General features: G+C 67.9%; 54 protein-coding genes and 2 tRNA genes (1 of these 56 only partly in view). 24 read left to right on the top strand and 32 right to left on the bottom strand.

Annotated elements, in window-relative coordinates; all coding sequences use genetic code 11:
* The 3 genes from ACIO3S_RS00595 to ACIO3S_RS00585 form a co-directional block, all read right to left on the bottom strand.
* A protein-coding gene (locus ACIO3S_RS00595; RefSeq protein WP_400458469.1) for an SURF1 family protein crosses the window boundary here: on the bottom strand, window positions 1-680 show its 5' portion. Its footprint begins 88 nt before the window's first position; 680 of the gene's 768 nt are visible here — the first part of the coding sequence; it begins with the start codon at window positions 678-680; its stop codon lies off the left edge, out of view.
* Between the two features lie 103 nt (window positions 681-783).
* Window positions 784-1686, bottom strand: coding sequence for a hypothetical protein (locus ACIO3S_RS00590; RefSeq protein WP_400458468.1), 903 nt, complete (start codon window positions 1684-1686; stop codon window positions 784-786).
* 95 nt (window positions 1687-1781) lie between these two features.
* Complete coding sequence (locus ACIO3S_RS00585; RefSeq protein ID WP_400458466.1) at window positions 1782-2819, bottom strand: TauD/TfdA family dioxygenase; 1038 nt, start codon at window positions 2817-2819, stop codon at window positions 1782-1784.
* Between the two features lie 277 nt (window positions 2820-3096).
* Between ACIO3S_RS00585 and ACIO3S_RS00580 the strand changes: the two genes are divergently transcribed.
* Window positions 3097-3468 carry a hypothetical protein gene (locus ACIO3S_RS00580; RefSeq protein WP_400458464.1) on the top strand — a complete coding sequence of 124 codons (372 nt, stop codon included), beginning with the start codon at window positions 3097-3099 and terminating at the stop codon, window positions 3466-3468.
* Window positions 3469-3471: 3 nt separating this feature from the next.
* On the opposite strand, the gene ACIO3S_RS00575 is transcribed toward ACIO3S_RS00580, so the two are convergent.
* Window positions 3472-3891: a MarR family winged helix-turn-helix transcriptional regulator gene (locus ACIO3S_RS00575; protein WP_400458462.1), complete on the bottom strand. Its 420-nt coding sequence runs from the start codon at window positions 3889-3891 to the stop codon at window positions 3472-3474.
* A 169-nt stretch (window positions 3892-4060) separates the two neighbouring features.
* Between ACIO3S_RS00575 and ACIO3S_RS00570 the strand changes: the two genes are divergently transcribed.
* Genes ACIO3S_RS00570 through ACIO3S_RS00555 form a run of 4 tightly spaced genes read left to right on the top strand, consistent with a single transcriptional unit; the run spans window position 4061 to window position 5975 of the window.
* Window positions 4061-4462: a DUF1304 family protein gene (locus ACIO3S_RS00570; RefSeq protein ID WP_160026091.1), complete on the top strand. Its 402-nt coding sequence runs from the start codon at window positions 4061-4063 to the stop codon at window positions 4460-4462.
* Between the two features lie 33 nt (window positions 4463-4495).
* Entirely contained in the window at window positions 4496-4999 is a 504-nt protein-coding gene (locus ACIO3S_RS00565) for a hypothetical protein (RefSeq protein ID WP_400458460.1), read from the top strand.
* A 43-nt stretch (window positions 5000-5042) separates the two neighbouring features.
* Window positions 5043-5375 carry an ArsR/SmtB family transcription factor gene (locus ACIO3S_RS00560; RefSeq protein ID WP_400458458.1) on the top strand — a complete coding sequence of 111 codons (333 nt, stop codon included), beginning with the start codon at window positions 5043-5045 and terminating at the stop codon, window positions 5373-5375.
* 3 nt (window positions 5376-5378) lie between these two features.
* Window positions 5379-5975, top strand: a complete 597-nt coding sequence (locus ACIO3S_RS00555) for an SRPBCC domain-containing protein (protein ID WP_400458456.1) — start codon at window positions 5379-5381, stop codon at window positions 5973-5975.
* Between the two features lie 47 nt (window positions 5976-6022).
* Here the strand turns inward: ACIO3S_RS00555 and ACIO3S_RS00550 are convergent, their stop codons facing one another.
* The 4 genes from ACIO3S_RS00550 to ACIO3S_RS00535 form a co-directional block, all read right to left on the bottom strand.
* The gene (locus ACIO3S_RS00550) at window positions 6023-6802 is read right to left on the bottom strand and encodes a protein phosphatase 2C domain-containing protein (RefSeq protein WP_400458454.1); all 780 of its coding nucleotides are present in this window, start codon (window positions 6800-6802) and stop codon (window positions 6023-6025) included.
* A 17-nt stretch (window positions 6803-6819) separates the two neighbouring features.
* Window positions 6820-6895, bottom strand: a tRNA-Ala gene (locus ACIO3S_RS00545).
* 17 nt (window positions 6896-6912) lie between these two features.
* Window positions 6913-7032, bottom strand: coding sequence for a DLW-39 family protein (locus tag ACIO3S_RS00540; RefSeq protein WP_008355567.1), 120 nt, complete (start codon window positions 7030-7032; stop codon window positions 6913-6915).
* 80 nt (window positions 7033-7112) lie between these two features.
* Window positions 7113-8060, bottom strand: a complete 948-nt coding sequence (locus ACIO3S_RS00535; protein ID WP_400458452.1) for a hypothetical protein — start codon at window positions 8058-8060, stop codon at window positions 7113-7115.
* A gap of 72 nt (window positions 8061-8132) precedes the next feature.
* On the opposite strand from ACIO3S_RS00535, the gene ACIO3S_RS00530 reads away from it, so the two are divergent.
* Window positions 8133-9062, top strand: coding sequence for an MBL fold metallo-hydrolase (locus tag ACIO3S_RS00530; RefSeq protein ID WP_400458450.1), 930 nt, complete (start codon window positions 8133-8135; stop codon window positions 9060-9062).
* 253 nt (window positions 9063-9315) lie between these two features.
* On the opposite strand, the gene ACIO3S_RS00525 is transcribed toward ACIO3S_RS00530, so the two are convergent.
* The 8 genes from ACIO3S_RS00525 to recF all read right to left on the bottom strand — a co-directional run bounded on the left by ACIO3S_RS00525 (window position 9316) and on the right by recF (window position 18057).
* Window positions 9316-9585, bottom strand: coding sequence for a hypothetical protein (locus ACIO3S_RS00525; RefSeq protein ID WP_400458449.1), 270 nt, complete (start codon window positions 9583-9585; stop codon window positions 9316-9318).
* A 3-nt stretch (window positions 9586-9588) separates the two neighbouring features.
* The gene (locus tag ACIO3S_RS00520) at window positions 9589-10251 is read right to left on the bottom strand and encodes a YdcF family protein (RefSeq protein WP_400458447.1); all 663 of its coding nucleotides are present in this window, start codon (window positions 10249-10251) and stop codon (window positions 9589-9591) included.
* Between the two features lie 109 nt (window positions 10252-10360).
* A tRNA-Ile gene (locus ACIO3S_RS00515) sits at window positions 10361-10434 on the bottom strand.
* 156 nt (window positions 10435-10590) lie between these two features.
* A complete protein-coding gene (locus ACIO3S_RS00510; RefSeq protein ID WP_160026102.1) occupies window positions 10591-11148 on the bottom strand; it encodes a DUF3566 domain-containing protein in 558 nt (185 codons plus the stop codon).
* Entirely contained in the window at window positions 11148-13847 is a 2700-nt protein-coding gene (gene gyrA, locus ACIO3S_RS00505; protein WP_400458446.1) for a DNA gyrase subunit A, read from the bottom strand. The genes ACIO3S_RS00510 and gyrA overlap by 1 nt, the downstream gene beginning before the upstream one ends.
* Before the next feature lie 49 nt (window positions 13848-13896).
* Window positions 13897-15960, bottom strand: coding sequence for a DNA topoisomerase (ATP-hydrolyzing) subunit B (gene gyrB / locus ACIO3S_RS00500; RefSeq protein WP_400461043.1), 2064 nt, complete (start codon window positions 15958-15960; stop codon window positions 13897-13899).
* 356 nt (window positions 15961-16316) lie between these two features.
* A complete protein-coding gene (locus ACIO3S_RS00495) occupies window positions 16317-16883 on the bottom strand; it encodes a DUF721 domain-containing protein (protein WP_400458444.1) in 567 nt (188 codons plus the stop codon).
* Window positions 16876-18057, bottom strand: coding sequence for a DNA replication/repair protein RecF (recF, locus tag ACIO3S_RS00490; RefSeq protein ID WP_400458442.1), 1182 nt, complete (start codon window positions 18055-18057; stop codon window positions 16876-16878). Before recF ends, ACIO3S_RS00495 begins: the two co-directional genes overlap by 8 nt.
* A 29-nt stretch (window positions 18058-18086) precedes the next feature.
* Between recF and ACIO3S_RS00485 the strand changes: the two genes are divergently transcribed.
* Window positions 18087-18509, top strand: a complete 423-nt coding sequence (locus ACIO3S_RS00485; protein WP_350837704.1) for an NINE protein — start codon at window positions 18087-18089, stop codon at window positions 18507-18509.
* Window positions 18510-18531: 22 nt separating this feature from the next.
* Complete coding sequence (locus ACIO3S_RS00480; RefSeq protein WP_400458440.1) at window positions 18532-18930, top strand: DUF2752 domain-containing protein; 399 nt, start codon at window positions 18532-18534, stop codon at window positions 18928-18930.
* Between the two features lie 42 nt (window positions 18931-18972).
* On the opposite strand, the gene gnd is transcribed toward ACIO3S_RS00480, so the two are convergent.
* From gnd to dnaA, 3 genes are all read right to left on the bottom strand, one after another.
* Entirely contained in the window at window positions 18973-19863 is an 891-nt protein-coding gene (gene gnd / locus ACIO3S_RS00475) for a phosphogluconate dehydrogenase (NAD(+)-dependent, decarboxylating) (protein WP_350717550.1), read from the bottom strand.
* 61 nt (window positions 19864-19924) lie between these two features.
* Complete coding sequence (dnaN, locus tag ACIO3S_RS00470; RefSeq protein ID WP_378816292.1) at window positions 19925-21064, bottom strand: DNA polymerase III subunit beta; 1140 nt, start codon at window positions 21062-21064, stop codon at window positions 19925-19927.
* A gap of 607 nt (window positions 21065-21671) precedes the next feature.
* Window positions 21672-23357, bottom strand: coding sequence for a chromosomal replication initiator protein DnaA (dnaA, locus tag ACIO3S_RS00465; protein WP_400461041.1), 1686 nt, complete (start codon window positions 23355-23357; stop codon window positions 21672-21674).
* Window positions 23358-23962: 605 nt separating this feature from the next.
* On the opposite strand from dnaA, the gene rpmH reads away from it, so the two are divergent.
* The 5 genes from rpmH (at window position 23963) to ACIO3S_RS00440 (ending at window position 26320) form a co-directional block, all read left to right on the top strand.
* Window positions 23963-24100, top strand: a complete 138-nt coding sequence (gene rpmH, locus ACIO3S_RS00460) for a 50S ribosomal protein L34 (protein WP_091044043.1) — start codon at window positions 23963-23965, stop codon at window positions 24098-24100.
* 25 nt (window positions 24101-24125) lie between these two features.
* Window positions 24126-24479 carry a ribonuclease P protein component gene (rnpA, locus tag ACIO3S_RS00455; RefSeq protein ID WP_350717554.1) on the top strand — a complete coding sequence of 118 codons (354 nt, stop codon included), beginning with the start codon at window positions 24126-24128 and terminating at the stop codon, window positions 24477-24479.
* On the top strand, window positions 24476-24751 hold the full coding sequence (gene yidD, locus ACIO3S_RS00450) for a membrane protein insertion efficiency factor YidD (protein ID WP_400458437.1): 276 nt from the start codon (window positions 24476-24478) through the stop codon (window positions 24749-24751). Before rnpA ends, yidD begins: the two co-directional genes overlap by 4 nt.
* 61 nt (window positions 24752-24812) lie before the next feature.
* A complete protein-coding gene (yidC, locus tag ACIO3S_RS00445) occupies window positions 24813-25802 on the top strand; it encodes a membrane protein insertase YidC (protein WP_160026111.1) in 990 nt (329 codons plus the stop codon).
* Between the two features lie 56 nt (window positions 25803-25858).
* Entirely contained in the window at window positions 25859-26320 is a 462-nt protein-coding gene (locus tag ACIO3S_RS00440; protein ID WP_400461039.1) for a protein jag, read from the top strand.
* Window positions 26321-26449: 129 nt separating this feature from the next.
* On the opposite strand, the gene ACIO3S_RS00435 is transcribed toward ACIO3S_RS00440, so the two are convergent.
* Window positions 26450-27205 (bottom strand): L,D-transpeptidase family protein, encoded by a 756-nt coding sequence (locus ACIO3S_RS00435; RefSeq protein WP_350717557.1) that lies wholly within the window; start codon window positions 27203-27205, stop codon window positions 26450-26452.
* A gap of 404 nt (window positions 27206-27609) precedes the next feature.
* Window positions 27610-27939, bottom strand: a complete 330-nt coding sequence (locus ACIO3S_RS00430; protein WP_400458436.1) for a GIY-YIG nuclease family protein — start codon at window positions 27937-27939, stop codon at window positions 27610-27612.
* Window positions 27940-28317: 378 nt separating this feature from the next.
* Here ACIO3S_RS00430 and rsmG point away from each other — a divergent pair, with 378 nt between their 5' ends.
* From rsmG to ACIO3S_RS00415, 3 genes are all read left to right on the top strand, one after another.
* Window positions 28318-29058 (top strand): 16S rRNA (guanine(527)-N(7))-methyltransferase RsmG, encoded by a 741-nt coding sequence (rsmG, locus tag ACIO3S_RS00425; RefSeq protein ID WP_400458434.1) that lies wholly within the window; start codon window positions 28318-28320, stop codon window positions 29056-29058.
* A gap of 89 nt (window positions 29059-29147) precedes the next feature.
* Complete coding sequence (locus tag ACIO3S_RS00420) at window positions 29148-30140, top strand: AAA family ATPase (protein ID WP_350837720.1); 993 nt, start codon at window positions 29148-29150, stop codon at window positions 30138-30140.
* A gap of 163 nt (window positions 30141-30303) precedes the next feature.
* Window positions 30304-31344 carry a ParB/RepB/Spo0J family partition protein gene (locus ACIO3S_RS00415; RefSeq protein ID WP_400458432.1) on the top strand — a complete coding sequence of 347 codons (1041 nt, stop codon included), beginning with the start codon at window positions 30304-30306 and terminating at the stop codon, window positions 31342-31344.
* Between the two features lie 264 nt (window positions 31345-31608).
* On the opposite strand, the gene ACIO3S_RS00410 is transcribed toward ACIO3S_RS00415, so the two are convergent.
* Window positions 31609-32925 carry a PLP-dependent aminotransferase family protein gene (locus ACIO3S_RS00410; protein ID WP_400458431.1) on the bottom strand — a complete coding sequence of 439 codons (1317 nt, stop codon included), beginning with the start codon at window positions 32923-32925 and terminating at the stop codon, window positions 31609-31611.
* 67 nt (window positions 32926-32992) lie between these two features.
* Here ACIO3S_RS00410 and ACIO3S_RS00405 point away from each other — a divergent pair, with 67 nt between their 5' ends.
* Complete coding sequence (locus ACIO3S_RS00405) at window positions 32993-33649, top strand: GNAT family N-acetyltransferase (protein ID WP_160026115.1); 657 nt, start codon at window positions 32993-32995, stop codon at window positions 33647-33649.
* Between the two features lie 217 nt (window positions 33650-33866).
* On the opposite strand, the gene trxA is transcribed toward ACIO3S_RS00405, so the two are convergent.
* The 5 genes from trxA to ACIO3S_RS00380 all read right to left on the bottom strand — a co-directional run bounded on the left by trxA (window position 33867) and on the right by ACIO3S_RS00380 (window position 41018).
* The gene (gene trxA / locus ACIO3S_RS00400) at window positions 33867-34196 is read right to left on the bottom strand and encodes a thioredoxin (protein ID WP_091044069.1); all 330 of its coding nucleotides are present in this window, start codon (window positions 34194-34196) and stop codon (window positions 33867-33869) included.
* 117 nt (window positions 34197-34313) lie between these two features.
* Window positions 34314-35288, bottom strand: a complete 975-nt coding sequence (trxB, locus tag ACIO3S_RS00395) for a thioredoxin-disulfide reductase (RefSeq protein ID WP_400458428.1) — start codon at window positions 35286-35288, stop codon at window positions 34314-34316.
* Window positions 35289-35382: 94 nt separating this feature from the next.
* Window positions 35383-37125, bottom strand: coding sequence for a protein kinase family protein (locus ACIO3S_RS00390; protein ID WP_400458426.1), 1743 nt, complete (start codon window positions 37123-37125; stop codon window positions 35383-35385).
* Window positions 37126-37194: 69 nt separating this feature from the next.
* On the bottom strand, window positions 37195-38832 hold the full coding sequence (gene murJ, locus ACIO3S_RS00385) for a murein biosynthesis integral membrane protein MurJ (protein ID WP_400458425.1): 1638 nt from the start codon (window positions 38830-38832) through the stop codon (window positions 37195-37197).
* On the bottom strand, window positions 38829-41018 hold the full coding sequence (locus ACIO3S_RS00380) for a DUF6049 family protein (RefSeq protein ID WP_400458424.1): 2190 nt from the start codon (window positions 41016-41018) through the stop codon (window positions 38829-38831). The genes murJ and ACIO3S_RS00380 overlap by 4 nt, the downstream gene beginning before the upstream one ends.
* A gap of 50 nt (window positions 41019-41068) precedes the next feature.
* On the opposite strand from ACIO3S_RS00380, the gene ACIO3S_RS00375 reads away from it, so the two are divergent.
* Together ACIO3S_RS00375 and ACIO3S_RS00370 are read left to right on the top strand one after the other, a co-directional pair.
* Window positions 41069-42520: a CCA tRNA nucleotidyltransferase gene (locus tag ACIO3S_RS00375; RefSeq protein WP_400458422.1), complete on the top strand. Its 1452-nt coding sequence runs from the start codon at window positions 41069-41071 to the stop codon at window positions 42518-42520.
* Between the two features lie 87 nt (window positions 42521-42607).
* Window positions 42608-43063 carry an SRPBCC family protein gene (locus tag ACIO3S_RS00370; RefSeq protein WP_400458420.1) on the top strand — a complete coding sequence of 152 codons (456 nt, stop codon included), beginning with the start codon at window positions 42608-42610 and terminating at the stop codon, window positions 43061-43063.
* Between the two features lie 24 nt (window positions 43064-43087).
* Here the strand turns inward: ACIO3S_RS00370 and ACIO3S_RS00365 are convergent, their stop codons facing one another.
* The gene (locus ACIO3S_RS00365) at window positions 43088-44371 is read right to left on the bottom strand and encodes a helix-turn-helix domain-containing protein (RefSeq protein ID WP_400458418.1); all 1284 of its coding nucleotides are present in this window, start codon (window positions 44369-44371) and stop codon (window positions 43088-43090) included.
* 152 nt (window positions 44372-44523) lie between these two features.
* On the opposite strand from ACIO3S_RS00365, the gene ACIO3S_RS00360 reads away from it, so the two are divergent.
* From ACIO3S_RS00360 to ACIO3S_RS00350, 3 genes are read left to right on the top strand one after another with little or no spacing between them, the layout of a single operon-like run.
* Window positions 44524-45642, top strand: coding sequence for an efflux RND transporter periplasmic adaptor subunit (locus tag ACIO3S_RS00360; RefSeq protein WP_400458417.1), 1119 nt, complete (start codon window positions 44524-44526; stop codon window positions 45640-45642).
* Window positions 45639-46346: an ABC transporter ATP-binding protein gene (locus ACIO3S_RS00355; RefSeq protein ID WP_400458415.1), complete on the top strand. Its 708-nt coding sequence runs from the start codon at window positions 45639-45641 to the stop codon at window positions 46344-46346. Before ACIO3S_RS00360 ends, ACIO3S_RS00355 begins: the two co-directional genes overlap by 4 nt.
* Window positions 46343-47566 (top strand): ABC transporter permease, encoded by a 1224-nt coding sequence (locus ACIO3S_RS00350; protein WP_400458413.1) that lies wholly within the window; start codon window positions 46343-46345, stop codon window positions 47564-47566. Before ACIO3S_RS00355 ends, ACIO3S_RS00350 begins: the two co-directional genes overlap by 4 nt.
* A gap of 75 nt (window positions 47567-47641) precedes the next feature.
* Here ACIO3S_RS00350 and ACIO3S_RS00345 read toward each other — a convergent pair whose 3' ends face one another.
* Together ACIO3S_RS00345 and ACIO3S_RS00340 are read right to left on the bottom strand one after the other, a co-directional pair.
* Window positions 47642-48724, bottom strand: a complete 1083-nt coding sequence (locus tag ACIO3S_RS00345; protein ID WP_160026126.1) for an inositol-3-phosphate synthase — start codon at window positions 48722-48724, stop codon at window positions 47642-47644.
* 45 nt (window positions 48725-48769) lie between these two features.
* Window positions 48770-49420 (bottom strand): PadR family transcriptional regulator, encoded by a 651-nt coding sequence (locus tag ACIO3S_RS00340; RefSeq protein WP_160026127.1) that lies wholly within the window; start codon window positions 49418-49420, stop codon window positions 48770-48772.
* A 563-nt stretch (window positions 49421-49983) separates the two neighbouring features.
* On the opposite strand from ACIO3S_RS00340, the gene ACIO3S_RS00335 reads away from it, so the two are divergent.
* Both ACIO3S_RS00335 and ACIO3S_RS00330 read left to right on the top strand, forming a co-directional pair.
* The gene (locus ACIO3S_RS00335; protein WP_400458410.1) at window positions 49984-52539 is read left to right on the top strand and encodes a transglycosylase domain-containing protein; all 2556 of its coding nucleotides are present in this window, start codon (window positions 49984-49986) and stop codon (window positions 52537-52539) included.
* An 11-nt stretch (window positions 52540-52550) separates the two neighbouring features.
* The gene (locus tag ACIO3S_RS00330) at window positions 52551-53972 is read left to right on the top strand and encodes a glycosyltransferase family 87 protein (protein WP_400458408.1); all 1422 of its coding nucleotides are present in this window, start codon (window positions 52551-52553) and stop codon (window positions 53970-53972) included.
* On the opposite strand, the gene ACIO3S_RS00325 is transcribed toward ACIO3S_RS00330, so the two are convergent.
* Together ACIO3S_RS00325 and ACIO3S_RS00320 are read right to left on the bottom strand one after the other, a co-directional pair.
* Window positions 53930-54982, bottom strand: coding sequence for an alanine racemase (locus tag ACIO3S_RS00325; protein WP_350837740.1), 1053 nt, complete (start codon window positions 54980-54982; stop codon window positions 53930-53932). The two genes, ACIO3S_RS00330 and ACIO3S_RS00325, sit on opposite strands and share 43 nt — an antisense overlap.
* A gap of 7 nt (window positions 54983-54989) precedes the next feature.
* Complete coding sequence (locus tag ACIO3S_RS00320) at window positions 54990-56153, bottom strand: lipid II:glycine glycyltransferase FemX (protein WP_400458406.1); 1164 nt, start codon at window positions 56151-56153, stop codon at window positions 54990-54992.
* Window positions 56154-56339 lie beyond the last annotated feature (186 nt).

The raw sequence follows: 56339 nt of genomic DNA, 5'->3' as shown, positions 1-56339 counted from the left end.
ACGTAGCGCCACCACACGTAGATCCCGAAGACGCCGAACAGCCACCACTCGATCGCGTAGAGGAGGTTGCGCAGGCCGGTCGTGGCCTCCGGCTCGGGCAGCTGCGGGGCGGGCACGTCGGCGACGTCCGTGGCCCCGTCGTTGACCGGCATCGAGCTGGCCGGCCAGTTGTCCTCGACCGGCGAGCGCACCAGGTAGGCGCTGTAGAGGTCGTAGCTGGTGCGCGAGATCAGGTCGGAGACGTCCAGCTGCGGGAAGACGTTGTCGGACTTGCGGTCGTCGGCGACGTCGGTCCAGTCGCTGGGCTGCAGCCAGCCGGTGACGGTGACGTGGCCGCGCGGCGCGGGCGGTGCGCTGCCGACCTCAGGGGTCCAGCCGCGCACGACGTAGACGGCCGATTCGGTGTCCTCGACGAGCACCGGTGTGACGGCCCAGAAGCCGACCTGAGAGCCTCGCTCCATCCCGTCGATGAAGATGGTCTCCTCGGGCATCCAGATCCCAGAGACGGTCACGGGGCGGCCGATCTGCTCCCACGGGAAGGCGTCGTTGGGTCCGATCAGGTCGGTGAACGCCTTCGGCTTCGCATGCACCAGCTCCGCGACCTGGTCCTGCTTGTCCTGCTGGCTCGACTGGTACTGCCACACCCCGAGCAGCACCGCGCCGGTCACGAAGATCACCACCAGCGCATGTGCACCCCACAACCTGGGGGAGAAGATCCCAAGTGGATATGCACTGCGCGGGGGACTGGTCTGGGCGGCCATAGCCCTTCCAGGGTACGGCCCCTCAGTCACAGACCGCGAACGGGACGGGTTCCGTGGTGACCAGGGTGGCCGCGGTCACCGGGTTCGTCACCCGGAACCCGATCCGCCCCGTGGACGGATCGGCGACACCGTTGGTGAAGACCTTCTCGTACGCCGCGACCTGATCGCCCAGCTTCAACCGGTAGAACAGGTCGTCACGGTCCTCACCGAGACGCAGGGTGGCCAGCCCGCCGCCGAACTCGACCGAGTAGGCCTCGACCGGCGCCAGCCTGGTCTTCTCCTTCGGCCCACCCTCGGCGCAGCCCTTGACGACGTACGTCGAGGTGGCAGGGCCTCCGGCGACGGCGACCATCACGTCCTGCGCCGCCCAGTTCTCCGCGTCCGGGCGTGCGGTGTTCTTGGTGATCAGGTGGGTCTCCGGGTCGAACGTCGCGCCCTTCAGCGGGCCGACGCCCGCCTTGATCGCCGGTCCGGGCTTGACCCGGTCGGCGACCCTGATGACGTACCCGTCCTTGCCGCCGCCGGTGAATCTGGCCTCCCAGACGACATCGGCCGCGCCCCACTTGTACGTGTCGCGCAGACGCTGGTCGACACCCCGCAGCAGACCACCGCTGACCTGGGCGGCCTCCTTGTCGGCCCGGTTCCACAGGTCACTCTGGTCCGCGGGGCTCGACCGGCCGGTGATGTCGTCGAGCCCGAAGAGTGACTTCACCTCGTCGTAGTCGGTCACCGCCAACGTCTTCGCGCCCTCCGGCACGAACGTCATGGCCGCCTCGACGGGGCCCATGGTCGCGGCGTACACGGGATAGGTGTCCTCCGACGGCGCTGCTTCCGGCTTCTTCGGCTCGCTGTCGTCGCCGCAGCCGACCAGCGCAAGGGCCAGCCCAGCGGCCAGCACGCACATGCCCCATCGCCTCACGTTCACCCCAACGAGTATTCCGGATCCCTGTCACGGTCGGCGGCACGAAATAGACGGAGGCCGCAGGCGGAACGCGCCTGCGGCCTCCTTGATCCCGAGCGTCAGCGACCAGCGCCTGTGAGCTCAAGGGATGCGGGAAGAGGCTCGAGCACCGGGTCGATGATCCGCGAGGAGGCCTCGGACCGAGCGACCCGACTGCGGCGCAGGTCCTTGACGGTCGTGAGGCGGCGGAGCCAACGGTCGGTGCCGTCGTAGCGAGCCGTGAAAGGCTTACGGCCGTGCAGGGCACGGTGGTTGTCGACGATGAGGATCTCGCCGGGGGCCAGCGCGACGTCCTCGACGTTCGCGGAGAGCTCCATGATGAGCAGCTGGAGCGCCCGGTCGGCCTCGACGTCACCCGGCAGAGCCGCCATGTAGGGCGGGTCGAGCCGGACATCGGGAGCCTGGGGCGAGCCGGAGAGAACGGCTGTCGGCGCGGCGAGCAGCTCACCCTCGTTGACGCCGGCCTCGCGAAGGTTGCGCAGGTGCTCGTCGTCGGGGTGGATGACGTAGCGCGGCTCGAACAGCGGAGCGTACTCAGGGCCGGTCACGTCGATCGAGCTGATGCCGACCGCGGTGGTCGGGATCATGTCCTCGTTGCGCAGCGAGATCAGCCCGAGGTGGTCGCAGCGAAGGTTGCTGAACGCGTCCTCGATGTGCAGGTCGAGCACGACGTCGCTGCTGTGCCCGGTCTGCAGGCTCTCCTGCTTCTGGATCGGCAGGATGTTGTTGACCAGCTGGCCACCCTGCAGCGAGGACCAGGAGACGGCGTCGCCGAGCTGGGCCATGATCAGAGCGAGCCAGAAGTCGGCCATGTGCGGCGCCTGAGCGTCCGGGTGGTTCCAGTGCGGCGGAGTCGGGCCGGCAGTCACCGGGAGTCCGCTGATCACCAGGGCGTCGGTCGCGTCGCCGTAGCGGAAGGCGCGGATCGCCTTGGCGACGCTGTCGGGAAGCTCCCCACCGAGGAAGGGCGCGGTCTCGAGGAACTCCGAGGAGACCGGGCTCTCGAACCGGGCGAGCAAGGACTCCGACAGCTCGGCTGCGGCCTGGGACTCGGCTGGGGTCATCTCGACCCGGGTGACTACGGACTCTGCGCCCACAACATTGACCTCTCGGACTTTGCGGTGGAGGGGTTCGTCAGAAGCGTTTCCTGGCGCCCGCACCAAAGGGTTTCCTAAGTTCGAGACCACTTTGTTCCGCCGTACGGAATTCAAACGAGTGATAGGTCCAAATATCGAGACGATAGGTATTAGGCCCCTTGCGTAATCGCCGCGAACCTGTTTAGGGAATGTATCCCCCCTGCGGTTTGCCAGTTACCGACGAATTGCCCGTCCGACCCGCGTTCTGAGGGCTGTGCGCAGCCCTATCCTGAGCCCCATGACAGCGACGACCCCGCCGGGATCACCTCCGAGGACAACCGCAGGGTTCGGCGGCTCGACGGCCGACCAGGTGCTGACCATCGTCCTGATCGTGCTCGGTCTCGGCGGATGCACCATCGGGAGCTTCTTCGGCGCGTTGTCCATCATGGCCAGCGACGGGTGCTCCGAGACCTGCAACTACACGATGATGAACATCGGCGTCGCGGTGATGGTCTTCACCCCATGGATCTGCTGGCTCGTCTTCGGCATCTGGGGGATCGTCCGCCTGGCCCGCAAGAAGCTCGCCGTCCTGGTCGTGGTCGCCGGCGGCGTACTCGCGACTGCCCTCTACGTTCTCGGACTGGTCCTTCTGCTGGCCACCATCGGCTGAGCATCACTGGTACGGATCGACGAGCTCGCGCAGCGAGGTGAGCGCCTCCCGCAGGGCTGAGGCCAGATGGGGGCCGAGGTGTTCGTTCCACTCCTGCTCGACGCTCATCACCACCTCGCGAGCGCGGTCAGCGGCGTCCTGCCCGGTGGCCGTGAACCTGATCAGGCGTGCCCGGCCGTCGACCGGGTCCGGGACCCGCTCCACGAGCCCCTTGCTCTCCAGCGCCGCGACCAGCACGCTCGCGGTCTGCTTGGTGACCTGGGCCTGCTCGGCCAGGTCGACCAGGCGCGAGCCGTCTTCGGCGATCCGCTGGGCCAGCCGGGCCTGCGCGACGGTGATGTCGTAACCGGCCTCCCGCATCGCGGAGATGACCCGTTCGTCCATCGCCCGGTAGGCGATGAACATGAGCGTTGCGACGTCCATCGAACCCCTTGACACTGTGCGGCACCCTGGTCAATATAGTCAGTAAGACTGACTATATCGCTCTCCGGTGTCCAGACACAGCGGTCTGTTCACGGGGCTCCGCCGGACGCGCGTTGCATCCACGATCTCCACAGCCTCGCGCGTCGGGGCCCGTCGCAAGCAGGTCCCCATGAACGCAGTCGCTCAGCTCAGTGCCGCCATCGCCGCGCTGATCCTCATCGCCGTCTTCCCCTTCGAGGCCTTCCTCATCCATCGCCCCGAGGTCCAGCGGTTCCTCGGGATCGAATCGAACGGGATCCGCAACGTCCACCTGTGGTCGTTCTGCATCGGCGCCCGCAACGCTCTCGCCGGCGTCGGCACGCTCGTCGGCCTCTGGATGGTGAACTTCGGCGACGAGTCCACCGGCGTCACCGTCGTTGTCGTCACCACCATCTACATGCTGCTCGCCTCGTTGTTCATGGGGATCGCCGACGCCCTCGGATACTGGCTCCCGCGCGGCGGCAGCATCAAGGGGACCATCGCCGCGTCCGTGCTCCCCGCCATCGCGCTGATCGCGATCGCAGTTGGATAGCGGGATGCGCTCCCGGCCACTACGCTCCGACCCATGGGCGCAGCGGTCATCTCGGGGCTCTTCGCGGTGGCACTCGCGTGCCTCGCCTGGATATTCAAGAACGGCAGTCGCCGAGCCCGTCTCCTCAGCCGGATCGAGCGATACGTGCAGCTCCTCAAAGACCTTCCCGAGGGACATCCGGCGCGTGTTCACCTGGACGCGGCACTCGCCGCCGATACCGCGCAACTGCTCGCCCTGACGGAACGAAAGGCACCCTCGGCTGCACACGGCCTCGAGGACCCGTGGCTCCGTCCTTCTTCGAAGCCGGCCGTGACGCCCGGCTCCGCCTACCCGGGCGGCGCTCGTGACGACGATGAGCGGGACGACATCGACTGGATGGGAGACGAGCAGGAACGGCGGATCTCACCTCCCGATTCGCTCACCGAGCCGCCCCGGCGCGCCCTCTTGTCCGGACACGGGTCGACCGTTCTCTGGGTGCTCGCGGCCCTGTCCGCCGTTACGACAGTCGGCCTGGTGGTCAACGATCTGCTGTCCTGACATGCCTTGACAGGCATATTCCTATCGAGGCATATTTGAGGGCGTGCCCACCCGAGACGTCTTCAGCGTGATCGCCGACCCGACCCGTCGGCAGATCCTCGACCTGCTCTGTCAGCGTGAGATGGGGGTGGGCGAGCTGGTGGAGACCCTCGGGCTCGCTCAACCCAATGTGTCCAAGCATCTACGGACACTGGGCGAGGCGGACCTGGTTCACGTACGCATCGACGGACCGCGCCGTCACTACCGGCTGCGTCCCGAACAGCTCCGGGAGCTGGAGGAGTGGCTGGCGCCGTACCGCCGGATGTGGGCCGACCGTCTCGATGCGCTCGAGCGTCACCTGGACCAGCTCGACGACCCTGACCACAAGGAGGACTGAAAGATGACCACGACGACCGGACCCATGGGCGAGGTGCTCCTCGACGGCGAGCGGAGGGGTCTTCGCTACGTACGCCTGCTCCGCCACTCACCCGAGAAGGTGTGGCGGGCCCTGACCGAGACGGACGGCCTGCGGCACTGGTTTCCGACCGACATCGTCGGCGAGCGTACGGTCGGGGCGCGGCTGAGCCTCCCCTTCTGGCCCGAGGGCCTGGAGCTGGCGAGCACCACCGAGATGATCGAGGAGATGGGTGTCGACCCGGGCAACTACGTCTCGGAGGGGGAGCTGCGGGTCTGGGACCCGCCCAGGGCCTTCGAGTTCACCTGGGGGATGGACGGTCGCGAGGACCTGACGGACCTGCTCCGCTTCGACCTCGAGCCCACCGACGACGGCACCCGCCTCACCTTCACGACCTGGCTCGGCAGCCCCACCGGCAACACGGACACCGCCGTCGGCTGGCACGTGTGCCTGGACGAGCTCGCCGACCTCCTCGACAAGGGCCCGTCGCCCATGACCGAAGAGGCCTCCGCCCGCGTCGTCCAGCACGTCAAGGACCGCACCGACGAGCTGCGACCGACATACGCCGCCCTGCTCTCGTAGCCGGCGCGGGTGACCAGGCGTACGAACGAATTCTCGTTCGTACGCCGTCAGGGGATGTCGCCGTCGACGAGATGGCACAGCACGGCGGTCGCATCGTCGTGCCGCTTCCCCCGAAACTCGGCCGTGGTGGCCTCGTCGGCTTCCCGCGTACGCCGCACCAGCTCCTCCGGACCGAGGTCGAGGACGGCGAAGAGCTCCGCCCACGTCCGGCCATGCCTCTCGACGAGCGTCGCGGCGCCGTCGGTCAGCACGGCGACGGAATGGACCGAGCGCGAGCCGAGGTCGACGCTGCCGGTGACCGCCTGCCGCGCGGCCTCCGGCTTGGTGCTGGCGACCCAGAACCCCTCGGCGGTGTTGCGAACCGCGCCGAACCCGGCGACCGAGTAGTCATCGAGGTGATCGAGCCGGTCGTCCGTGATCGGGAGGATGCTGCCGTCGGTCATCCGGAACACGACCGACGAGTCCGCCAGGACCAGGTAGTCCGCGCGCTCGCCCCGGAGTCGGAGGAGCGCGACCGTCGAGGACGGGCTGTTCGGGTCGTCGAGATCGCAGGTGTCGGCATGCGCTTCGCAGACTCGACGGATCGCATCCTCGAGGATGCTCACCAGGCTGGCGTCGCCAGGAGCGGTGAGTCCCCCGGCCAAGTGGAGGCCGAGATGACGCACCAGCCACGGCACGTCATGGCTGCACCCGTTCTCGAGCCCGGCGACCGGTGTCGCACCGTCGAGCACGATGACGAAGTCCTGCCCGACGAGCACGAAGTCCTCGTTGACCCGATGAGTCGGTGAGGTCTCGGTGTAGACCTCGCTGCTGAGACGGATGCTCACTCAGCAGCCTCGAATCCTGGTGGAGCGTAGGGGACTCGAACCCCTAACCCCCTGCTTGCAAAGCAGGTGCGCTACCAATTGCGCCAACGCCCCGGACGGGTGTCCGTCGGTCAGTTCACCTTGTCGGTCGCCGCGGCCCAGTGACCCTTTTCGGGGTTGGACTGGTCGAGCTTCTTCTTGGCGAGGACGATGCCAGCCGCGGCCAGCAGTACGAGGACGATCTTCTTCATGTCTTCTCCTGCAAGTCGTGGTGGGCATCGCTGCCCGTTAGACCAGGAAAGCGTACCGGCCCGCCATGAAGCGTACGAAATCAACCGGCCTCGGGGTCGGGGGCGAGGCCCAGGGAGGCGATCGGGGTGCAGGTCATGTGGGTGCTCGCCCACATCCGGCCGGTCAGGATGCCGAACCCGTACGCCGAGGGCCGGCTGTAGGGGGAGGCGCCGGACTCGTAGGTGGTGATGAGCTCGCCCGAGACCTCGACGATCGCCTCGGCCATGTTGGGGAACCTGAACTTGCGGCGCACCGCACCGACGCGACCGTCGGGCTTCTGCTCGCAGATGAAGATCGTGCTCGGCCGGTGCCGGCCGAACGAGGAGGAGAAGACGTACTCGTCGCGGCGCACGACGACGCCCTGGACCTTGGGCGGGGTGGTGGTCGAGAGGACCGGCTCGGAGAAGTCCCACTCACCGTTCGCGTCCTTCTCGTACGCGAACAGCGTCTGGTTTCCGAAGCCGCCCACATAGAGGCGGTTTCCACGGATCCGGCAATAGGAGCCGGCCGCCACCTTCGCCGGTGCCTCGATCGGCTCGACCTCGGCACCCTTCGCCGCATTCCGGATGGCCGAGAGCGAGTAGCGGTAGAGCCGACCCTTGCCGCCGCCGGCACCCTTGGAGACCCAGACGTCGTCACCGTCGATCGCGACCCCGCCGGCGTGCCCGGGACCGGCCTTGCCGTTGTGACCCACGAGCAGCACCTCGGCGGCGGTCTTCCCGCTCTTCAGGTCGACCAGCACCAGCGCCGACCCCTTGTCGTGGGAGTAGTAGCTCTGGGCCAGCATGTTGGTGTCCGGGCCGTAGCCCAGCCCCTGCGGCGTCCAGTCGTCGGTGCCACCGGTGGCGAGCGTGTTGGGGATGAGCGGGCCGACCCGACCGCCCATCCGCTTCCCCCACCTCTCGGTGCGCTTCATCCCGCCCCTGACCCACCGGCGAGTACGTCCCGGGATGGAGTCGAGGTCGAACGGAAGGTCGATCTTCGTCATGATGGTGATATTCGCATGCGGTTCCTACCGCGGTCGGATGGCGTACCGTGCCCTGGTCGCTAGGTTCTTTGTGTGACGAGCGACCCCACTGCTTCCCCTGCCACGCCGACAGCTCGAGAGCTGATCGGCGCCCTGACCGGATTCGGGCGCGGCATGCTGCGGCCGCGCCGCCCGGACGAACGACTTCTCTCCTCGATCACCGACGCCGGCCTGCCCTCGGGCGACCGAACGGTGACGGTCAGCACGATGCCTCAGGTCCCACGCAGCCTGCCCGCCGGCGGCCTCATCGAGGGCGCAGGACTCCGCCGGCGCGTACGCAACGCGATGACCTGCTTCGTGATCACTCATCCCGAGGCGACGTTCGTCGTCGATCCGTCCTACTGCCGCGACGCCCCCGAACGGGCCCTGAGCGAGCTCCCGGGCATGCTGCGACGCCTGGTCACCCCGCCGGCGGACACCATTGCCACCGTCGACTCACTGCAGACGGCGCTGGTCAAGCCGGACTTCGCCCTCCCGACCCACGCACACTGGGACCACGTCTGCGGCCTCCTGGACCTCCCCGGCCTGCCGGTACGCCTGCGGACCATCGAGCGCGACTGGATCCTCGGCCCGGGTCGGCCTCCTGTCGGCGGCGTCCGCCCGGCTCTGACCGATGGCCGCCCCGTGGAGACGTACGACCTCGACGGCCCGCCCGTCGCGACCTTCACCGCCTCCCACGACCTGTTTGGCGACAGCTCCGTCCTGCTCGTCGAGCTCGCCGGCCATACGCCGGGCAGCATCGGCGTCCTCGCCCGAACCCCGTCGGGCTGGGTCTTGATCGCCGGCGACGCCGCCTGGCACTACGACCAGGTCGACCTGATCAGGCAGAAGCCGGCCTTCCCCGGAGACCTCGTCGACGAGGACCGCGACGCCGCCTTCGCCACCCTCCACCGCCTGCACCTGGCTCGCCACCTGATGCGGGTCGTCCCCACCCACGACCACGACGCGTCCAGCAAGCTCTAGGTGCAAGGCCCCCCGCCATCGGCCAGCCGGGATCCTCTGGGTATCACGGACTGGACGCAGTCACGTGCATCCATGGCGCGTGACTGGTTACCGTGTTCAGCGCCAACGGGCCATCTGGGTGACTTCTCCTACGTGGAGCGTGACACCACGAAGTGTGCCGCTGGTGCCGTGGTCTCGGGTACCGACTCGGGACCGCGGTCTAGTTAGCGACCCTCTGACAGGCGCCTCGGAGGGCTGGAGAGCGTACGTATGGCTACCTGCGTCTCCGGTCGTTCCATACGTTGATGTCGCTCTTCGCGGGCCGCATCTCGTCGACACCTAACCAGTCCCACCGGATCTCGGGCTTGTCGTACGTGGTGTCGACCCAGATCACCCAGGCGCGCCACCTGCCCTTGTGCAACTCCCACTTGAGGACGAGGCCGGGCATCGGCGGCGGATAGTTCCGTCGGCGGCGGTGCACCCAGACGTGCAGCCAGTTCCTGGGAGCAGGCCAGGCGTCGTTCTTGGGAGGGGTGGCCGACACGCCTCATCGTATCGAACATGCGTTCGATTCAATCAGTCGGCTGGTGTACCCAGCCGCCACGAGCCGTTCGTACGCCACATATGCGTCGTCGTCGACCTGCTGAGGCGCGGCGAAGCCACGGTCTGCGTAGACCCACAGACGTTGCGTGTCTCCGACGAGCATGCCCAGGACGCGACGAGTGCTTCCGATGCTGGAGATGTAGTCGGGCAACTCCTGCACACGTGCAGAGCAGGTCACCTCGAGCTCCGGCCAGATCTTGCGGGCCGTCGCGTACGCCCGACGCTGTTGGTAGGGCCGGCTGATGAGGGTTGCGGTGCGTGGCGTGATGCCCTCGTTCTCGAGGAGGTCACGCGTGAACGCGATGTTCTCGCCCGTGTTGGTTGCTCGGGGCTCGATCCGCAGCGCGGAGGCGGGAACCCCTAGTTCCTCGGCCCGCTCCGCGAACTCGACCGCCTCGCCTCGAGGAAAGTCGGTGACGGTCGTCGGGGCGTTCGCGCCCGTGAAGACGATCAGCGGGAACCGCCCTTGGCGGTAGAGCTCCGCGGCGTGCTCGGCCACGCCGATGTCATGACTGCCCAGACCGATCGCGACGTCGGTGTCGCGTGGCTCGTGGTGCATCTGGTGGAACTCCCACAGCGTCCGGGCGTCCTCCATGAGCGCAGGCATGCCAATCAGTCTGGCATGGCGGGGGTGCGGCTCCAGGAGAACCTCGAACGACGGCCCTGAAAACGAGGAAGAGGCCCCCGAAGGAGCCTCTGACCTGGTGAAACTGCTGTGCGCTTAGGAGGACTTGAACCTCCGACCCCCACATTATCAGTGTGGTGCTCTAACCGTCTGAGCTATAAGCGCAGGCGCCAACTGGAGGGTGGAAGCCCCTACCAGCGGGCGAGAGGAAACATTACCTGGCAGCCCAGTCGACCACCAAAACGAAGCGAGCCCTGAGACGTAGGAGGGCAAGAGCCTCGGTGAGACTCCTGCCCTCCTACGTTCGATGCGTGTTGCGGCTCAGTTCTCGGTGAGCTCCACCTCGACGCCGCCCAGGAGGGCAGCGGCCATGTTGTAGAGGAACGCGGCGAGGGTGGCGACGGCGGTCATCAGGATGATGTTGACGACCGAGACGACCATGGTGAATCCCATGATGCGGGAGAGACCCAGGTAGTCCTGCACGTTCCAGCCTGCGCTGGAGTCACCGACGACGTCCTGGACCGCTTGGTTGATCGAGTCCCACACGCCGGCGGCGCCGAGCACCGACCAGATCACGAAGACGGCGACGATCACCACGACGCTGAGCGCGATCGAGAGCAGGAAGGCCATCTTCATGACCGACCACGGGTCGATGCGGCTCAGGCTCAGGCGGGCCCGGCGAGCCGAGCCGCTGACCGCGTCCCGCTCCGCGCCGGCGGGGCCGGAGGTGCGGGCGGTCGAGGCCACTGCCGAGGTGGTACGCCTAGCCGCGTTGGCGACCGTGTCCGTGATCCGCTGGGTCACCGGCTGTGCAGCGGTCTCGTTCCGCTCGGTCATCGCGACTCCCCCAGTCGTGCGGTCGGCGGTGCGGTCCGTCATCAGGATTCATCTTCCGTCGTGGTCTCGGACGACGCTCCGTGCTCGTCGTCTCCCCCGATTGTTACATCATCCGCAACCTCTGTCCCGGTGACGATGTCATCGTCGACCTCGCGGGCCTCGACGGAACGCGCTACGACGGCGACCGAGTCACCCTTCTTGGGCGAGACGAACTTGACGCCCTGGGTGGAGCGACCGGTTGCCCGGAAGTCCGCGTTGATCGGGCTGCGTACGACCTGACCGGTCGCGGTGATCGAGAGGATCTCGTCGCCGTCGACCACGATGAACGCACCGACCAGACCGCCGCGGTCAGCGTTGGCCAGGGCCATCGTCTTGATGCCCAGACCGCCGCGGGACTGCAGCCGGTACTCGGAGATCTTCGTACGCTTCGCGAAGCCGCCGTCGGTGATGGTGAAGACGAACTGCTCCTTGACCTCGTCTGGCGACTCGGCGCCGGAGACGGGGGCCGCGACGTCCGCGGTGTCCTCGTTGGCCTCGGAGAGCCCGGCCGCGATCTCGGCGGCGACGTGCTCGGCCCGGATGACCGACATCGACAGCAGCGAGTCGCTCTCTCGGAACTTCATGCCGGTGACACCCGAGGTCGCCCGGCCCATCGGCCGCAGCTGGTTGTCGTCGGCGCGGAACCGGATCGCCTGGCCCTTGCGGGAGACCAGCAGGATGTCGTCCTCGGAGTTGACCAGCTCGGCGCCGATCAGCTCGTCGTCGTCCTCGCGGAAGTTGATCGCGATGACGCCGGCCTGGCGAGGTGAGTTGTAGTCACCGAGCCGCGTCTTCTTGATCAGACCCGAGCGGGTGGCCAGCACGAGGTAGGGCGCCTGCTCGTAGTCGCGGATCGCGAGCACCTGGGCGATCGACTCGTCCGGCTGGAACGAGAGCAGCCCGGCCACGTGACCGCCCTTGGCGTCACGTGCCGCCTCGGGCAGGTTGTAAGCCTTGATCCGGTAGACCCGGCCGGCCGTGGTGAAGAAGAGCAGCCAGTGGTGGTTGGTGGTCGAGATGAAGTGCTCGACCACGTCGTCGCCGCGCAGGGTGGCGCCGCGTACGCCCTTTCCACCGCGCTTCTGGGTGCGGTACTCACCGGCGAGGGTGCGCTTGGCGTAGCCGCCGCGGGTGATCGAGACGACCAGCTCCTCATCGGGGATGAGGTCCTCCATGGAGAGGTCACCGTCGGCCGCGATGATCTGGGTGCGGCGGTCGTCGCCGTACTTCGCGACGATCTCGTCGAGCTCGTCGCCGACGATCTGACGCTGGCGGGCGACGTTGGCGAGGATGTCCTCGAGGTCGGCGATGATGACCTCGAGCTCGGCCAGACGGTCGACGATCTTCTGCCGCTCCAGCGCCGCGAGGCGACGCAGCTGCATGTCGAGGATCGCGTTGGCCTGGACCTCGTCGATCTCCAGCAGCCGGATCAGGCCCTGGCGGGCGTCGTCGACCTCGGGGGAGGAGCGGATCAGCGCGATGACCGCGTCGAGCTGGTCGAGCGCCTTGACCAGGCCGCGCCAGATGTGGGCGTCCTCCTCGGCCTTGCGCAGCCGGAATGCCGTACGCCTCCGGATGACGTCGATCTGGTGCTCGACCCAGTTGGAGATGAACTGGTCGAGGGCCAGGGTGCGCGGCACCCCGTCGACCAGCGCCAACATGTTGGCGGAGAAGTTGGTCTGCAGCTCGGTGTGCTTGAGCAGGTTGTTGAGTACGACGCGGGCGACCGCATCGCGCTTGAGCACGACCACGAGCTGCTGACCGGTGCGGGAGGAGGTGTTGTCCTTGACGTCCGCGATGCCCTGGACCTTGCCGGTGTCGGCGAGGTCGGCGATCTTCTGGGCGAGGTTGTCCGGGTTCACCATGTAGGGGAGCTCGGTGATCACCAGGTTGGTGCGGCCCTTGCTGTCCTCGTCGACCTCGATCACCGCACGCTGGGTGATCGAGCCGCGGCCGGTGCGGTAGGCCTGCTCGATGCCCTCGCGGCCGACGATCAGCGCGCCGTTGGGGAAGTCGGGGCCCTTGATCCGCTCGAGCAGCGCGTCCTGGAGCTCCTCGCGCGTCGCGTCCGGGTGCTCGAGCGACCACTTGGCGCCGGAAGCGACCTCCCGCAGGTTGTGCGGCGGGATGTTGGTCGCCATGCCGACCGCGATGCCGGCCGAGCCGTTGACCAGCAGGTTGGGGAACCGGGCCGGCAGGATGGCCGGCTCCTGGGAGCGGCCGTCGTAGTTGGGGCCGAAGTCGACGGTGTCCTCGGTGATGTCGCGGACCATCTCGAGCGCCAGCGGCGCCATCCGGCACTCGGTGTAACGCATGGCCGCGGCCGGGTCGTTGCCGGGCGAACCGAAGTTGCCCTGCCCGTGGATCAGCGGGTTGCGCATCACCCACGGCTGCGCCAGCCGGACCAGGGTGTCGTAGATCGCGGTGTCACCGTGGGGGTGGTAGTTACCCATCACCTCACCGACGACACGGGCGCACTTGGAGAACCCGCGGTCGGGACGGTAGCCACCGTCGTACATCGCGTAGAGGACGCGCCTGTGGACGGGCTTGAGCCCGTCACGTACGTCGGGCAGCGCGCGGCCGACGATGACGGCCATTGCGTAGTCGATGTAGCTCGACTGCATCGAGGCCTGCAGCTCGACGGTCTCGATCCGGCCGCCGGCAGCGGTCTGCCCGGAGCCTTCCGGAGGAGTCTCGGTCACGATTTCACTTTCTGCGTGCGTCTATCGGTATCTAGGGGCTCAGTGAGACTCAGATATCGAGGAATCGAACGTCCTTGGCGTTGCGCTGGATGAAGGAGCGTCGCTCGGCGACGTCCTCACCCATGAGGATGGAGAAGATCTCGTCGGCGTGGGCGGCGTCCTCGAGGGTGACCTGCAGCAGCAGCCGCTGCGAGGGGTCCATCGTGGTCTCCCACAGCTCGTCGGCGTTCATCTCGCCCAGGCCCTTGTAGCGCTGGACCGGGTTCTCCTTGGGCAGCTTCTTGCCCTGCTCGATGCCGTCACGCATGAGGGCGTCCCGCTCGGAGTCGGAGTAGACGAACTCGTGCTCGGCCGGCTTGTTCCAGCGCAGGCGGTAGAGCGGCGGCTGGGCGAGGTAGACGTAGCCCTGCTCGATCAGCGGCTTCATGAACCGGAACAGCAGCGTCAGCAGCAGCGTGTTGATGTGGTGGCCGTCGACGTCGGCGTCGGCCATCATCACGATCTTGTGGTAGCGCAGCCGGTTGATGTCGAAGTCGTCGTGCACGCCGGTGCCCAGCGCGGAGATGATCGACTGGACCTCCTGGTTGGCCAGCACCTTGTCGATCCGGGCCTTCTCGACGTTGAGGATCTTGCCTCGGATCGGGAGGATCGCCTGGATGCGCGGGTCACGACCCGACTTGGCCGAGCCACCCGCGGAGTCACCCTCGACGATGAAGATCTCGCACTCTTCGGGGTTGGTCGACTGGCAGTCGGCGAGCTTGCCCGGCAGGCCGCCACCGCCGCCGATGCCCTTGCGGTTGCGGGCCAGGTCACGGGCCTTGCGGGCGGCGATCCGGGCCGAGGCCGCGGCCATCGACTTGCGGATGACCTCCTTGCCCTCGGCCGGGTTCTGCTCCAGCCAGGCGCCGAGCTGGTCGTTGACCGCGCCCTGCACGAAGCCCTTGACCTCGGTGTTGCCGAGCTTGTCCTTGGTCTGACCCTCGAACTGCGGCTCGCTGATCTTCACCGAGATGATCGCGGTGAGACCCTCACGGATGTCGTCACCGGTGAGCCGGTCCTCCTTCTTCTTGATCAGACCCCACTCCTCGCCCCACCGGTTGACCAGGGTGGTGAGCGCGGCGCGGAAGCCCTCCTCGTGGGTGCCGCCGCCGGGGGTGTTGACCGTGTTGGCGAAGGTGTGGACCGACTCGTTGTAGGAGGACGCCTGCCACTGCATGGCGATCTCGACGCTCATCGGGTTGGGCGCCTTGTCGTCGGTCTCGGTCTCGAAGGCGATGATGCTGGAGACCGGGGTCTTGCGCTTGTTGAGGTGGTCGACGTAGTCGGCCAGACCGCGCTCGTAGTAGAAGGACTGCTCCAGCACCCGCTCACCGTTGCCGGAGCTGTGCAGCTCGTCGGCGCTGTCGGTGTCGGACTCGATCGTGCCGTCCTCGACGGCCTCGGCGAGGGCGGAGGCCTCCGGACGCTCGTCGCGCAGCTCGATCCGCAGACCCTTGTTGAGGAACGCGGTCTCGCGGAAGTGGCTCGAGATGGTCTCGAGGTTGTAGTCGGTCGACTCGAAGATGTCGCTCGAGGCGTTCCAGGAGATCGTGGTGCCGGTGCGCTCGCCAGCCTCGAGCTCGCGCACCTCGCGCAGGTCGTAGTCGGGTACGCCGCGGGTGAACTCCTGCTCCCACAGGCGGCCCCGGTTCTTGATCTCCATATGGAGGTTGGTCGAGAGCGCGTTCACCACGGAGGAGCCGACGCCGTGCAGACCACCGGAGACCTTGTAGCCGCCACCGCCGAACTTGCCGCCGGCGTGCAGCACGGTCAGCGCCAGGGTCGCCGCGGGGATCTCCTGGCCGGCCGCGGTGTCGGTCGGGATGCCTCGGCCGTTGTCGGAGACGCTCACCCAGCCGTCCTCACGCAGCGTCACCTTGATGGTGTCGCAGTAGCCGGCGAGCGCCTCGTCGACCGCGTTGTCCACGATCTCCCAGATCAGGTGGTGCAGGCCGCGGGCTCCGGTCGAGCCGATGTACATACCCGGTCGTTTGCGGACCGCTTCGAGCCCTTCGAGGACCTGGATGGCAGACGCGTCGTATTCGACTCCGTCTGTGGTCTTGTCGTCCGGCATAGGAGTCGTCTGGTCGGCAGCGGTCACCGGTGCGATCCACCTGTCATTTCGGTCCGGAATCGGACATGGTGTCGGTCGGGCATGCAACGGGCCGACCAGCGCCGGGGAAGTAAAACCTAGGACGATCGACCCAACCCCCATCTTACCCCGTGGAAGCCCGGATTCCACGCACGCCGCCGTTCCTGAGGGGGAACTGTGATCGAAATGAGCGTCTGTACGTCTCCTGACGGTGTCTCTGCGCCCTCAGCAGGGGGCTCGGTGAGTCCCTATACGTCCTCGGGGCGCCTAGAGCGGCAGATCGCGGCTCACGCGCCGGGCCTCGAACACATGTTCATGCCCTGCTCTCGGCCGGGGTCTCAGCCGTAGGTGTCGCGCGGCCCGCGACCGTCGCGTACGCCTCGGGGACCCTTCTTCCATGAGGGAAGATGCGGGCCGAGCACCTCGATGACGAGGACGGTTCCGTGACCGAGCTCCTCGTTGAGACGCTTCACCAGGGTGGGCGCCAGCAGCTTGAGCTGGGTGGCCCAGGCGGTGGAGTCGGTGCGTACGGAGAGCTTGCCGTCGGCGTACGACTCCGGGGTGGTGTGGTCGGCGATCTCCTCGCCGACGATGTCGGGCCAGCGGGCCATCACGCCGTGGACGCGCAGCGAGGTGTCCCAGCCGTGGTCGTTGACCATCCGGCTGACCACCGAGTCGATGAGCTGGGGGTCGCGGTCATCGGGCCTCGCGCCGGAGACCGTGCCGCGTCGGGTGGCGTTGTCCGGCGCGCGCCGCTTCTTCCGCATCCCCGCCTTGGGCGCGGGCATCTTGGCGGTGGCTCGGGTCAGGGAGCGGGCGAGGTCTAGGCCGTCGGGGCGCTTTTCTGGTTCTTCCTCTTCCGGTGTGGTCTCGACAGGCTCGACCACCTCGTCCTCGTCACTCATCGCGGGTCACCTCGCCTGCCTTGACGTGGTAGCGGGCACCGGCGAGAGCGGCAGGTACGTCCTCGGGGACCGCCGCGGTGACCAGGACCTGCTCGGCGTCGGCGACCAGCTCGGCCAGCTGGACCCGACGCTGACTGTCGAGCTCGGCGAAGACGTCGTCGAGGATCAGGATCGGGTCGTCGCCGTCCGCCCGGAGCAGGTCGTACGCCGCCAACCGGAGCGCCAGCGCGAAGGACCAGGACTCGCCATGGCTGGCGTAGCCCTTGACCGGGAGGCGCTCAGCGCCGGCACCGTGGCCGAGGAACAGCAGCAGATCGTCACGGTGGGGACCGACCAGGCTGATCCCGCGGTCGAGCTCGTCCTTCTGGCGTCGGGCGAGTTCGGCGAGGATCGCCTGGCGAAGCGACTCCACTGTGGGGGTGGTGGTCTCGACAGGCTCGGGGCCACTTCGTTCAGACCCCGACTCGACCACCGATTTGTAGGTGATCTCGGCGTCGTCTCGGCTCGCGCCGCGGGCGACCGTCTCGTAGGACTTGCCGACGTACGGCCTCAGCGCTTCCACCAGGGCGAGCCGCTGGGCGAGGATCTCGGCGCCGATGGCGGCGAGGTGGTCGTCCCAGACAGCCAAGGTGGCGAGCGCACCCTCGCGGGCGGAGCCGCGCGCGAGCCCGGCGGTCTTCAGCAGCGAGTTGCGCTGCTTGAGGACGCGGTCGTAGTCGCTGCGTACGCCTGCCAGACGGGGTGCGCGCAGGATCATCAGGTCGTCGAGGAAGCGCCGCCGGTCGGAGGGGTCCCCCTTGACGAGGGTCAGGTCCTCGGGGGAGAAGACGACGGTGCGGACCAGGCCGACCAGGTCGCGGGTGCGGGGGAGTGGGCTCTTGTTGATCCGGGCCTTGTTGGCGCGGCCGGCGTTGATCTCGACCTCGAGCGTGGCGGTGCGACCGTCGCGTACGACGGCGGCGCGCACGACCGCCTGCTCGGCGCCGGCCCGGACCAGCGGCGCATCGGTGGCGACCCGGTGGGACTGCAGGCGGGAGAGGTAGTCGATCGCCTCGACCAGGTTGGTCTTGCCCTGGCCGTTTCTCCCGACGAAGGCGGTCACGCCCGCCTCGAGCGGGACCTCGACGCTCGGATAGGAGCGGAAGTCGTGGAGAGAGAGGTGTGAGACGTACATCGAGTTTCCTCTCTCGTTAAGGTGCCTGCATGACCCAGTCTCCCAACCCGTACGGCCCGCCTCCAGGGCAACCCGCCTATAGCGAGCCGGCCGGACCTTTCTATCTGTCGGTCATGGGCCAGGTCCACGGGCCCTACCCGGTCCAGCAGCTCGCCCAGATGGCTGCCGCCGGGCAGATCAAGTCGGACACCCCGGCCAGCCTCGGCACCGACCAGCAGTGGTTTCCCGTGAAACAGATCCCGGGTGTCTTCTCGAGCCGCGAGTGGCTCGTCACCCTGCTGCTCTCGATCTTCCTGGGTTCCTTCGGCGTGGACCGGTTCTACGTCGGACAGATCGGCCTCGGCATCCTCAAGCTGATCACCTGTGGTGGCTTCGGGATCTGGACGATCGTCGACCTCATCCTCGTCATCGTGCGAAAGTTCCCGGATGCCGACGGCAAACCCCTCGCCTGACCTGCATCAGCGCATCGCGGCGGTGAGCTCCACGGAGGTCACCGCCGCCATCGGCGTCGGCGGGATCGTCATCGCGGCGCTCCTGCCGGCCGGCGGCATCGAGGACGGCCCGGTGCTCTGCCCGTTCCGTGCCCTCACCGGGCTGCCCTGCCCCGGCTGCGGACTGACCCGGTCATGGGTCTACCTGATGCACGGCGAGATCGGATCGTCGCTGGCGAGCAACTGGTTCGGACCGGTGCTCATCCTGGCGATCCTCGTCCTGGCCGTGGTCTCCGTGCGCGCCCGGCTGAACCGGAGACGCCCCGCCGACCTCGACAAGCTGGTGCGAAGCCCGATCATCCTCGGCTTCTTCGCCCTCTTCGTCGCCTACGGCGCCGTACGCCTGATCCTCACCATGACCGGAGCAATCCCCGCCATCTAGGTGGTCGAGCCTGTCGAGACCACCCCCGCGCAAGCGGGGTGCTCAGGCCTCCGACTCCGAGATCACCGCGTGCCCGCCGAACCCGTTGCGCATCGCGGCGATCGCCTTCATGGCGTGGTCGTCCTCCTGGCGCGAGACGAACCGCGCGAACAGCGAGGCCGAGATCGCCGGCATCGGGACCGCGTTCTCGATCGCTGCCTCGACGGTCCAGCGACCCTCGCCGGAGTCCTCGGCGTAGCCCTTGATCTTGTCGAGGTGCTCGTCGGCGCGCAGCTGGTCGACGAGAAGATCGAGAAGCCAGGAACGTACGACGGTGCCCGTCCGCCACGAGGCGAAGATCTCGGGCACGTTGTCGACGATGTCGACCTTGTCGAGGAGCTCCCAGCCCTCGGCGTAGGCCTGCATCATCGCGTACTCGATGCCGTTGTGGACCATCTTGGAGAAGTGGCCGGCGCCGGGGGTCACACCGCAGTGCACCAGGCCGTCCTCGGTGCCGGACGGCTTGAGCGCCTCGAAGGCGGGCATCACCTTGGCGGCGTCCTCGTCGGAGCCGCCGTACATCAGCGCGTAGCCGTTCTGCAGGCCCCAGACGCCGCCGGAGACACCGCAGTCGACGAAGCCGATGCCCTTCTCGGCCAAGCTCGCGGCGTTCTTGGCGTCATCGGTGTACTTCGAGTTGCCGCCGTCGACCACCAGGTCGCCCTCGCCGAGGAGCTCCTTGAGCTCGGCGATCGTGGAACGCGTCGGGTCGCCCGCCGGCACCATCACCCAGACCACCTTGGGGCTGGGCAGCGCCTCGACCATCTCCGCCAGGCTCGCCACATCGGCGAGATCGGGGTTGCGGTCGTATCCGACGACGGTGTGACCAGCCTCCCGCAGCCGGGTGCGCATGTTGCCACCCATCTTGCCGAGGCCGACGAGTCCGATGTGCATACGAGGTTCCTTCGAGTACCGGTGGTCGAGCTTGTCGAGACCACCCTAGTGAGGGGGTGGGTCAGGAGAGCAGGCGCCGCGGCATCAACAGGTAGCGGAACCCCGGCTCCTCGCCACCCTCGGCCGGCTTGCCGCTGATCACCACGGGCTTCGGAGCCTGGGTGAAGGCGAGCTCGACGACCTGCTCATCGATGGCCTGCAGCCCGTCGAGGAGGAACTGCGGGTTGAACCCGGTGGTCAGCCCCTCGCCCTCCATGGTCGCCTCGATCGACTCAGACGCCTGGGCCTCGTCGCCGGAGCCGGCGTCGAGGGTGAGCACGCCGTCATCGAAGACCATCTGGACCGCGGTGTTGCGCTCGGCGACCAGAGCCACGCGCTTGACCGACTCGACCAGAGAAGCCTTGTCGACCAGCGCGGTGGTGAGGTGCTCAGCCGGGAAGAGGCTGCGCACCTTCGGGAACTCGCCGTCGAGCAGGCGCGTGGTGGTGCGACGTACGCCGCCCGCGGCCGCGCCCTCGAAGCCGATGATGCCCTCGCCGGTGCCGGTGGTGGACAGGGCGAGGGTGACCTCGCTGCCGCTGGTCAGCGACTTGGCGGTGTCACCGAGGACCTTCGCCGGCACCAGGGCCGCCAGGCTCTCGTCGGGAGTCGCCGGGTTCCACTCGAGCTCGCGGTGGGAGAGCCGGAAGCGGTCGGTGGCGAGCAGCGAGATCGTGGACCCCTCGATCTCGAGCCGCACGCCGGTCAGCACCGGGAGCATGTCGTCGCGACCTGCGGCGGTCACGGCCTGGGCCACAGCGTGGGCGAACAGCTCCGACTTCACCGTGCCGGCCGCGGTCGGCATCTCCGGCAGCGTCGGGTAGTCCTCGACCGGCATGGTCTGGAGGCTGAACCGCGCGCTCCCGCAGGTGAGCGAGACGCGGGCACCATCGGTGACCATCTCGACCGGCTTGGCCGGAAGGCTGCGGCAGATGTCGGCGAGCAGCTTGCCCGAGACCAGTGCCTTGCCCTCGTCGGCGACCTCGGCCGAGAGCGTCGCCCGCGCGGAGGTCTCGTAGTCGAATGTCGAGAGCACCAGGCCCTCGTGACCCGCCTCGATCAGGAGACCTGAGAGCACCGGGGTGCTGGGGCGGACCGGAAGGCTGCGGGCAGCCCAGGCGACGGCATCCGCGAACACGTCGCGGTCGACGCGGAACTTCACGATGACCTGTCCTTCTTCTAACTCGACATCGGGGCGTTTGAGGACATGCGGCCCGGGCTGTGCTTGAACCTGGGGGAAGACGCCACCGGTTCCGGAACGCCCCCGCGTTGACATGACCTGGAGTACGCATCCTGCCACGGACCGCCGACAACCGGTAAGCGCTCAGCTGTGTCGGGTCTGCACAGGCGTACCTGTGCACTGAGCTCGTCGAGCGGGTTGTCCCCAGGGAAGGGCGTTCGTGGAATTTCACGGAGGATCCATGGATCTAAATAGTTTCGTACGTCGTAAGAGCATCTGTGGGAAATGTGGATGAGTGGCGTCTTCCCTGGTCATGCCCGGAAATGTGATTCCACAGGGGATGTGGACGCCATGCTGAAATGACGCACGTCACTGTGGGCTGTGGAGAGTTGTCGGCCCGTTCCAGTGTTTTGTGCACAGGCCATCCCCTTTTCCATCCCATTTGAACGGCAGGTTCTCCACAGGTTCCACCCAGCCTGTGGGCTGTGGACAACTTGGGAAATCTCGTCCTGTGGGTTTTGGAAATCCCAAAACGCGAAACGGCCGCCGGCCCAGGAGGGGCGGCGGCCGCGTACGACTGCTGGTTCGGTCAGGCCTGGCGCGCCTGCATCTTGACGCGGTTGGTGAGCTCGGAGACCTGGTTGAAGACGGCCCGGCGCTCGGCGAGCAGCTGGTTGATCTTGCGCTCGGCGTACATGACGGTGGTGTGGTCGCGGCCGCCGAAGTGCTTGCCGATCTTGGGCAGGGAGTCCTCGGTGAGCTCACGACACAGATACATGGCGATCTGACGGGCCATCACCAGGTGACGCCCGCGGGAGGGTCCGGTGAGCTCGTCGATCGACAGTCCGAAGTAGGCCGCGGTCTGGGCGATGATCAGGCCGGCGGTGATCTCGGGCTCGCCGCCCTCGGGGATCAGGTCCTTGAGCACGATCTCGGCCAGGGTCAGGTCGACGTCCTGCCGGTTGAGGTTGGCGAACGCCGTCACCCGGATCAGCGCACCCTCGAGCTCGCGGATGTTGGTCTGGATCTTGCTCGCGATGAACTCGAGCACGTCCGGCGGCGCGGTGAGCCGCTCCATGGCGGCCTTCTTCCGAAGGATCGCGATCCGGGTCTCGATGTCAGGCGGTTGGACGTCGGTGATCAGGCCCCACTCGAACCGGTTGCGCAGCCGGTCCTCCAGCGCTTCGAGCCGCTTGGGCGGCCGGTCGGAGGTGAGGACGATCTGCTTGTTGGCGTTGTGGAGCGTGTTGAAGGTGTGGAAGAACTCCTCCTGCGTCTGGGTCTTCCCCTCCAAGAACTGGATGTCGTCGATCAGCAGGACGTCGACATCGCGGTAGCGCCGTTTGAACCGGTCCTGCCGGTCGTCGCGGATCGCGTTGATGAACTCGTTGGTGAACTCCTCCGAGCTGACGTAGCGCACCTTCGCCCCGGAGTAGAGGCTCCGCACGTAGTGGCCGATCGCGTGCAGCAGGTGGGTCTTGCCCAGACCCGACTCCCCGTAGACGAGCAGCGGGTTGTAGGCCTTGCCCGGTGCCTCGCTGACCGCGACCGCGGCCGCGTGCGGGAATCGGTTGGAGGACCCGATGACGAACGTCTCGAAGGTGTACTTCGGGTTCAGACGGGTCTCGAGGACGTTGTGGCTCGGCTCGCTCGGCCGCGTGGGCGGACCCGGGACGAGCGGCCGTGGCGGGACCGGCTCCTCGATGGGAGCCACCGGAGGCGCCGGGGGATTTGTCGACATGTCGCCATATCCAGGACGTACGTCTTCATGCGCGGCGGGCGGAGCCGGCTGCTGCGCGGCAGGCGGCGCGACGGGAGCCGGCGGCGCCGAGTACGCGGCGGGCGCGCCCTGCTCGTCGTGCGGCGCGCCCGCCGGCGGGACGCCGGGGATCAGGCCGGGCGAGTTGGGCGGGTAGACCGACTGGTGCGGGAACGCCGACTGGTGCGGGGCCGCGCTGTTCGAGAACGGCGACTGCTGCTGCAGGGCAGCGGCGGCGGCAGCGTCCGCGGCGGCGATCTCGCGCTCGGAGATCATGATCGCCTGGGTGTCGGGATCCGGTGTGACATCGAGATCGGGGTTCACGGTGACCGCGATACGGATCTCGCGATGGAAGATCTCGCCCAGGGACCTCTCGAGGGAGCCACGCAGGCGGCCCTCGATCTGGTTGCGGGTGAAGTCGTTGGGGACCTCGACGATCGCGGTCGACCCGTGCAGAGTGAGAGGCTCACTGTCCCGGAGCCAGGCTCGCTGGTTCGGCGGAAGCTCGGCGACCACCTTCGTCCATGCGGACTGGAGATCTGGCTGTGGTTCTGGCGCGAGGCCGGAGTGCTCCACAGGTTCCTGCCTTCCCTGATGGCTCGGGTGGGTGGTCTTGTATTGATGCAGCCTGGATTCGTGCAGCGGTCCGGTCTACATCCTCCACAGACTTTTCCACAAGCTGTGGAGCATCCCCGAATGTAGGCATCGGAGACCAACCGAGACACGTCGCCGTCCTCGAGAATCCGACCGTTTCGGCAGGTCAGGCGGGAAAACTAGTTCCCTGCGTGGCATCCCCCCGAATGCGGCCGATGCTCCTGACGATGTGCAGGGAAACCTCGGTAGAGGACGAAACTACCGGCTGGCGAGGGTCCTGGGCAACCCGTCCTCCACAGGGGACGGGCGAATCACAGGTATGTGATAGGGCGCGAGTTTGACCGTGGTTTCGCCGTCCACGTACCGTTACTAGGTCGCCCGGATCTACGGGTGCCGCATGTCCACGCCTCGGTCGCCGAGGCGCGGACGGGCGGTGCTTGTTGAATCGGCCCGCCTGGAACCACCGAGGGCGACCCCATAGTGCCGGACGAGCGACCGGCCCACACCACACCACTAAGGAAGCACCCGTGAGCAAGCGTACTTACCAGCCGAACAACCGCCGCCGTCACAAGACGCACGGTTTCCGCCTGCGCATGCGCACCCGTGCCGGCCGCGCGATCCTCGCTGCGCGCCGCGGCAAGGGTCGCAAGAGCCTGACCGTCTGAGGCCGCGGCCTCAGCCACCACGCGCGTGTTGCCACGTCGCCACCGACTGGTCGATTCGTCGGGCTTCAAAGAAGCAGTACGACGAGGCAAGCGCGCGGGCTCGAAGAGCCTGGTGGTCCACCTGCTCGTCCCCGGCACCGGCCCAGCTGCCGACCGGGAGAGCGAGCCGCAGGTGGGCTTCGTGGTGAGCAAGGCCGTCGGTCCGGCCGTCGTCCGGAATCGCGTGAAGCGCAGACTGCGTCACCAGGCCCGGGAGTCCCTGAGCGGACTCCCGGGCTCTGCTGTGCTTGTGGTCCGTGCACTTCCTGCTGCCGCCGACGCCGACTACGACGCCCTGGGCGCCGATCTGCGGCGCTGCCTGGAGCGAGTGCTCCGATGACCAGGGCGCGGCGCGTCGTGCGTGGTGGTCTCGACAAGCTCGACCACCTGGTCGCGGCCGTCCTGATCGGGCTGCTTCACGTGTGGCGGACTCTGATCAGTCCGCTCTACGGCGATGTGTGTCGCTACTACCCGTCGTGCTCGGCGTACGGGCTCGAGGCCGTCAAGACGCACGGCCCCTGGCGCGGGAGCTGGCTGACGGCGCGCCGTCTGGCCCGTTGCGTCCCCTGGGCCAAGACCCGGGGCTTCGATCCCGTACCGAAGAAGTTTTGAAGAGACCCTGAAGACCTGGTCCGTGTAAGTGCGGACTCCCCAAACCGAGGAGCCTGATTCCGTGGGAGCCATAGGCGATCTGTTCGGATGGATCGCAACACCGCTGTATTACGCCATCTCGGGCATCCTGCTCGTCTGGCAGAAGGCGTTCTCGTACGTCATCCCGTCTGAAGGTTGGCAGTGGGCCCTGGCCATCGTCGGCCTGACCGTGACCATCCGCGCGCTGCTGATCCCGCTGTTCGTGAAGCAGATCAACTCCAGCCGCAACATGCAGCTGCTGCAGCCGAAGGTCAAGGAGCTGCAGAAGAAGTACGGTCACGACCGCGAGAAGCTCGCCAACGAGACGATGAAGCTCTACAAGGACTCGGGCACCAACCCGTTCGCGTCCTGCCTGCCGCTGCTGCTGCAGATGCCGATCTTCTTCGTGCTGTTCCGCATGCTCGAGCATGCCTCGGACGGTGTCGGCAAGGGCTTCCTGAGCGACGAGGCCGCGCACGAGTTCGCGACGTCGACCTGGCTGGGCTCGCTGCTCTCGGACCAGTTCACGACGGCCGACCACATGAGCACGTACTTCCTCACCGGCTTCTTGGTCGTCGCCATGATCGCGACCACCTTCCTGACCCAGCGCCAGCTGATGTCGAAGAACATGCCGGCCGACGCCATGACCGGTCAGTATGCCCAGCAGCAGAAGCTGCTCCTCTACGTGCTGCCCGTCGTGTTCGCCGTCGGTGGTATCGCCTTCCCGGTCGGAACGATCCTCTACTGGACCTCCTCCAACCTGTGGACGATGGGCCAGCAGTTCTACGTGATCCGCAACAACCCCGCACCGGGGACGCCGGCGTTCGACGCCAAGCAGGAGCGCGAGCGGGAGAAGCGCCGTAAGAAGGGTCTGCCCGACGCGGAGATCGACATCGCCGAGGCCAACGAGGCCGCGGCCGAGAAGCGTCCCGCGCAGCGCACCCAGCCCAAGAGCCAGACCAGGAGCCAGCGGAAGAAGGCCGGCACGACCGCCGGTCGCTCCACGACCCAGAAGGACGGGGGAACCAAGTGACGACTCAGGATGTGAGCGAGACCGTGACCGAGCCTGTGGAGGAGGTCAGCGACGAGATGCGCCTCAAGCAGCTCGAGCAGGAAGGTGACATCGCGGCGGACTACCTCGAGGAGCTCCTCGACATCGCCGACCTCGATGGCGACCTCGACATGGACGTCGAGGGCGACCGTGCCGCCGTCTCGATCGTCGGTGGCGACCTGCAGCAGTTGGTCGGCCGTCACGGCGAGGTCCTGGACGCGCTCCAGGAGCTGACCCGGCTCGCGGTCTACCGCGAGACCGGCGAGCGGTCCCGCCTGATGCTCGACGTCGGCGGCTACCGTGCCGACCGTCGCTCGACGCTCATGGCGCTCGCCGAGGAGACCGTCGCGAAGGTCAAGGAGTCCGGTGCCCCGGTCTCGCTCAAGCCGATGTCGCCGTTCGAGCGGAAGGTCGTCCACGACGCCGTCGCCGCTGCTGGGCTGACCTCCGAGTCCTCCGGTGTGGAGCCGCGACGTTACGTGGTCGTCCTGCCTGAGTGACGCTGACACAAAGAGATCGCCCCTCGTGCCGTGTGGCACGAGGGGCGATCTCTTTCTGTTTCACGTGGAACAACTGGGGGTCGGTGGTCTCGACAAGCTCGGGGCCACTCCGTTCAGACCCCGGTGGGGTTAGGACCAGTAGACGACGACCCGGTCACCGATGCGGATCTGGTCGAAGACCCACGCGATGGACGACTTGTTGCGTACGTTCACGCAGCCGTGGGAGCAGCCGTTGTAGCCGCGGGCAGCGAAGTCGGAGGAGTAGTGGACCGCCTGGCCGCCGTTGAAGAACATCGCGTACGGCATCGGCGTGTGGTAGATCGAGGAGACGTGGTTGCGGCTCTTCCGGTAGACCTTGAACGCGCCCTCGCGGGTCTTGGTGTCGGCGCAACCGAAGCGGGCGTCCATCGCCCGGACGATCTTGCCGGCGCGTACGTAGCGCATCCGGCGGTCGGTCTTGTCGACGCAGAGCACGCGGCCGGTGAGGCAGCGACGGTCGAGGTTGTAGAGCGCCGCGTCGGTCGGCGTGCTCGTCAACGAGCGGAGCCGATCGAGGGTGCGCTGGTTGACCTTGCCGGTGATGGCCAGACGCTGGTTGCGCTGGAAGACCTTCACGGCGCCGGTCGTCTTCGAGCCGTAGTTGCCGGTGACTCGGCCGCTGTAGATCCTCCGCTCCTTGAGGCGCGCCTGGATCTTACGCACCCCGAGGCCGGTCGACCCCTGCTGGTAGAGGACGGTGTACGCCGTGTGCAGTCCGATCTGCCCGACGGAGGCCGACGGGGCAGTGGCCTGGGCGCTGCTCGGCGCTGCGATCGAGCCCAGGGAGAATCCCAAGGCGAGAATGGTGGTGAGGAAGATCGCCACCGGGGTTCTACGGACGTTCACATCAGCTCCGTGGGTCATGGATGGTGGCCCGGTCGCACGGGCCGCTGGAGTCGCACCCCGAGTGCGACGTTCTACGAGAAAGACGTTCGAGCAGCGTGCGCGGTTGCATCAGATTCGCGAGGCTGCTCGCGGACTTTAGCGCACCCGACGCCCTGACGACGCCTTTGGGATCCCTTCTGCGGATTCGTTGGGTAGACGTTCGTCCAGGCGTCTCCAGCGAGGGGGTTTCACGTGAAACGCGGGTGGTCGTCGAGTCGCTGGGGATGACTGTTTGCGCGTGCAGATTGTGGTCTCGACAAGCTCGACCACAGGGTCATCGGACACGTGTGTGTGGTGGTCTCGACAAGCTCGACCACCGGCCGGTCATCGAGCTTGTCGAGATGACGTCGCGTACGCCCTGCAGGTCATCGAGCATGTCGAGATGACCTTGGCTGCGGAGCGGGCAAGGGGTGCGGGGTCGTCGATGTGTTGGCCAGGCGTGGGAGCTCGCCGAGTTCTCCTCGGATGAGCGCGAGCCGCTTGGCCCGACCCCAGTTCTGGATCTGCTTCTCCCGTATGAACGCATGCTCGACGTTGTCGTACTGCTCGTACCAGACGAGCTCCACCGGGAGGCGATGTCGGGTGTACTCAGAACCGAGGCCGACTCGGTGCTCGGTCATCCGGCGTTCGAGGTCTGTCGTGCTGCCGACGTAGAGCGTCCGGTCTGCGCAGAGAAGCATGTATGTGTAAGCCATGTCCTCATCATGAGCGGCACCACCGACAGTCTGGAGGTCGAGCTTGTCGAGACCTCTCTGTTGGGTGGCGTGGTGGTTTCGGCAAGCTCGACCACCGGGCTCGGTCATCGAGCTTGTCGAGATGACATGTATGTACGTGGGGTGGTCTCGACAGGCTCGACCACTGGGTTCGGTCATCGAGCTTGTCGAGATGACGCTCGCCGTACCGACACGCTGTGGTCTCGACAGGCTCGACCACCGGGTCATCGAGCTTGCCGAGATGGTGTGGGTGTACGGGGGATGGTCTCGACAGGCTCGACCACCGGTCATCGAGCTTGTCGAGATGACGCTCGACTCCGGGAGTTCTTGGTTGTGCGTTTCACGTGAAACAGTTTGTGTGTGAGCGAGGAACGTGGGGACTTGGGTGGTCTGGGCGAGGTGGACCCTCGGGCGGAGAAGGTCTTTCCTGCCGATCGGCTGGAGCTCGCGGAGAGGTACGCCGCCTGGCTGGCCGACGCGGGGGTGGTGCGGGGTCTGATCGGGCCGCGGGAGGTTCCGCGGCTGTGGGATCGGCACATCCTCAACTGCGCCGTGCTGGGGGAGGTGATCCCCGAGGGAGTCGCGGTGGCGGACATCGGGTCTGGTGCCGGACTCCCCGGCTTGGTCCTCGCGATCGCCCGTCCGGATCTGCACATCACGCTGATCGAGCCGCTGCTGCGGCGTACGACCTTTCTCGAGGAGGTCGCTGAGGATCTCGGGCTCGAGAACGTGACGGTGTTGCGGGGGAGGGCGGATGCCTTCCATGGCGAGCTCGGGTTCGACGTGGTGACCTCGCGAGCCGTGGCCGGCTTGGGCAAGCTACTCGACTGGTCGATGCCGTTGGTCGTCCCCGCGGGCGCGCTGGTCGCGATGAAGGGGTCGAGCATCGAGGCGGAGATCGAGGAGGCCGACGCGGCGCTGAAGAAGTGGGGATGCGCGCCGCCGGTGGTCTCCGAGCTCGGTGTAGGCGTTTTGGAGACGACAACTGTCGCGGTTCGGGTGGTTTGGTCCGATCCCGCACGGGTAGATTGGCCGCCGGTCCCGAAGGGCGGCCAGAAGGGGCCCAAGGGCGGGTCTCGAAAGAAGAAGCGCCGCCGCTGAAGGTGGTCGAGCTTGTCGAGACCACGAGATTTCGGGCGTGAGACGTCATCTCGACAAGCTCGATGACCGAACGATGAGGATGAGGAAACATGCCGTACGACGACGAGAGCGCACAGAACGCCGTTTCACGTGAAACCGACGAACCGGTGTCGATCAGGCTCCGTACGGCCGGGGACATCGCGTCCTTCGAGAACGACTTCGACACAGAGGCGACGCCGCTGGCAGCTGCTGCCGAGCACACGCTTCTGGCGCGTGGTGCGGCGAGCAACCGGCCGCCGCTGCCGCGCCCGGCGAGCACGCGCGTGATCGTCTCCGCCAACCAGAAGGGCGGCGTCGGCAAGACCACCTCGACGGTGAACATCGCCGCGGCGCTGGCGCAGCTCGGTCAGAAGGTTCTGGTCATCGACCTCGACCCGCAGGGCAACGCCTGCACCGCGTTCGACGTCGACCACTTCCAGGGCACCCCGGGGACGTACGAGGTCCTTGTCGAAGGAGCCAGCCTCGAGAACGTCGTCGTGCCGGTCCCGAAGCTCGAAGGCCTCGAGCTGGTGCCGGCGACGATCGACCTGGCAGGTGCCGAGGTCGAGCTCGTCGAGGAGGACGGACGTGAGCAGCGCCTGAAGGAGGCGCTGGCCAGGTCTCCCCGTGTGGGCGACGCGGAGGACCGGTGGGACTACGTCCTCATCGACTGCCCGCCGTCGCTGGGCCTGCTCACGGTCAACGCGCTGGTCGCGAGCACCGAGGTGATGATCCCGATCCAGGCGGAGTACTACGCGCTGGAGGGCCTGGGCCAGCTCCTCAAAACCGTCGAGATGGTGCGCGCCGCGCTGAACCCGACGCTCAAGGTCTCCTCGATGCTGATCACGATGTACGACGCCCGTACGCGCCTCGCGTCGCAGGTCGCCGAGGAGGTGCGCGAGCACTTCGGCGACACGGTCATGCGCACGTTCATCCCCCGCGCCGTGCGCGTGTCCGAGGCGCCGTCGTTCGGGCAGACGGTGATGACGTACGACCCCGGCTCGCCGGGTGCGCTGAGCTATCTCGAGGCCGCCAAGGAGCTCGCCAAACAGAGCGAGCACTGAGGTGATCGAGCTTGTCGAGATCACCAGCAGAGCATGAAGAGTCCAGTGGTCGAGCTTGTCGAGACCATCAACAGGTAGCACGGAACGGACATGAGAATCCCGGTGGTCGAGCCTGTCGAGACCACCATCAGCAGCATGGAACTGACATGGGGGACATCCAGATATGAGTAAGCAGCCGCCGAAGCGTGGTCTCGGACGAGGTCTGGGCTCGCTGATCCCGACCGCTCCACCCGCCGGCGGAAACGAGTCGGCGGACAGCGCTGCTGTCCAGCCGGACGTCCGTCATTCGGACCTTTCCGCTGGAGCGACTTCTGGCCCATCCGTGGACCCCAGGTCCACCGACTCGGCGGAAGGCCGCCAGATCGAGAATTCGGATCTGGCCCCCGTCGACGGCGCATATTTCGCCGAGCTGCCGGTCAAACAGATCCACCCCAACCACGTGCAGCCTCGTCAGGTCTTCGACGAGGAGGCGATGGCCGAACTGGTCCATTCGATCAACGAGATCGGCCTTCTGCAGCCGATCGTCGTCCGGAAAGTGGCGGCCGACTCCTACGAGCTGGTCATGGGTGAGCGCCGGTGGCGCGCCACTCAGCAGGCCGGCCTCGATGTCATCCCGGCGATCGTCCGCGAGACCGACGACACCGACATGCTCCGGGACGCGCTCCTGGAGAACCTCCACCGCTCGCAGCTGAACCCTCTCGAAGAGGCGGCGGCCTACCAGCAGCTGCTCAACGACTTCGAGTGCACCCACGACGAGCTCGCCCAGCGGATCGGTCGATCGCGGCCGCAGATCTCCAACACGATCCGGCTCCTGAAGCTGTCCCCGTCGGTCCAGCGCCGGGTCGCCGCCGGCGTGCTCTCGGCCGGTCACGCCCGGGCGCTGCTCGCCGTCGACGGCGAGGCGCAGCAGGACAAGCTGGCTCAGAAGGTGGTCGCCGAGGGCATCTCCGTACGTGGCCTCGAGGAGATCGTCGCCCTGGGCGATCCTGACGGCGACGCCTTCGCCACGCCGCGCGTGAGGCGAGCCAAGCCGACTGCTCCTGGGCTCAAGGAGATCTCCGACAAGCTCTCGGACCGCTTCGACACCCGGGTCAAGGTCGATCTGGGCCGTTCCAAGGGAAAGATCACCGTCGAGTTCGCCACCCTGGACGACCTGCGCCGGATCGTCGAACTGATGTCTCCCGCGCCCGACGAATCCATTTAGACATCAAACGCTAAAGCGCTTTGTCGACAAATAGATTTCTACCCTGGTCATCGAGCCTGTCGAGATGACCCTCGTGCCGGGGCAGGTGGCCTCGACAAGCTCGACCACCGCTGGTTGCCGGTCATCGAGCTTCGAGATGACCTTCGTGAACGTACGAGTGGTCTCGACAGGCTCGACCACCGAGGCTTCCCGGTCATCGAGCTTGTCGAGATGACCCTGGTGCCAGGACGGTGGTCTCGACAGGCTCGACCACCGGCGGCTGAGCTACTGAGTGTTCGTCGAGGGGTGCTCGGCGCCGCGGATGGGGAGACCTGGGATCGGGCCGGTGGCACCGAACGTCTCCAGGAGCTCCATCTCGGCCTCGATGACACCGGCCAGGCGACGTACGCCCTCTCGGATCCGCTCCGGGGTGGGATAGCAGTAGGAGATCCGCATCGAGGAGGCGCCGAAGCCGTCGGCGAAGAAGCCGGTGCCGGGGACGAACGCGACTCGCGAGGTGACCGCGCGAGGCAGCATGGCCTTGCTGTCGATGCCGGAGGGGAGCGTCAGCCAGACGAAGAAGCCGCCGTCGGGCTTGGTCCAGGTGCAGGCCGCGGGCATGTAGGCCTCGAGCGCGTCGAGCATGGCGTCGCGGCGCTCGCGGTACATCTCCCGCATCTGCTTGATCTGGCCCTGCCAGTCGTGGTTGGAGAGGTAGGCGGAGACGGCCATCTGGTTGAACGGCGGCGGACAGAGCGTCGCGGACTCCTGCGCGAGGACGAGCTTCTCTCGGATCGCGGAGGGAGCCAGCGCCCAGCCGACCCGCAGGCCGGGGGAGAACGTCTTGGAGAAGGAGCCGAGGTAGATGACGCCCGGGTCCTGGGCGCGCATCGCCGGGCGGGGCTCGTCGTCGAAGCCGAGGAGGCCGTACGGGTTGTCCTCGAGGACCAGGATGTCGTGGCGCCGGCAGATCTCGAGGATCTCGGTGCGGCGCTCGGGGGTCATGGTGACGCCGGTCGGGTTCTGGAAGTTCGGGATCGTGTAGAGGAACTTCACCTTGCGGCCGGAGGCCTTGGTGGACACGATCGCCTGCTCGAGCGCGCTCGGGATCAGGCCACTGGCGTCGACCTCGGCGTGCACGATGTCGCACTGGTAGCCCTTGAAGACACCGAGAGCACCGACGTACGAAGGAGCCTCACAGATCACCACGTCGCCGGGGTCGCAGAAGACGCGGGTGACCAGGTCGACGGCCTGCTGGGAGCCGACGGTGACGACGACGTCGTCGGGGTGGGCCTCGATGCCCTCCAGGCGCATGACCTCGCAGATCTGCTCGCGCAGGACAGGATCGCCCTGGCCGCCGCCGTACTGCAGGGCGGTCGGGCCCTGGGTCAGGATGAGGTCCTTGATCGAGTCGCCGACCACGTCCAGCGGGAGGCTGGAGATGTTGGGCATGCCGCCTGCGAGCGAGACCACCTCGGGACGGGCTGCCACGGCGAAGAGGGCCCGGACCTCCGAGACCGTCATGCCTGCCGTGCGCGCGGCGTAGCGGTCCGCGTACGGGTCGAGGCGGGATGATGTTGCGCGCTGGGGAAGATCAGTCATGGTGTCACCATCATGAAGGATCGCATACGCTGGTGACAGACCCTTAACCCAGGATCAATGGTGAGACATGGCACGCCGCATCCTGCCCCTGACGCTGGATCTCTTCTCCGAGGTCCCGGCGCCGTGCCGCGCCTGCCTGTTCTGGGAACGTGACCCCGTCGGCCATCGCCGCGTCGACTCCTCGCAGTCGATCGGGGTCAAGGAGGCGTGGATCTCCGAGGTGCTCCGCGAATGGGGATCGTGCGGTCGGGTGGCCGTGGTGGACGGTACGCCGGCAGGGTTCGTGCTCTACGCACCGCCGGTCTTCGTGCCGCGGGTCGCCTCGTTCCCGTCCGGACCGGTCTCCGCCGACGCCGTCCTGATGACCACGGTGTGGATCGACCCGCGTCGAGCCGGCGGCGGGATCGGCCGGATGCTGGTGCAGGGAATGGCCCGCGACCTGGTCCAACGCGGCGAGTTCCGGGCGATCGAGGCCTTCGGTGATGTGGGGCCGATGAGCGGCATCCACGGTCGCCGCTGCGCTGCCCCGGCCGACTTCCTCGGCCGGGTCGGGTTCAAGACCCACCGGGACCATCCCACCGTCCCGCGGATGCGGATGGACCTGAAGCAGACGGTCACCTGGATCGACGACTTCGAGTCCGCCTGGGAGCGGCTGCGGGAGGTCGTACGTCCACGCAGCCACCCGTCGCCTGCCTCCACCGAGCTGCACCGCGACGGCGAGTGAATGTTTCCCGTGAAACGGTGGTGGTCGCCCGGTGGTCGAGCTTGTCGAGACCACGACCCGCCCCCGGTGGTCGAGCTTGTCGAGACCACCAAGCCTCCGCCACAACTGCGATCTCACCCGCCAAAGGTGCCAACTCGGCCGACGCAACTGACGTCTCGGCTAAATGAACGTTGGCGCGCCACTGTGACAGTGGCGCGCCAACGTGTGACAGCTGGTGTCAGCCGATGAACTCCTGCAGCTCCTTGAGCAGCGCGGCCTTCGGCTTGGCGCCGACGATCGACTTCACGACCTCGCCGCCCTGGTAGACGTTGATGGTCGGGATGCCGGTCACGCGGTAGGTGGAGGGGGTGACCGGGTTCTCGTCGACGTTCATCTTGGTGAAGGTGACCTTGTCACCGTGCTCGCCGGCGAGCTCCTCGAGGATCGGGGAGACCTGACGGCACGGGCCGCACCACTCGGCCCAGAAGTCGACCAGGACGGGCTTGTCGGACTTGAGGACGGTCGAGTCGAACTCGGCGTCGGTCACGGCGGTCATGTTGTCAGCCACGATGAGTTCCTTCTTGATAGGGACGTGTTTGGGGAGGTCTGTTGAGTTGAACGCTTGGCCTAGGTGCCGCATTCCCGGTGGTCGAGCTTGTCGAGACCACCACCGTAAAGCCACCGATCAGGCCGAGACGGCAGCCGCTTCGGCGTGGGCCTGGTGGGCGAGGAACTTCTCCGCGTCGAGCGCGGCCTGGCAGCCGGTGCCGGCGGCGGTGATCGCCTGACGGTAGACGTGGTCCACCAGGTCACCGGCGGCGAAGACGCCCTCGATGTTGGTGGCCGTGGTGCCGTCCTTGGTGAGGACGTAGCCGTCGTCGTCGAGGTCGACCTGGCCGGTGAGCAGCTCGGAGCGCGGGATGTGGCCGATCGCGATGAACAGGCCGGCGCACTCGAGGTCGCGCAGCTCGCCGGTCTTGGTGTCCTTGACGGTGATGCTCTCCACGGAGAGATCGCCGTTGATGGACTCGACCACGGAGTTCCAGGCGATCTCGAGCTTCGGGTCGGCGAAGGCGCGCTCCTGCATGATCTTGGAGGCGCGCAGCTCGTCGCGGCGTACGAGCAGGGTGACCGAGGAGCCGAAGCGGGTCAGGAAGAGGGCCTCCTCCAGGGCGGAGTCACCGCCGCCGACCACCACGATGGGCTTCTGGCGGAAGAAGAAGCCGTCGCAGGTGGCACACCAGGAGACGCCCTTGCCGGAGAGCTCGTCCTCGCGGGGCAGGCCGAGCTTCTTGTAGCCCGAGCCGGTCGCGAGGATGACGGACTTCGCGTAGTGGGTGTCGGTCGCCGTCTTGATGACCTTCACCGGGCCGGTGAGGTCCATCTCGACCACATCGTCGGGCTCGAGCTCGGCACCGAAGCGCTCGGCCTGTGCACGCATCTCGTCCATCAGCGCGGGACCCATGATGCCGTCACGGAAACCGGGGAAGTTCTCCACCTCGGTGGTGTTCATCAGGGCGCCGCCGGCGGTCACCGACCCCTCGAAGACGAGAGGCTGCAGTCCGGCGCGGGCACTGTAGACCGCTGCGGTGTAGCCCGACGGGCCGGAGCCCACGACGATCACGTTGCGGGGGTCGGTCGGGGACGACGGGGTCGGCATCTTGAGGCTCCTCAGGTGTGGCTGGCGAACTGCACAACAGATCGTAGGCCACGTACATTCCAGGGCCCTGAACGCCGAGAGGTCCCGACTCGGGTCAGGAGACGGAGGCGCCGAGGACCTGGACTTCCTTGACCTCGGTGCGGTAGCCGCCGTCGACTTGGGGAAGACCAGTCATCCACACGAGTACATAACTGCCCTCGGGGGCGTCGTCGACCTTGATCTCACCCTCGGTGCCGACGCTGCCCTTGGCGGCGGGTGCGCCGCTGGGGTCGTCTGTCCACGGGGAGTCACCGACGAAGATCTCGATGTCGGTGGGCTCACCGATCATGTTGAACTTCAGGGAGTCGATGGCGTACTCGCCCTTGAGGTTGAGCACCAGCCCGACACCAGGCTTGAGCGAGCGCGGACGGTCGCCGATCTGGTCGTTGTATCGGGCCGTACGCCACGCCAGTCCGTTCGTGTCGCCGTCGACCACCAGGTCGACGAGGTCAGGCGTCTCGGTGGGCGGGTCACCGTGGGGGTCGAGGTCTTTGGCGGTGATGCCCGTGATGGGGGTCGGCTTGGCCTCAGCTGCGGTGTCACCGCCGTTGTTGCCGGTGCCAGGGTTCTCGGCGGTCGTGTTCGGGTCGTCGCCGATGATGTTCCACGCGATCGAGCCGGCGATGAGGACCAGCACCACGAGGGCGACGCCCATCGCGATGCGGAGCCAGCTGGCGCCGGGCTTCTGGTTGTAGTCCGGCTCCTCGGCGATCGGCACGTTGGCGCCGGTCCACGGGCCCTGCCAGCCGTTGTAGGAGGCATCCGGGGCGACCGGTCGCCGGGCGGCGGCCGGAGGAGCCTGCTGTGGGCGCTGCGGCGGCACATAACCCGGGGTCTCGTCGGCGAACAGCGGCTTCGACGGGGTCGGGTCCTGCATCGGCGGCGGGGCGGACGGACGCTGGCGCTGAGGGCGTACGGCATCGGGGGCCACGCCGATGGCGTTCGACGCCGCCTGCGCCTCGGCCGGCTCGAGCTCGGTCGGCGGGGCCATCGCCTGGGTCTCCTCGTTGACCGCCGAGGGTCGGTTGAGCGGAGCGGTCGGCTCCCCGGAGAAGCCGGCGAGCGCGGAGTGGAGCTCGGCCGCGGTCAGCGGCGGCATGTCGGCGCCGCTGCCCAGCACCCGGTCGCACAGGTCGTCGAGGGGCCGGGGCACACCGGCGCGTACCTGCCGGGGACGGAGCACACGGCCGTGGTCACGGGGTGCGGGCGGCATCGAGGACAGGGTCTCGCCGGCCCACTTGCCGGTCAGGGCGGCGTAGAGGACGCCGACGGCGTCGACCCGGTCGCGCCGCTGGGAGTCACGGGTGTCGGGGTCGATCCCGTGCAGCGCGGCGTCGACACCGAAGCCGATGACGCGCACCGCGCCGAGGTCGTCGAGCAGCACGGCCTCGGGGTTGAGCCGGCCGTGGGCGTGGCCCTGGTCGTGGGCCAGCACCAGCAGGTCGGCGACCTCGGAGGCGATCCAGGCGGCCTGCTGCGGCGGCAGCGGGCCACCGGCAGCGAGCGCGTTCTCCAGCGATGCGCCCTCGCCCCACTCGTTGACGACGTACGCCACCTGGTCGGTCTGGGCGGCGTCGAGGACGCGCAGCATCCGGGGGTCACCGACGGCAGCGGAGTTGCGGGCCGCCGCCATCAGGCGCGGCGCGCGCTCGTCGTGGGCGTCGAGGACGTGCACGGCAACCGGGCGGCCGAGCACCGCGTCCTGGGCGCGCCAGAAGCGTCCCTCGCGGGACTCGCTCAGCAGATCCGTCAGCTGGTATCTGCCGGCGAGAACGTCGCCTGATTGCGTGAACTCCATATCGGACCCATTCTTTCAGACCGTGCCAGACAGTGAGGCGGCTGTCCGATGGTGGTCAAGGACTGGTGCTCAACGACGCAGCCGTCGGGCGACCTGTTGCACCATCGTGGTCAGCTCCTTGACCTGGGCAGCCTGCGCCCCGAGGAGCAGCATGCCGAGATGCAGCGCCCCGACGATAGCGGCCCCGATCAAGGCCAGCACCATCGTCGGCTCGTCGTTGATCATGCCCAGCGCCGTGCGGAGCAGCCAGGCGGCGGCCGCGGCGACCACCGTCACCATGACCAGGCGGGCGAGGAACCCGAGCAGCCCGCGGCCGTCCAGGTCTCCCAGCGTGCGCTTGAGCACGACGTACGAGACGACGGAGCCGACCAGGTAGGACAGCGTGTAGGCGCCGGCGAGCGCGGGCGCGGTGTATTCCGCGGAGACGGCCCGGGTCAGCAGCACCGCGGCGACGATGTTGGTGGTGGCGACCGAGCACTGGATGAAGAAGACGGTGCGGTTCTGCTCCAGCGAGTAGAAGCCGCGCAGCAACAGGTAGTGGATCGTGAAGAAGACCAGCCCGGCCGCGAAGATCGACAGCGTCGGGGCGTACTCCTTGAACGCATCGGCGCCGGCGCCGTGGCCGAACAGGATGTGGGCGATGTCCTCGGAGAGCACCGGGAGCAGCGCGGCGATCGGGATCACGATGGCGAGCGCGTTGCGCAGTTGGTGCGACAGCGTACGTCCGAGCTCGGGCAGCTCGCCGGCCGCGCCGTGGCGCGAGAGGAGCGGCAGGATGGCCGTGGCCAGCGAGACCGTGATGATCGAATGTGGGACCTGGGTGACCAGGAAGCTGTTGGAGTAGACCGTGTAGCCGGTGCCGCCCTCGGCCGAACCGGTCGAGGCGAGCCGCGTCACGATCGTGTACGCCACCTGGTTCACGACCACGAAGAGCACCGTCCACACGCCCAGCTTCGCGGTCTGCGAGAGTCCGGCGCCGCGGAAGTCGAAGCGGGGGCGGAAGCGTACGCCGGTCTTGTGGAGCACCGGCAGGAGCAGCAGGAACTGGAGAACGATGCCGAGCGTGGAGCCCAGGCCGAGGAGGATCTCCTGGCCGGTGGTGAAGCCACCGACGTTGGACGGCCCGAAGACGACCAGGTAGATCACCAGGGTCGAGATCGCGATGATGTTGTTGGCGATCGGGGCCCACATCATCGGGCCGAAGCTGCCGCGGGCGTTGAGCACCTGCCCGACCAGCACGAACATCCCGTAGAAGAAGACCTGCGGCAGGCACCAGCGGGCGAAGTCGATGGCCGACTCGAGCTGGGCCGCGTGCTCGGGCGTGTACATCTCGGGGCCGAGGTAGAGGCGCATCAGCAGCGGGGCACCGAGCACCAGGAGGATCGTGACGGCACCGAGGAACAGCCCGGCGAGCGTGATGATCCGGTCGGTGTAGGCCGCGCCGCCGTCCGGGTCGTTCTTCTGCGCCTTCACCAGCTGCGGCACGAGCACCGCGTTGAAGACACCGCCCGCCAACAGGATGTAGAGCATGTTGGGCACGGTGTTGGCGATGTTGAAGACGTCGGCGTGCAGGCCGGAGCCCAGCGCCGCGACCAGGAGCGCGGAGCGGATGAACCCGCTGGCCCGCGAGAACATGGTCCCCGCGGCCATCACCGCGCTGTTGGCCAGGACCGAGCCTCCGCCGGACTTCTGCTCGGTGGCTGTCACAACACTCCTGACGTACGTGCTTTCTTGGCCTTCATGATGCGCCGGGTGAGACGCACGGCGATCGCCGCGAAGAGTAGCGCGCAGCCGGTCCCGACGAACCACCAGATCACTCCGCTCACCTGCGAGGGGCGGATCGGGACGGAGGCGTGGGCGCCCAGCGGGTTGCCCTTGGTGTCGGTGACGACGATCAGGGCGGTGTGGGTGCCCGTGTCGCGCATGCTCGCGGCGAGGTTGAAGCTGGCCTTGGAGTTGGCGTCGAGCTGGACGGGCTCGGAGGTGGCGACCCGCAGCGACTCGTCGGTGATCGCGTCCAGCCGCACCGTGACGGGCTCGTCGAGCTCGTTGCTCAGGGTGACCTGGAACTCGCCGCCCTTCATGCTGGAGAGGATCACCTTCGGCGGTACGGCCACGGTGACCGAGCTCAGTTCGGAGCTGACCTGGCTCAACGCGTCGGCGGCCGGGTCCGCGTCGCCCTTGCGGGCGGAGTAGGAGGTCGAGGTCAGGGCCTCGTTGACGATGTCGGAGGCGACCTCGTCGTTGTGGGTCAGGATTCGCTGCAGCATCTCGCCGGCGCCGATGAGCTCGTTGGCCGTGTCGATCCGGTCGGTGGAGATCTCGGCCTTCATCTCTCGGCGGGGGTAGCGGAGCTTGTCGGCGGTGATCGATGTCGGCTTGTGCCCGGCGACGGCCTCGTCCAGCGTCGAGGACGAGATCCAGGCGGCCTTGTTCCACGGGGTGACGAACGAGGCGGCGCTCTGCGGCGGGTGCCAGCCGTCGGGAAGGACCGCGATGAGCGGCTTGCCGGAGCCGCGGAGCAGGGCGGCCTCGGCGACGAGACGCTGGCGTACCGAGATCGCGTCGATGGGGTCGTTGGGTCCGGGCCCGCCGGCGGCGGCGCCGGAGGAGGTCACGATCATCTGGTGACCGTCGAGGTCGGCGATGACCGGCGTGGTGCCGCGGAGCATCCTGTCGCTGACCAGGTTGACCGCGCCCGGCTCGAGCAGGTTGACCGCGGCACGGTCGAGGTAGCCGGTCGGAGGAGCGACGGCCGAGGTCGCCTTGATGCCGAGCTCGGTGAGCGCCTGGGCGGTGTGCTCACGCGCCGTGGCCAGCAGGTCGGGATCGGTCGTGGCGAGCGCGGACAGGTCCGGATCGCCGTACGGGAGAGCGAGCAGGTTGTGGCCGGCGAGCGCGTCCTCGAGGCGGCCCAGCCAGACCGTCGCGGCCTTCTGTGCGGCCTCGGTCTCCTCGTCCATCGCCTTCTCGGCGTCGGTGTCCATGCTGGGCGAGGGGCTCGGCAGCAGCGCGGAGGCCGAGGGCGAGGCGCTCTGGCTCCCGCTCTCCTCCGGCTCCTCCTCACCCTCGTCCGTCGGTGCCAGGTTTCGGGCGGGGTTGCCCTCGGCGAGGTTGCGTACGGCATCGATCAGCGCGGGATCGATGGCCCAGGTCAGGTCGGGCATCTCGGCGCCGGTCTCGAGCATCCGGAAGAGGCGTCCGCCGGCGCCCAGGTCGCGGGTCCAGCCCGGGAGGTAGTTCACGCTGCCGTCGCCGTTGTAGACCACGCTGCGCCGGAGCGGCATGACCAGGGACACCTTCTCGGCCTTGGCCTTCTTGTTGGGCTCCTTGACCAGCGGAAGGAAGGTGCGTGCCCGGCCGTCGGCGGTGTTCGGCGTCGTGGAGCCCAGCGCGTGGACCCCGAACCAGTAGACCCCGGGCTCGGTGATCTCCAGCCGCTTGCGCGGCACCGAGAGCGACCACGAGTAGGTCTCGCCGGGCGCGAGGTCGGGGATCGCGGCGTACGTCCCCTCGGTCACGATCCGCTCGCCGACCAGCGAGTCCGCGGGCAACTCGGCGGCCGCGGCGAGCTCCTCGGAGGTGGTCATCGGCGTGTCGCCGACGAACGGGTACACCTTGACGCCGTGCCACTCCTCCTCGGTGGTGTTGGTGACCTTGCCGCGGACGGTGATCCGGCCCTTGGTGCGGCCGTCGAGGCTGACGGTGTCGAGCTCGTCGATGCTCATCGCGAGCGGGTCGGGCTCCGCGGTCTCCTCCGCGGCCCGGGCCGGAGCGGCCAGCGTGGTCGCCGACAGCATCAGCAGAAGGGGTGCCAGCAGCACCAGGACGAGTGCGGCGGTGACTCGCCCACGTGGCCGTGGCGGCCTCGCCTGATGCTGGCGGACTGGCATGACTTCGAGAATATCTTTCAGGGGGTGCGGTCCTCGTAGACTGCGGCGTTGTGTCCGACAGCCAGCTTCCCCCGATCAGCGTCGCCGATGTTCAGCGATCGGTGACTGCTGAACTGGACCGTATCGCACCGGTCATCGACTCCCTAGGTGAGGTCTTCGCTCGCTCGGGCTTCGAGCTGGCGCTCGTCGGTGGCCCGGTCCGCGACGCGATGCTCGGCCGGCCGCACAACGACCTCGACTTCGCCACCTCGGCCCGCCCCGAGGAGACCGAGAAGATCCTGCGTACGTGGGGCGAGGCGCTGTGGGACATGGGCCGCGACTTCGGCACCATCGGCACCCGCAAGGGCCCGTGGCAGATCGAGGTCACCACCTACCGCTCCGAGGCCTACGCCGCCGATTCCCGCAAGCCCGAGGTGGCCTACGGCACGTCGCTGGCCGACGATCTCGTACGCCGCGACTTCACCGTCAATGCGATGGCGGTGCAGCTTCCAGGCCGTGAGGTCGTCGACCTCTACGGCGGCGTCGTCGACCTGGCGACCCGGGTGCTGCGTACGCCAGGGACGCCGGAGGCGTCGTTCTCCGACGACCCGCTGCGGATGATGCGGGCGGCGCGGTTCGCCGCACAGCTCGGTTTCACGGTCGCACCCGAGGTCGTCGCCGCGATGAAGGACATGGCCTCGCGGATCTCGATCATCTCCGCCGAGCGGGTCCGCGACGAGCTGGTGAAGCTGATCTGCGCGCCCTACCCGCGGCGTGGCCTCTCGCTGCTGGTCGAGACCGGGCTGGCCGACCTGGTGCTGCCCGAGCTGACCGCGCTGCGGATGGAGCGCGACGAGCACAACCGCCACAAGGACGTCTACGAGCACACTCTGACGGTGCTCGAGCAGTCGATCGACCAGGAGGAGCGTCTGGGTGGCGGCCCCGACTTCGTGTCCCGCTTCGCGGCGCTGATGCACGACGTCGGCAAGCCGCGCACCCGGAAGTTCCACGACGACGGCACCGTCTCGTTCCACCACCACGACGTCGTCGGCGCCAAGATGACCCGCAAGCGGATGAAGGCGCTGCGCTTCTCCAACGACGAGATCGAGGCGGTCTCCTCGCTCGTCGAGCTGCACCTGCGCTTCCACGGCTACGGCGACGGTGAGTGGACCGACTCCGCGGTCCGTCGCTATGTGAGGGATGCCGGCGACCAGCTCCAGCGCCTCCACGTGCTCACCCGCGCCGACTGCACCACCCGCAACCGCCGCAAGGCCGACCGCCTCGCCCGCACCTACGACGCCCTCGAGGCCCGCATCGAGCGGATCTCCGAGGAGGAGGAGCTCGCCGCCCTCCGTCCCGCCCTCGACGGCAACCAGATCATGTCGCTCCTCGACATCCCTCCCGGGCGCGAGGTCGGGGCTGCGTACAAGTTCCTCATGGACCTGCGCCTCGACGAGGGAATCCTCTCCGAGGACGAGGCCGCCAAGCGGCTCCTGGACTGGTGGGCCGAGCGCTCCACATAGGCCGCGCGGGCTATGTCACTCAGCACGGTCAGTTGACATCTGGGCGCCTACTGTCCATCGAGCCATACTGACGGTACGGTTCCGCGTATGACGACGATCACAGATCTCGAGGCAACGACCGCCATCAACGCGACGCCCGCTCAGGTGTGGGCCGCGATCACGGACCTGCCGCGGATGGCTTCGTGGAGCCCGCAGGTGGTGAAGACGGTGGTGTTCGGCCAGGTCAAGGAGGGCGCGCGCTTCTTCAACATCAACCGCCAGGGCTGGAAGCACTGGCCGACCAACGCCAAGGTCGTACGCTTCACGCCCCACTCCGACTTCGCGTTCCGGGTCGCGGAGAACACGACGATCTGGTCCTTCCAGATCGACGAGACCCCTGAGGGGTCGCTGGTCACCCACCGCCGCGAGACTCCTGACGGCATCTCCGCGCTCTCCCGCTCGCTGACGAATGCGGTGCTCGGGGGTCAGGAGAAGTTCACCGAGGAGCTGCGTACGGGCATGGCCACGACGCTCGCCAAGCTCAAGGCCGATCTCGAGGGCTGACCCTCCCGCGCCGCGGCCTCGGCGTCAGGCCCCTGCCCTGGTCCAGCGGTAGACGCTGCTGGTGGAGACGCCGAGCTGCGCGGCCACGTCGGGGATGCGGGCCCCGGCGTCGACGAGGAGCCGGGCGGCCTCGGACTTGTCGTCGGGGAGATTCGCCATCAGCTCAGCGATCTCGTCGGGAAGGATGTCGGGGTAGTCCATGGCTGGCTCGGGGTCGGGGATGTTCTCCGGGAACGGGATCCGGTCGAGGAGCGTGCCGTCGGCGTCGGACGGCTTGGTGGCCGTGCGGACGTTGCTGAACTGTGGCGCCATCCCGGCGCCCTGGGCAGCGTCTGCGGCCGTGAGTGCGGCATCGGTCACCCGGCTCGAGACGCGGCGGCGGGTGTCCGGGGTGGCGAGGGCTGATGCCATCTCGCGGGTTCGGGTCTCGCGCGACGGGGTCACCTCGCGGGGTACGTCGGTGACCGAGTCGGAGACGGCGTCGGTGGTCCTGTCGAAGTGGATGCCGGTAGGCGCCTCGATGGCACGGTCGGCGTCAGGAGCGGGGGCTACGTGCGGAACCTGCTCCACCACCGGCACGCTGAGCGCCTCGTGCACGTCGGGCAAGGTGATCGGCAGCCGGTCGGCCTGGCGGGTGCCTTCGGCGACGGCGGCGAAGGCGTCGACCCACTGGGTGATCTGGTCGCGCATCGCGCCCGGCGCGACCGACCGCAGCGCCACCGCCTCGGCGCGCCAGTAGCGCTTCTGCGCGCGCTCCAGCTTCCGGCGGGACGAGGCCGTACGCTTCCGCACCGCCGTGTCGCGGGCCCGGCGCCATTCGACGCGGGTGGCCAGGAGGGCGTGCATCCGGGCGCCCATCCGCAGGTCGGACCAGGAGCGTTCCATGGCGAGGTGTCGGTCGCCGACGAGCGCGAGGTGCCACATCAGAGCCGCCAGGAGCGGCACGATGAACCGGAACGCGGCGGCGGTGACGGCGTGGCCGAGGTGGATCTCGTGCCAGCCGGCGAAGAACCCGGAGGCGGCGGACAGCAGCCAGGTCAGGGTCAGCAGCGTCTGCGCCGGCCGGTCCTGCTGGGCCGCCTCGCGGGCCATCAGAGCGACGGTGACGAGCGAGAGCTCGAAGACGCCGGCGAAGGCGTAGGCGTTGATCGCGCCCATGGCGAGCACGTCCCGCCCGAAGCCGACCATGGCGACGTACGCGGCGGCCGTCGAGATCAGCGCGACCGAGACGGCGCCGAAGAGGATGAGGCCGCGACCACTTCCGGTCGAGCCCTTGCCTGTCGGGGTCGTGTCGTTGTCGGGACGCATCGTGGGGGTCTCCCGTGCCTGAGGCGATCGATCGTTCGGGTCCCGGAGTCTAGGGGATCAAACAGGTGTTCGAGATGTACGTGGATGGAGTGTTGACAAACCCGGTGGAAATTCGGCCGCAGTGATCCGTCGGGCAGGGCTACAGTCCGCTCATGTCGAAGACGGCGGTGCGCCGCGTACTTTTCAAGTCGTTCTGGGCCGTGATCGGCCTGGTCATCGCGGTGAGCCTCTTCAAGCTGGCCTTCACCGGCTCGACGCAGGATGCCGATGGGGCGCCACTGACGCCGACCGGGAAGATCCCGCCGGAGGAGGTGGTCGCCGAGAAGGGCACCATCTCCAACGCGCTCACGGTCGAGGGGACGATCGTGATCGACAAGCCGGTCTCCGCCACCAGCTCGGTCACCGGGGTGCTGGCGCACCGGTTCGCCGAGACCGGCGCCAGGGTGAAGAAGGGCGACAAGCTCTTCCAGGTGCGCGCGGAGGAGGAGCCCGCCGAGGCCGAGCCCGTCGAGGAGCCGGCCGAGGAGCCCGGGAACGTCGATGACGCCACCGGCGACGGGGATCGTGACGATGCCCCGGTCGAGCCGTTGCCGCCGAAGCCGGTCTATCACTGGTACACGGTCGTCGCGCCCGCCACCGGCATCGTCGGCAACTACGCCGCCGAGCTGATGGGCGAGGTGACCGAGGACGGGGTGGTCGTCTCGATCCGTCCCACGACGTTCCATGCGGTCGGCGCGATCTCGCCGCTGGACCGCTACCGGCTGGCCAGCAACCCGGATGAGGCCACGGTGACCATCGAGAGCGGCCCGAAGCCGTTCACCTGCACCGACCTGAGCATCGGCGACGCGGCGACGGAGACGATCACCAGCAACGAGCCCGAGGGCGAGATGATGGAGGGGGAGCCGGGGGCCGAGGGCGACTCGGGGGCGGGCGCCCGGATCAGCTGCCTGGTCCCGGAGAAGGTCACCGTCTTCGACGGTCTGACCATGACCATGGCCATCGACGCGGGCAAGAGCGACGGCGACGTCGTCACCATCCCCGTCACCGCGGTCACCGGTCTGGTCGGCGACGGCACCGTCTGGGTCGTCGGCGAGGACGGGACCCCGACCGAGCAGCCGGTCAAGCTCGGCGTCACCGACGGCAAGCTCGTCGAAGTGACCAGCGGGCTGAAGGCAGGCGACTCGGTCCTGCGGTACGTCCCGGGCTCGAAGGAGACGGGCGGCGGAACGGACGACGGGATGATCGAGGAAATGCCGGCGGGGGAGATGTGAGCGCCGAGGAGCTGCTGAGGCTCACCGGCGTGGCCCGCACGGTCGAGCTCCCCGACGGCGAGGACCTGCACATCCTGACCAGCGTCGACCTCGACGTGAGCCGCGGCGACCATGTCGGCATCGTGGGCCGCTCGGGCACCGGCAAGTCGACCCTGCTGAACCTGCTCGGCCTGCTGGACCGCCCCACCGGCGGCACCCTGGAGTGGGCAGGTCGCAACGTCACCGACATCAGCAACCGGCAGGCCGCCCGGATCCGCGGTCGTGATGTCGGGTTCGTCTTCCAGCAGTTCAACCTGCTGCCGGGGCGTACGGCTCTGGAGAACGTGATGGCGCCGCTGCTCTACGCGTCCGGCAGGGAGTTCTGGCAGCGACGGAGGCTCGCCGCAGAGATGCTCGACAAGGTCGGGCTCGGCGACCGGCTCGACGCGATGCCGCAGTTCCTCTCCGGCGGTGAGCAGCAGCGCATCGCGATCGCCCGTGCCCTCGTCCGGACGCCGTCGGTCGTGCTCGCCGACGAGCCGACCGGGGCGCTCGACGTCGAGACGGGCGCGATGGTGATGAAGCTGCTCGACCAGGCGACGTACGACTCCGGCGCCGCGCTGATCACGATCACCCACGACCAGAACGTCGCCGCCCTGGCCCGCCGGCGGTTCCGGCTCGCCGAGGGACGGCTGCACCCGCTGACCGAGGAGGCAGCGGCGTGAGGAGCAACCTGGCGCGCCTCGTCACGGGCCTGGCCGCCTCGACCGTCGAGGCGTGGCAGGAGCTGCGCATCCACCGGCTCCGGGTGCTGTTGTCGCTGGTCGGGGTGGCGGTGGCGGTCGCCTCGATCACCGCGACCGTCGCGGCCGGCCAGATCGCCAAGCAGATGTTCACCGAGTCCTACGAGGTCGACGGGCGGCCGGCGCACATCTCGGTCATGGCCTACGACCCCCACAGCGGCATGCCGCTCTCCGTCGAGCGGGTCCGGCCCGCCTTCCAGACGGTCGCGGAGCGGTTCGACGTGAAGTACGCGTCGGCGAGGATCTCCGCCTACGACATCAAGGCGACCACCGCGAGCACCAGCAAGCGGGTCGAGCTGATGGGGGTCGACCCTGCGTACGCCGCCATCCACCGGGTCGTGGTGCCGCAGGGCCGCTGGCTGCAGGCCTCGGACGAGGAGCGCCTCTCCCCGGCGCTCGTGGTCGACGAGACGTTCCTGAAGAAGCTCGGCCTGCGGGGCACACAGCTGCCGACGTCGGTGGACCTGAAGGGCCAGGGGATGTCGGTGACCGCCACGATCATCGGTGTCACGAGCCTCCGGGGCTACGGCACGCCCCGCGCGTTCATGCTGGCCGATTCGCTGGAGCACTGGCAGGCCGGAGCCCCCACGGACGCCAGCTACGAGATGTGGGTGCCGATCGACGGCGCCAACGAGCTCGCCGGCGAGATCGGCATGGCGATGCGCGCCGAGCTCCCGGGACTCCAGGTCGACGCCCAGCGCGACGACTACCTGGCGTGGGGCGGTGAGGACCCGATCGGCCCGATCAAGTGGGTGATCATCGGGATCGCCGGGATCATCCTGCTGCTCGGCGCCCTGAGTCTGCTCAACATCGCCCTGGTCACCATCCAGCAGCGGATCCGGGAGATCGGGATCCGGCGCAGCTTCGGGGCGACCACGGGGCGGGTGTTCTTCTCGGTGCTGATGGAGAGTGTCGTGGCCACCGTCGTCGCGGGCGTGGTCGGCGTGCTCCTGGCCGTGGCCGCCATCAAGAACCCGCTGGTGCAGAAGCTCGTCCTCCAGGGCATCGACGACGTCCCGCCCTTCCCGCTCTCGGCGGCGTTCCTCGGCCTCGCCGTCGCCCTCGCGGTCGGTGCGATCGCGGGCATCCTCCCGGCGATGATCGCCGCGCGGGTGAAGATCATCGACGCGATCCGCTTCTGAACCTGCGCCGGAGGCTACGACGGAAATGCGACTGCCCCGGGTGCCAGGCACCCGGGGCAGCTCAACAGCAGAGGGTCACTCCCCGCGGATGAACGCCTCCAGCTGAACGCGACCCTCGGTGTCCTCGATCTGAACCGGCGGGCTCTTCATGAGGTAGGCCGAGGCCGGGATGATCGGACCGCCGATGCCGCGGTCCTTGGCGATCTTGGCCGCACGGACGGCGTCGATGATGATTCCCGCCGAGTTGGGGGAGTCCCAGACCTCGAGCTTGTACTCCAGGTTCAGCGGGACATCACCGAACGCGCGACCCTCGAGCCGGACGTACGCCCACTTGCGATCGTCGAGCCACTGCACGTAGTCGGACGGGCCGATGTGCACGTTGCGGTCGTCGATCTTGTCGGCCAGCTCGCCCTTGAGGTTCGAGGTGACGGCCTGGGTCTTGGAGACCTTCTTGGACTCCAGGCGCTCGCGCTCGAGCATGTTCTTGAAGTCCATGTTGCCGCCGACGTTGAGCTGGTATGTACGGTCCAGCGCGACGCCGCGGTCCTCGAACAGCTTGGCCATGACGCGGTGGGTGATGGTGGCACCGACCTGCGACTTGATGTCGTCACCGACGATCGGGACGCCGGCGGCCTCGAACTTCGCGGCCCACTCGGGGTCGGAGGCGATGAAGACCGGCAGCGCGTTGACGAAGGCGACGCCCGCGTCGATCGCGCACTGCGCGTAGAACTTGTCCGCCTCTTCGGAGCCGACCGGAAGGTAGGAGACGAGAACGTCCACCTCCTTCTCGCGAAGGACCGAGACCACGTCCACGGGGTCGAGGCCCGACTCGGAGATGGTCTGGCGGTAGTACTTGCCCAGACCGTCGAGCGTGGGACCACGCTGGACCTCGACGCCCTTGAACGGGACGTCGGCGATCTTGATGGTGTTGTTCTCGGAGGCGTTGATCGCCTCGGAGAGGTCCTTGCCGACCTTCTTGTCGTCGACGTCGAAAGCAGCGACGAACTCGACGTCAGAGACGTGGTAGTCGCCGAACGTGACGTGCATCAGGCCCGGGACGCTGCCCGCCGGGTCGGCGTCCCTGTAGTACTCCACACCCTGGACCAGGGAGCTGGCGCAGTTGCCCACTCCCGCGATTGCTACACGAACCGAACCCATCGGGGCTCCTTCCAATACTCCAGGCCGACACCGGCCCGGAGGTCATCACTCGTTCTCTTGGCTGCTCTGCGCTGTGCGCGAGACGTCCGCTTCGTCGCGTACGCCATCGTCATCCCCCAGATCCCCCTGACCCGCCGCCTGCTCGTCGTTCACAGGCCTGGGGTTGCGTTCGGCGTCGATCAGAGAGGAGAGCCATCGGACCTCCCGCTCGACCGACTCGACGCCGTGACGCTGAAGCTCGCGGGCGTAGGAGTCGACCTCTTTCTGGGTCATGGCAAGCTCGCGTTGCACCCGATCGAGCCGCTCCTGGAGTCGGCTGCGACGTCCTTCGAGGACGCGAAGCCTGATCTCCATGTCGGTGCGACCGAAGAACGCGAACCTGATGTCGAAGTTGTCGTCCTCCCAAGCCATCGGACCGACCTCGGACATGAGCTGGGTGAACTCACGCTCTCCGGCAGGCGTCAGCTGGTAGACGATCCGCGGCCGCCGGGTCACCGGCGTGACGGACTGCGCCTCCTCTTCGATGAGGTGCTTGCGCAGCATCTTCTTCAGAGCCGGGTAGAGCGAGCCGTACGACAGCACTCGCCCCCAGCCCAGCATCAGGTTGAGCCGCTTGCGCAGCTCGTAGCCATGCATAGGCGACTCGTGCAGCAGCCCAAGGACTGCCAACTCGATCGTCTCTGCGCGACGTGCCATGCGACCTATCGTACCGATATATCCGTGATGGCAAATAGAGACCTAAGTCTTGTCTGTCTACGCCTGAAGAGCCCGCTTCGATGCAACCGTCACCGAACTGTTGACGTCGGGTGACTTGAGGCGCGCTGGGCGTGGATGCGGGAGCGCTAGCGTCGATTGCGTACGCTGATGGCTGCCGTTCACCTACCCGAGGAACCACCCGGGGAAGGTCAGGCAAGCGTCGCGCGTCAGGTTGATGGGATTCCCTCGGGGGGATTCAGCGACGTCGGGGGATTGTCAGTGTCAGCCCGTCCGGTCACGTGCCGGGCAGTCACAGGAGCAGTGCAACACCCGTGAGCGACCCATCCGGCGGCTTTTCTCAAAGGCCCAGCCCCCGCAGTGCCAGTCCCCGTAGATCCAATCTCGGTGGGCAGCAAGGACGACCCCAGGGCGGACCGCGCCCACCGCAGGGTGGTCCGGGCGGTCGTCCGCCGGCACCGCGCCGTCCCCAGGGCGGTCCGCAGGGTTCTCCGCAGGGCCAGCCGTCAGGCGGCCGTCCTCAGCCCCGTGGCGCTCAGCGCCCGATGCCTCCCGGTGGTCCCCGCCCCGGTCAGCGGCAGCCCTACCCGCCGGGACCCCGTCGTCCCGGCGAGCCACCGGTCGACCGTCTCGGTCAGGGGCCTGCGCGTCCCGAGCGTGGCGGCGGCGGTCGTGGGCCGCGTGACCCCAACTCCGTAGCCGGCGCGCCGAACGGCCGCTTCGATGACGAGGGGCTCGACAAGAAGGCCCTGGCGGTCCGGATCGGCAAGATCGCGGCGATCTGCGCGCTGGTCATGGCGCTGATCGGCAGCGGCGCGGTGATCATCTCCTACAACATGATCTCGATCCCCAGCGCCAACGCGGCGTTCGAGGCCGAGTCGAGCTTCGTCTACTACGCCGGCGGCAAGAAGGAGGTCGGCCGCTTCCAGGCGGGCGACCAGAACCGTGACGCGCTGAGCGAGGACGAGATGCCCGCGCTCATCAAGGACGCGGCGGTGGCCGCCGAGGACCGCAGCTTCTACGAGAACAACGGCATCGACCTCAAGGGCATCGCCCGCACGCTCTTCACCAACGCCACCACCGGCAGCGCGGGTGGTGCGTCGACGATCACGCAGCAGTACGTCAAGAACCTCTACCTGACCCAGGAGCGCACCTACTCCCGCAAGGTCAAGGAAGCGGTGATCTCGCTGAAGATCAGCCGGCAGAATTCGAAGGACGAGATCCTCACCGGCTACCTCAACACCGTCTACTTCGGCCGCGGCGCCTACGGCGTCCAGGCCGCGGCGAAGACCTACTTCCGCAAGTCGGCCCAGGACCTCAACATCAAGGAGGCCGCGGCGCTGACCGCGATTCTCAACAACCCCAACGGCTTCGACCCGGAGAAGGAAGGCAAGGACTCCGGCGGCACCGAGCTGCTCGGCCGTTACCAGTACGTCCTCAACGGCATGGCCGACCTCAAGAGCCAGGGCAAGGCGCTCAGCGACTACGACGAGGCGACCCTCGAGAAGGCGAAGGCGGCGCTGCCCAAGTTCCCCAAGCCCCTGGCCGACAGCCGCCTCGGTGGCCAGAAGGGTCACGCGCTCACCCTGGTGAAGAACGAGCTGAAGTCCCTGAAGAACGAGAACGGCGAGCCCCTCTTCACCGAGGAGGACATCGACAGCAAGGGGCTGAAGGTCACCACCACGCTCAGCGCGAAGGCGATGAAGGCCGCGGAGGATGCTGTCAAGGACGTACGTCCTGAGGACAAGAAGGCGGTCAACGCCAAGCACCCGGAGAACGAGCTGCACGTGGGCGCCGCCACGGTCGATGTGAAGACAGGTGCGCTCAAGGGCTTCTACGGTGGCCAGGACTACCTCGATTCCCAGATCAACTGGGCGGCCTCGGGCGGCATGGCCGGTTCGACGATGAAGCCGTTCACCCTCGCCGCGGCCCTCGACGCGGGCTACTCACTCAAGGACACCTGGACCGGTGAGGGTGGTCTGGAGATCCCCGGCACCGACCGGGTCGTCCGCAACTCGGGCCAGAGCGATGCCGACCCGACCGGTCACGGCTACGGCGAGCACATCACCGGCATCAAGGCGATGGAGGAGTCGGTCAACACCTCCTTCGTCCAGATGTCGACCGCGCTGCCCAACGGCAGCGAGGACGTCTACAACATGGCGGTCAGGGCCGGTCTGCCGCCGGACGAGCAGCACGCCGAGGACGCGCCGGCCGACTACCGCTCGATCCCGGCCTACTCGATCGACTTCGATCCCAAGAACTATCTGCTCACGCTGGGCCGTCAGGCGATCAGCCCGATCAACATGGCCAACGCCTACGCGACCATCGCCAACGGCGGCGTGCGCAACACCGTCCACCTCGTCTCGAAGGTGGTCAACGCCGAGGGCGAGGTCGTCTATGAATGGGACCAGCGTGACGGCGAGGAGCGGGCGATGTCCGAGGACGCCGCCGACGACACCTCCTATGCCCTGCAGCAGGTCGTGAAGGACGGCACCGGCCAGTCGGCCGGTGTGATCAACCAGCCCGCCGCCGGCAAGACCGGCACCGCGACCAACGCCGACGATGACGTCTCCTCGGCGTGGTTCGCCGGCTACACGCCTCAGCTGTCCACCGCGGTCATGTATGTACGCGGCAAGGGTTCCGGCAAGCTCGACGGCTGGCTCGACTCCTACTTCGGAGCCGGCTACCCCGCCGAGACGTGGGCCCAGATCATGGGCACGCTGACCGACGACCTCGACCTCGAGGAGTTCCCGGAGCCGGCCTGGATGGACGGTGAGGCGCCGATGGAGGGTCACGAGCCGTCGCTGACCGCCACCCCGTCGCCGACTCCGACCCCGTCGGAGGACTGCTCCAAGAAGGACGAGCGCAAGGGTCTCTGCATCCCGATCGAGGAGCCGGAAGCCAGCGAGTCGCCCACGGATGGCGCGACTGACGGTGATCCGGGAGAGGGCACGACTCCTGACCCGTCCGAGTCGACCGAGCCGGGGGTCACCGAGACCGCGTGTGACTGGTTCGGGGACTGTGAGTCGTCCTCGCCACCGGCGGATGGCAATAATGGCGGCGGCAATGGCGGCGGCACCGAAGAGGGCACTACGCAGTGACAGATGGTCCAGTGACCGCCCCCGCGGCGGAGGATCCGGTCGTCAGGACCGCCTCCACCGCGGTGGGCGGTCCTCTCGGGGGACTCGCACACGGCCGACGGCGCTGGTTCAGCGCGGTCGGCCTGTTGCTGCTCCTGACCTCGCTCACCTTCGCGATCGGGATGGTGTCGAAGCAGACCTGCTACAACGCCACCTGGACCAACGGCGACACCAGATACACGCACTTCTGCTACTCCGACCTGCCCTATCTCTACGTCGACCGCGGCCTGGCCGAGCACGAGTGGCCCTACTCCGCCGATCCTGAGGTGCGGGCGCGCTACCAGCAGGTGATGGAGTATCCGGTCGGCATCTCCTACTACGCCTGGGCGACGTCCCACATAACCGACTGGCTGACCGACACCCCCGACGAGGACGAGCGCCATCTCGTGGAGACCTCGAGCTTCTGGGGTCTGCCCGGCATGCACCACGAGATCCGGGTCTTCATCATCGTCAACGTGATCGGCTTCGCGGCCGCGGCGCTGCTCTCCGCCTGGTTCCTGGCACGTACGCACCGCCGACGGCCCTGGGACGCCGCCGCGTTCGCGCTCGCTCCGGTGCTGGCGGCGACCGGGATCATCAACTGGGACATGCTGGCGGTCGTCTTCGTGGCCGGCGCGCTGTGGGCATGGTCGCGCGACCGGCCGCTGCTGACCGGCATCCTCATCGGCCTCGGCTGCGCGACGAAGCTCTACCCGCTCTTCCTGCTCGGCGGGCTCGTGGTGATCTGCATCCGGCGCCGTCGCTACTACGACCTGGCGGTCGCCGCCCTGGCGACGGTCCTCGCCTGGGTGCTCGCCAACCTCCCCGCTATGGCCACCGGCCTGGAGGAGTGGAAGGTCTTCTGGAGCTTCAACTCCGAGCGCGGACCCGACCTCGGCTCGCTGTGGCTCGTGGTCCAGCAGGCCAGCGACGCGGCGATCTCGGCACACACGGTCAACCTCGTCTCCTGGGCCTTCTTCATCGCCTGGTGCAGCGGCGTACTCATCATCGGGCTGACGGCCCGGGAGACACCGCGACTGGCGCAGCTCGGCTTCCTGATCGTGGCCGGGTTTCTCCTGGTTAATAAGGTCTATTCACCGCAGTACGTCCTTTGGCTGCTGCCGCTGGCCGTCCTCGCCGTGCCGCGCTGGCGTGACCAGCTCATCTGGCAGGCCGGAGAGCTCTTCTACTTCGTCGCGGTCTGGTGGTATCTCGCCGACCTCCTGGCCGGCAGCGGTGGGGACCAGCCGGTCTACTGGTTCGCGATCCTCGCCCGGGTCGCCGCCGAGATCTATCTGATCGTGGTCGTCGTGCGGGAGATCTACGAGCCGTGGCGCGACCCGGTCCGGTGGACCGAGGCCCGCGCGGAGACTCAGGAGTCCAGGACGATCTCGTCGAACGAGGTCGCGGTGTAGCGCACCCGCACCTCGAGCTCCTCGCCGACCTCGGGCACACGCGCGCCCGAAGGAAGCATGAGCATCGACTCCTGCATGTGCGGCGGCTCGGCGAACCAGAGCGCCTTGCCGTCGAGCGTGTACGGCGAGCGCGACTGCCCCATCGCGTCGAGCCCACCGCGGGCGACCGCGAGGGCACGGGAGCGCAGGTGGGTGTCGCCCAGCGGCGCCTCGAGCCCGATCCCGTGGGCGGTGCCGCCGGAGGCGACCACCAGGTGGCCGGCGCGCATCGCGGTGCGGCCTCGGTAGCCGTAGGAGTAACCCCGCTCGAGCGGGTGTACGTCCTCGACGGTCGCGGTCACGGTGAGCGCGCCGCGGTCACCGAGCCAGAGTGCCGTGCCGACGCGGGGCCGGAAGGTGATGTCGCCGTAGGCGGCGCGCAGCTGGGCCAGCTCGTTGGCGCTCAGGTGGGAGACCCACACCGTCTTCGCCTCGGCGCCGACGACGGCGTCCATCTGGGCGCGTACCTCGGCCAGCGAACCGCCGTCGAGGCCGAAGTGCATGGTGATGCCCTCGAAGCGGGCGTGCTCGCGGGCAACGGCGGCGGTCGGCCACAGGTCGCTCGGCGTCATCCCGTGGCGACGCATCGAGGTGACCAGCTCGACGATGACCCGGGCGCCGGGCTGGCGCTCCAGCAGCAGCGGCAGGTCCTCGGGGCGGCTGATCGTGTGGATCACGCGGTCGGCGATCTCCGGGTTGATCTCGGGTGAGTAGGGCCGCCACGGGGTGAGGACGTAGATCGATCCGCTGAATCGGGTCGCGACCTCCCACACCTCGTTGTAGGTGCCCACCGCGAGCGTGTCCACGCCGGTGTCGAGGCTGTTGAGCCACTCGGTCTGGTGGGCGAGCTTGCGCAGGGTGAGGCCGTAGCCGTTGCCCTTCGCCACCGGGACCAGGCCGGGGGTCGCCTCGGCGAAGGTCTGGACGTGCTTGCGCCAGCGATCGGCGTCAACGGTCAGTTTCAGCGGCATACGGAGATCAGCGCCTCTTCATGTAGACATCGAAGGCCGTGTAGATCGGCTTGTTCAGCGGCAGGTCCCACTCCCCGGCGTACTCCACCGCCTGGCCACCGGTGCCGACCTTGAACTGGATCAGCCCCACGTGGGAGTCGTCGGTGGAGAGCGTCGGAGTGATGCCGCGCAGGTCGTAGGTGGTCGCACCGGCGGCCATGGCGTCCTGGATCATCGCCCATTGCAGGGCGTTGGAGCCACGTACGTCTCGCTTCTCGGTCGAGGAGGCGCCGTAGGAGTACCAGGCGTGCTGACCGACGCGGACCATGATGGTGGCGGCGACGAGATCGCCCTCGTGTCGGGCCAGGAAGAGCTTGATGCGCTCCGGGTCCTCGGTCGACATCGCCCAGAACATGGTGCTGAAGTAGCTCCGCTGGCGGGGCGTGAAGTGGTCGCGGGCGGCGGTGTGGACGTAGAGGTCATGGAAGGCGCTCAGGTCACCCTCGAAGTCGCCGTCCGCGGGGGCGGTGGGAGAGGTGACGGTGACCTCGACGCCCATCTTGGCGGACTTTTTGATGTTGCGGCGCCAGAGCTGGTTCATCCCCTTGAGGACCTCGTCCTCGGTCTTCGGCGTGCCGTCCTCGTGGGCCAGCGGGATGACGAAGTTGTACTGCGGCTGGCCCGCGCCGAAGCCGTCCTCGGGGGACTGCAGCTTCCAGCCCGCCGCTCTCAGCTGGGAGACGACGCGGGCGCCGGTGGCGTCGCGGTGGGTCGGGGTGAGCTGGTTGAGCCGCTGGACGGTGTCGTCGGCGATGCCGTCCTTCACCTGGTTCGCGTTCCAGGTGGCGGTGGTGACGGGCGGTCCGATGCGGATGCCGAAGGCGCCGTTCTTCTTCAGGTACGCCGCCAGCGGCGCCAGCCACGGCGCGAGATCGCCCGACCAGTCGATGCTCGGACCCTCCGGCAGGTAGGCGAGGGTGAACCGCTCCAGCTTCGGGACCGGCCGGTGCAGCACCAGCGCAGCGCCGACGAGGGCACCACCCTGCAGGCTGTCGAACCATCCGATCGACTCCGAGCGCCACTCGGTCTTGACCCGGGCCCACGACGGGGTCTGGAGGAAGCTCACGCTGGGTTGCTTCTCGATGAAGGCGAGATGCTCCGCAGCGGTGATGGGGCGCACGGTGAGACTCACCCGCAGAAGGCTACCCGCTCAGGCGGTAGGGCCGAATCCCGGTGGTCGAGCCGGTCGGGACCACCGTCCGTGAGCGTCTCACCGCCCCAATGTGGGGACAATCGCGCCGCTCCCTAGTGAGTCAGGGCCGTTGAGACGCTATTGTCAGCGACCAGATGTATCACGGCTTGGGGCCCGGGCCTCCTT

Origin of the sequence: Nocardioides sp. NPDC087217 (genome assembly GCF_044744805.1) — a bacterium.
Classification (GTDB): domain Bacteria; phylum Actinomycetota; class Actinomycetes; order Propionibacteriales; family Nocardioidaceae; genus Nocardioides.
The sequence above is the reverse complement of the archived record's forward strand: the minus strand, read 5'-3'. Positions and strand labels throughout refer to the sequence as shown.

Excerpts from the sequence above, each read along its gene's own strand:
- ACIO3S_RS00365 (WP_400458418.1), bottom strand. The coding sequence starts at position 44,371 with ATGCGTCCCGACAACGACACGACCCCGACAGGCAAGGGCTCGACCGGA.
- recF (WP_400458442.1), bottom strand. The coding sequence starts at position 18,057 with ATGTACGTCTCACACCTCTCTCTCCACGACTTCCGCTCCTATCCGAGC.
- gnd (WP_350717550.1), bottom strand. The coding sequence starts at position 19,863 with ATGCACATCGGACTCGTCGGCCTCGGCAAGATGGGTGGCAACATGCGC.
- ACIO3S_RS00380 (WP_400458424.1), bottom strand. The coding sequence starts at position 41,018 with ATGCCAGTCCGCCAGCATCAGGCGAGGCCGCCACGGCCACGTGGGCGA.
- ACIO3S_RS00405 (WP_160026115.1), top strand. The coding sequence starts at position 32,993 with ATGGCACGCCGCATCCTGCCCCTGACGCTGGATCTCTTCTCCGAGGTC.
- ACIO3S_RS00415 (WP_400458432.1), top strand. The coding sequence starts at position 30,304 with ATGAGTAAGCAGCCGCCGAAGCGTGGTCTCGGACGAGGTCTGGGCTCG.
- ACIO3S_RS00440 (WP_400461039.1), top strand. The coding sequence starts at position 25,859 with ATGCGCCTCAAGCAGCTCGAGCAGGAAGGTGACATCGCGGCGGACTAC.
- ACIO3S_RS00565 (WP_400458460.1), top strand. The coding sequence starts at position 4,496 with ATGGGCGCAGCGGTCATCTCGGGGCTCTTCGCGGTGGCACTCGCGTGC.
- ACIO3S_RS00430 (WP_400458436.1), bottom strand. The coding sequence starts at position 27,939 with ATGGCTTACACATACATGCTTCTCTGCGCAGACCGGACGCTCTACGTC.
- ACIO3S_RS00510 (WP_160026102.1), bottom strand. The coding sequence starts at position 11,148 with ATGACGGACCGCACCGCCGACCGCACGACTGGGGGAGTCGCGATGACC.
- ACIO3S_RS00410 (WP_400458431.1), bottom strand. The coding sequence starts at position 32,925 with ATGACTGATCTTCCCCAGCGCGCAACATCATCCCGCCTCGACCCGTAC.
- ACIO3S_RS00360 (WP_400458417.1), top strand. The coding sequence starts at position 44,524 with ATGTCGAAGACGGCGGTGCGCCGCGTACTTTTCAAGTCGTTCTGGGCC.
- ACIO3S_RS00580 (WP_400458464.1), top strand. The coding sequence starts at position 3,097 with ATGACAGCGACGACCCCGCCGGGATCACCTCCGAGGACAACCGCAGGG.
- yidD (WP_400458437.1), top strand. The coding sequence starts at position 24,476 with ATGACCAGGGCGCGGCGCGTCGTGCGTGGTGGTCTCGACAAGCTCGAC.
- ACIO3S_RS00325 (WP_350837740.1), bottom strand. The coding sequence starts at position 54,982 with ATGCCGCTGAAACTGACCGTTGACGCCGATCGCTGGCGCAAGCACGTC.
- ACIO3S_RS00575 (WP_400458462.1), bottom strand. The coding sequence starts at position 3,891 with ATGGACGTCGCAACGCTCATGTTCATCGCCTACCGGGCGATGGACGAA.
- ACIO3S_RS00370 (WP_400458420.1), top strand. The coding sequence starts at position 42,608 with ATGACGACGATCACAGATCTCGAGGCAACGACCGCCATCAACGCGACG.
- ACIO3S_RS00390 (WP_400458426.1), bottom strand. The coding sequence starts at position 37,125 with ATGGAGTTCACGCAATCAGGCGACGTTCTCGCCGGCAGATACCAGCTG.
- ACIO3S_RS00540 (WP_008355567.1), bottom strand. The coding sequence starts at position 7,032 with ATGAAGAAGATCGTCCTCGTACTGCTGGCCGCGGCTGGCATCGTCCTC.
- ACIO3S_RS00345 (WP_160026126.1), bottom strand. The coding sequence starts at position 48,724 with ATGGGTTCGGTTCGTGTAGCAATCGCGGGAGTGGGCAACTGCGCCAGC.
- ACIO3S_RS00335 (WP_400458410.1), top strand. The coding sequence starts at position 49,984 with ATGCCTCCCGGTGGTCCCCGCCCCGGTCAGCGGCAGCCCTACCCGCCG.
- ACIO3S_RS00340 (WP_160026127.1), bottom strand. The coding sequence starts at position 49,420 with ATGGCACGTCGCGCAGAGACGATCGAGTTGGCAGTCCTTGGGCTGCTG.
- ACIO3S_RS00570 (WP_160026091.1), top strand. The coding sequence starts at position 4,061 with ATGAACGCAGTCGCTCAGCTCAGTGCCGCCATCGCCGCGCTGATCCTC.
- trxB (WP_400458428.1), bottom strand. The coding sequence starts at position 35,288 with ATGCCGACCCCGTCGTCCCCGACCGACCCCCGCAACGTGATCGTCGTG.
- ACIO3S_RS00535 (WP_400458452.1), bottom strand. The coding sequence starts at position 8,060 with ATGACGAAGATCGACCTTCCGTTCGACCTCGACTCCATCCCGGGACGT.
- ACIO3S_RS00485 (WP_350837704.1), top strand. The coding sequence starts at position 18,087 with ATGACCCAGTCTCCCAACCCGTACGGCCCGCCTCCAGGGCAACCCGCC.
- ACIO3S_RS00520 (WP_400458447.1), bottom strand. The coding sequence starts at position 10,251 with ATGCCTGCGCTCATGGAGGACGCCCGGACGCTGTGGGAGTTCCACCAG.
- ACIO3S_RS00555 (WP_400458456.1), top strand. The coding sequence starts at position 5,379 with ATGACCACGACGACCGGACCCATGGGCGAGGTGCTCCTCGACGGCGAG.
- gyrB (WP_400461043.1), bottom strand. The coding sequence starts at position 15,960 with ATGCCGGACGACAAGACCACAGACGGAGTCGAATACGACGCGTCTGCC.
- ACIO3S_RS00420 (WP_350837720.1), top strand. The coding sequence starts at position 29,148 with ATGCCGTACGACGACGAGAGCGCACAGAACGCCGTTTCACGTGAAACC.
- ACIO3S_RS00495 (WP_400458444.1), bottom strand. The coding sequence starts at position 16,883 with ATGAGTGACGAGGACGAGGTGGTCGAGCCTGTCGAGACCACACCGGAA.